Origin of the sequence: Collinsella sp. An268 (genome assembly GCF_002159765.1) — a bacterium.
Classification (GTDB): domain Bacteria; phylum Actinomycetota; class Coriobacteriia; order Coriobacteriales; family Coriobacteriaceae; genus Coprousia.
Window position 1 is genome coordinate 1 of the sequence record NZ_NFJH01000011.1, and the last position, 57671, is coordinate 57671.

Below are 57671 nucleotides of genomic sequence, written 5' to 3' on the forward strand. Positions count from 1 at the left end.
CTGAAGGCCTTCCGCGAGGGCGGCCGGACGGTGTACGATACGATCAGGGGCCGCAGGGAGCGGCTCGGGCTGGCCGCCTAGGCCTGTCCAAGAAATTGTCCGCATCCCCCGGGGGCGCAAAAGTGGCGTATCCGCACACGGGAACATCGCGGGGGCCGCGGGCGGCGGGGCGCACGGCCGTTGCACCTCAGCAGGGCAATTCTCAGGGCTGATAGAATCGTCGGCGGCGTTGTACGATGTGCGCCGTAGTCTCGGGCCCGCGGGCATTCCGCGGTGCCGTGACCGCGAGAGCTACCCATGAGAAAGGACCGTCATGAAGCTGTTCGCCTTTGCCCTTCGCCCCTATGACGAGCTCGGATTCATGAAGGAGCTGAGCCAGGAGCTGGGCTTCGAGTTTGGTTGGACCACCGAATACCCCTCACTGGAGAACGCCCATCTGGCAGAAGGGGCCACCGCTCTCTCCATCCTCACCAACCCCATGACGCCCGAGCTGCTCGATCGCTACCACGACATGGGCATCCGGGCCATCGCCACGCGCTCCATCGGCTACGACCACATCGACCTGACGCACGCCCATAATCTCGGGATGCGCATCGGCCACGCCGCCTACCCGCCCGAGGGGGTGGCCAACTACGCCATCATGCTCATGATGATGGGGCTCCGTCGGGTCAAATTCATTCTCAACCAGGCGGCTGTGCAGGATTTCTCGCTGGAGGGCAAGCTCGGCCGCGATATCTCGTCATGCACCGTCGGCGTGGTGGGAACCGGCGCTATCGGCGCGTGCGTCATCCGCCATCTCACGGGCTTCGGCTGCCGCATCCTTGCCGCGGACCCCTATCCCAAAGACGAGCTGCGCGATATTGCCACCTATGTGGACCTGGACACGCTACTCGCCGAATCCGACGTCGTCACGCTGCACACCCCCGCCCTGCCCGAGAACATCCATATGATCGGGCGCAACGAGTTTGCGCTCATGCGCCCGGGCACCGTGCTCGTCAACGCCGGCCGCGGCTCGCTGGTCGACACCGCGGCGATGATCGATGCCTTGGAGTCGGGCCATCTGGGCGGCGCGGCGCTCGACACCATCGAGCACGAGGACAACCTGTACTATCTCGATAAGAGCCGCGAGATCCTGCCCAACCGCGACCGCGCGCTGCTCATGTCCTTCCCCAACGTCATCGTGTCGCCGCACATGGCGTTCTACACGCACGACGACGTGCAGGGCATGGTCTACAACAGCACCAAGGCGCTTCTCGCTTTTAACCGCGGCGAAGACTCGCCGTTCGAGGTGCGCTAGCCGAGGGCTATCGCCGCTGTCGGGCCAAGGCGCGCGCGAGCGCCGCTGCGACGGCGGCCATCGCAGCGGCCGCCAACAGGGCGGACACCCATCCGGGCACCTGGTCGAACATCACGCCGTAGACCATCTGCCCTGCCGGGGTGGCAAGGTTCGCCGCTGTCATAGCGAGCGCCATCACCTTGCCCACGAGCATCGCGGGGGCCTCGCGCTGCAGGTGCGACGTCACCGCGATGGAGAGCGCCGTGCAGCAGGCCATGATCCACATCACGCACGCAACGATCGCCGCAAAGGCGGGCAACGGGGCCGGTCGCGCTGCCAGCGCCCCCGCCATAACGAGAAGCCCGGCGACCGACACCGCCAGGAGCCGGGGCACCGAATAGATGCCGAAGCGCCCCGGCATGAGCGCCACGACGCATCCCCCTGCGAGGCCGCCTACGGCAAGCGCCCCCTGCGCCACGCCCATAAGCTGATTGGAGAGGCCGAGCGTCTCGGTCACCACATAGGGCGTGCCAACATTGATGAATGATGCCCCGAACAAGTTGACGAGCGTCGCCGCTGCGACGGTCTGCCACAGCACGGGACGCGAGCGCATAAAGCCGACGGCATCCCTGATATCGGAAACCGCCGTTGCGACAACGCCCTGGGTTCGTGCCGGCGGCTCGTAGGGAATGCGCACGAACAGCGCCACGAGCGCACAGGAGACGGCAAACGACGCCGCGGCCGCCGCGACAATCGGCACCAGGCCAAAGAAACCGAAGATAAGCCCACCCACCACCGGCCCCGCGATACCGGTGATCATACTCACCTGATTGGCGACGGCGGTCGCCTGCGTGATGCGCGCGGACGCCACCACCAGGGGCACCGCGGACTGCACGCAGGGGTGATAGATCGCCTGGGCGGCGAATGCGATCATGAGCACACCCACGGTAAGGGGAACGAGCGCCTCAGAGGAAGCCAGTGCGAGGTACCCTGCCATCACGAGCGCCAACAGGGCGTCGGAGGTCATCATCACCCCGCGCTTGCGCGTGCGGTCTGCAAGTATCCCGCCCACAGGGGACAGCCCCACGTAGGGTATGAATCCCGCCGCGAGCACCATGCCGTAGAGCGTCCCCGAACCCGTCAGGTTGAGCAGGTGGAGCGGCAGCACGAACTGCAGGATCTCAATGCCGAGCAACGAGAACACCTGGGAGGCGACTATGGCGCGAAACCCCGGCGTGAACAACCTGTCCCCCCTATCCGGCCCCAACCCATTCCGATACGCCGCGTGTCCCATCATCTATCCTTTCTCTTAATCATACCTACGGTTGGTATGTATATTGATGCGAAAGAAAGCCGCATCTTGCGGCCGTCTTTCGAGAACCCGCCTCCATCGTCGCGAAGACGCGCGGTTGCCTCAACCAACCTCCGGTTGCATTTCTTGCGGGCAACCGGGGGTTTCCTCCCCCTTCCAGCTCTTCCAGGGGACATCCGCCGCGAGCTTGCCCAACCGGTCGGCTGAAAGCGCCTCCCAATCCACGATGTCCACGCCCAGCGCATGCATCACGCGCAGGAACACCTCGACCCGGCGCTCGTAGGCACCCTCATCGGCAAGCGGGTTGAACAGCGGCACCATCCACAGGTTTGCGAGCAGGAGCATCACCTCGGCGGTCTCGCGCGGATGCGTCGCGGCGATCGAACCGTCCGCCATGCCCTCCCGAATGGCCGGCTCGATAAAATGGTGCGCCACATCGAGGACGTCGAGATACTCGCGCGCGAGGATACGCGCGCTCTGAAGGGGGTCGGAAGAGGGGCGCATGGCACCCCACATCTCGGCCGAGGGCCCCGCCGCCGACGCTTCGTCGAACGCGCGGATCTTCTCGAGACCGCTCAGGCTCCGGTCGGCCATGATCTCCTCGGAGCGTGCGACGACCGTCTGGTTCGCCCGCGCGAACACGGCCTCGAAGACCTCGTCCTTGCTTTTGAAGTGGTGGTAGACCGCACCTTTGGTGAGCCCGCCGAGCCCCTCCACGATGTCGGCCATCGTGGTGTGCTCGTAGCCCTTGGTCATGAAGAGCCCCTCGGCAACGTCGAGGATCTTCTTGACGGTCTCCTCAGGATATTTGTTGCGCGCCATAGGTGACCTCCGTACCAGCGACGATTCAAACATACCATGAGTATGTATCGATGGCAAGGCACCCAGCCGCCTACGGGCGCAGCTCCGCCTTCCCGACCACCGGCCAGCGCTCGGCATATCCACGGTACTCCTCGGCACCGCAGACGAGGTCGATCTGATGCATGCAGAAAACGACTTCGGGCTTTTTGGGGAGCCATCGCTCACGGTAGGCATAACGGGGCGTCATGCCGCAAGCGATCATCACCGCCCCGCTACGCGGGTTGTCGATGTCGTGCGTCGCCGTCAGGCGGGAATACCCCTGGCGGCGTGCCCACGAGATGACCGCGCCGAGCGCCTCGCGCGCATAGCCGAGCCCCCAGCTCTCCCGGCGCAACGCATAGCCCACATCGCGCGCCTCGCCGGGAGACACCTCGATAAAGCCCACAGGTTCAGACGAGCCCCACTCGCAGATAGCCCACCGGGCGTCGAGCGGACCCTCGGCGTCGCACGCGGGGGCATCGGCGGTGGCAGCTGAAAGCGAGCTCGCTGTCTCGTCGGCGCGGCGATACCATGACAAGAACTTCTCCTCAAGCAGGCGCGCGACTGAGCGTCTTATCAGAAACGGTCTTAAGGTAGCGCCGAGGCTCGTTGAACCGCACGGGCTGAAACTCCATCAGGCAGTAGAGGATCACCATCTTGTACTTGCCTTGGATGAGCGAGAGCGTACTGCGCGCAACTTGCGGAATGGCAGAAAAACGCTCCGTCGCGCCGCGCCAATACACAACGAGTGGTTTTCTGCCATCGTGAGACCCCTTAGGGGTTGCAGACGGCAGAAAACCACTCGCGATCATATCCGCCAAAAGCGGGTGCAAACATATCGAACCGATCGAGGGCCGCGGTAAAACCTTGCACGACCCCGGCTGCGCTCACCTTAAGCGGATTTCTCTCCCTCGGTGGCACCGCCGCCCGGAAGGATCAGGTTGAGCAAGATGCCCGCCAGAGCAGAGGTGGCCATGCCGGGGAGCGTGTAATCGCCGATGGGGATCGAGATGCCGCTCGTCTCCATGCCCACACCGACGATGATGACGACCGACGCGATCATGAGGTTGCGGTTGACGTCGAAGTCGACCCGGTTGGACACGAGCATGCGCAGGCCGTTGGATGCGATGAGACCGAAGAGCAGAAGGCACACGCCGCCCATCACGGGACCGGGGATGGACTGGATGAGCGCCGCGAGCTTGGGGCAGAAGCCACCGATGACGAGCGCGAAGCCGCCCGCGTACCAGAAAATCTGCGTGGAGTAGACGCGCGTGACGCTCATGACGCCGATGTTCTCGGCATAGGTGGTGGTGGGAGGACCGCCGAGGAAGCCCGAGATCATGGTGGAGATACCGTCGCCGGCAAGCGAGCGCGGCAGCATCTGACGGTAGTCCTTGCCCACAATCTCACCGACGGCGAGCAGGTGCCCGATATGCTCGATCACCACGACGACAGCGACCGGCGCCACCAGCGCGATCGCGCCCATATCGAAGCGCGGCGCCGAGATGTTGGGCAGGCCGATCCACGCGGCCTCGGCAACGGGGGCGAAGTCCACCAGTCCCAGCGGTACCGAGACAAGGTAGCCCACGATGATGGCGAGCAGCACCGGGATGGTGCCGAAGATGCCGCCCATGCTGGAGAACACCACGGCCGCCACGAGCGTGATCGCCGCGACGACGGCCCCGAGACCGTAGAACACCGTGGAGCCGTCCGCCAGGTCCTGCATGAAGGCCATGTCAACGGCGGTGGCAGAAAGCCCCACGCCGATCACGACCATGACCGACGCCACGAGCACGGGCGGGAGCAGCCGGTCGAGCCAGCCGGTGCCCACAAGGCGGATGATGCCCGCCACGGCGAGGAACACCATACCCGCGACCACGACGCCCGACATGGCGGCGTCGAGCCCCTGCGTGGCGCCGACGGCAAGGATCGGGCTGATGAAGGCAAACGAGCTGCCCAGGTAGCTCGGAATCTTATTGCCCGTGACGAGCAGATAGCAGATGGTGCCGATGCCCGAGCACATGATGGCCACGTTGGGATCGAGCCCGGTGAGGACGGGCACGAGCACCGTCGAGCCGAACATGCTCATCATGTGCTGGATACCGAGCGGAATGGCGCGACCGACCGATACGCGGTCGTCGACGCCGATGACCTCTCGTTGATGATGTGCCATAGAACCCCCTTTTCGCAATGTGCGGAGCCCCTGCGGCGCGCACCGCCCCATCATCGCACAAGCGACGGCAGGACGCCATGGGGAGCGCAGGCTATAGGGTACAGAGCGCCGAGGGCGGGGTCCCCGGTGAGACGCCGAGGGCTCCGGCTGCCCTTGGCGACCGGGCCCGCGCCCTCGCGCGAAGCCGCCGTCTCCAAAGGCCGCCGGAGCCCCGGTGCCGGAATGTATCTGCGACTACTCGCCGCAGCCGTCCTCCAAAAGCTGCACGAGCTCGTCGACGGCCTTCTCCTCGTCGGCGCCCTCGGCGGCAATCTCCACCTCGTCGCCCTGCTTGGCGGCGAGCATCATGATGGAAAGCATCGAGGTGGCGTCGAGCGCAGAGCTCGCCTTGGTGATGTTTCGGATGGTCACCTTGGACTCATAGGCGCCCGCCTGCTTGGCGAACACGGCGGCGGGGCGGGCATGGAGACCCGACGCGTTCACGATGGTAGTGGTCTTGGAATACATGTGCCGTCCTTCCGGTTTTAGGGGCAGCGCGGCCCCAAACGAACTAGCTTACGAGATGCGGGCCACCACGCGGGTGCCCGCGGCGAAATCATGTATCGCCCGGTGCTGCGGACGATAGAGCGCCAGAAACGCGGAGACGAGCGTGATGCCCACGCACGCGATGGACCACGGGGTGGCGACATCGATGCGGATGATAAGCGTCACGAGCTCCCGGATGAACCGCCCGGTGACGAAGGCGTTGCCCTCCAGCAGAAAACCGATGACGCCGTAGCGCACGGCAAGTGCCCCCAGCGTGGGCAGCGAGCCGTCCATGGCGCGGATCTCCAGACCCAACAGACGCTTGCCGAGGGTCTGGCCCGGCGTGATGCGGGCGGGAACCCACACGTAGTAGAAAAGGCCGGCCAAGAGGCAGAGCACCCCCGCGAGCACGCCCCACCACATCGAGTGGCCGAGCGCCTCGAACACATAGAGATCGGAGTAGAAATCGGTGCGCCGCGTGACCGCGCTGTAGAGGAGCACCGCCGGAACACCCGTCACCACGCCGCCGGCGGCCCAGTCGATGGCATAGGCCGCGAATCGGCGCAGGGTGGAGACCTGCGTGCTTACCGCCTGGGCCCGCGCGGGCAGCCTCTCCTCTGCGGGGCGGGGCGTAAGCTGCGCGCTTGCGCCGGATGCGCCACCCTCGTGGCGTCGGTTACGTTTCTTGCGCTTCTTGCTCACCGGTCGCTTCCCCCCTTCTCATAGAGGGCGTCGAACGCCATCTTCATACGCGCGAGCCCCTCCTCGACCTTGGAGCGCGGGCCGCCGATGCACATGCGCAGGTAACCCAGACCGCCCTCGCCATACGTCTCGCCGGGCATGATCCCGACGCGCCCCACGTGCACGAGCGCGTCCTGGATCTCGGCCGAGGTGAACGGCACCCGGCGCGCGTCTTCCAGGCTGTCGACGTCCACGAGGCAGGTGGACAAGATGAGCTTGAGGGAGCGACGGTCCGCCTCGGAAAACGTCACCAGATAGTTCTCCTCGATGGCGCCCAAGATGTCCTCCGTGACGCGGTCGACCTCCGAGGTGGTCTGACCAGCCACCGGATAACCGCTGTCGAACGCCGGAAAACGGTTGAGGCAGCGCTCCAGGGCGATGGCGATGTGGAGGATGAGATTGGAAAGCGAGTAGCCGTTTATGAAGAACCCCTCGCGTTTCAAGCGCTCGTCGATGGCCGCGCGAAGCTCCTTGATGTCGATATCAGGAAAGTAGACGTTCACCAGCTCCAGCTGATTGAAGAAGTCTCGGGTCTCGCCTCACCAGCAACGAACAGTTGCCCCGCACGCGTGCGCAGGGCCACGTCACTTGCCGAGAGGTCGGCGTTGATGGCCTGGATCTCGTTCTCGAGTGTCGTCAGGGAGATGCACAGCTCCTGCGCAAGCTCATCCACCGAGAGCTCGTTGTGGCGCATGAGGAGCTGGCAGAGGATGCGCGGGCGCCGCTCCTGCGCCGTCTGGGGCACGCCCGAGACGCCGGCGGTGGCAGACGAAAGCAGGTCGTCAACCGCTTGCGCATCACCGAGACGGTACCCGTGCGAGCTTGAGATGACGATGCCGGGGTGGGACTCGTTCAGATGGGCGACGGTCGTCTTTACGGTGCGCGCGGAGCACCCCAGCGATGTGGCGAGCGATGCGGCCGTAATCCACGTGCCGCTCTGCTCGAGCAGCATCACTAGCCTGCGCGCGCGATCATTCATAGCGCCGTCCCCCCTTCTGCATAGGACCTCCGTATATCCATCAAGATAGTCGACCGTGCACACAGAGTCTTCACTTGAGATTGCACCGCTCCGGTGAAACATCCCGGCAACGAGCATGAGGGAACTTGATCAAGATATCGAGTACGCGCGAAAACGGATGCACTCTCCGCGACCGTATCTTGGGTCACCGGGGCATAGCGGAGCGATGCTTCACAGGAAACCGCGTTAAGGACACCTTTTCGAGTCCAAGGGTGGCCTAAGCGCGGGTTCCTTGTTGAGGGGATGGGAAGCGTCCCCCGGTACCCTCCGCGCCAGTTGGATCGTACGCAGTCGGACCCACATCGACCTTGGCACCACCCCGCAGCATGAAAAAAGCCCCGCCGCTTACGCGACGGGGCAAGGCAACCTCGAGAAGGTTGTTGGCGATTGGGGAAATTCGCTTAGAACTCGGCGCCGCACTTCTTGCAGACGCGAATTTTAGTCTTGTGACCATCAAGCTCGCCGGACTTGCGACCAACGCGGGTGGCAGCCCCGCACTTGGGGCAGACGAGCATAGCGTTGGAGACGTCGATCTTGGCCTCCTGCTCGACGATGCCGCCCTGCTGGTTCTGCTGGTTGGCGCGGACGTGCTTCTTAACGATAGCGACGCCCTCGACCTTGATCTTGCGCTCTGCCGGATAGGCGCGGAGCACGGTACCCTGCTTGCCGCGATCCTTGCCGGAGAGAATCTTGACGGTGTCGCCCTTCTTGATGGACATACCCATAGCTGCTCTCTCCTTTCTTTACAGGGTCTCGGGAGCAAGCGAGACGATCTTCATGTACTTCTTGTCGCGGAGCTCACGCGCCACGGGCCCGAAGATACGGGTGCCGACGGGCGAGCCGTCGTTGTTGATGAGGACGGCGGCGTTGTCGTCGAAGCGGATGTAGGAGCCGTCCTTGCGACGGACCTCCTTCACCGTGCGGACGACGACGCACTTCACGACGTCCTTCTTCTTGACGTTCGCGCCAGGGGTCGCCTCGATGACGGAGGCGACGAAAATGTCGCCGATGCCTGCATAGCGGCGCTTGGAGCCACCGAGCACCTTGATGCAGCGCACCTTGCGCGCACCGGAGTTATCGGCGACGTTCAGCACGGTTTGCATTTGAATCATGGTAGTTCCTCCGAACTTGAGACCGGTGAGAGGTGCGCTCGCACGCTCGCGGTGCACATCACCGGCATGAACGTAGCTAAATCAGCTTACTTAGCGCGCTCGATGATCTCGACGAGACGCCAACGCTTCATCTTGGACAGAGGACGGGTCTCCATGACGCGAACCTTGTCGCCGAGGCCTGCCGTGCACTCCTCGTCATGAGCGTGAAGCTTCTTGGTGGTGGTCATCATCTTGCCGTACTTGGGGTGACGCTTGCGCTCCGTGGTCTCGACAACGATGGTCTTGTTGCCGGAGATGGAGACGACGACGCCCTGACGGACCTTGCGCTGGTTGCGCGTAGTGTCACTCATGTTCTCTCCTTGCGATCTACTCGGTGGCAGCGGCCTTCTCCGCTGCGATCTCGCGGGCGCGCTGCTCCGTGAGGATGCGGGCGATGTCCTTCTTCACGGTCTTGACGCGGGCGGTGTTGTCCAGCTGGCTGGTGGCCATCTGGAACCGAAGGTTAAAGAGCTCGGCTCGGGTTTCCTTCAGCTTCTCAGCGAGCTGATCGTCGGAGAGCTCACGAATCTCTGCGGGCTTCATTACTTATCCTCCTCGGCAGCGGCAGCGGCGGCGTCCTTGGCGGCCCACTCGGCCTCCTTGGCCTCCTCGGCCTCAATCTCGGCCTCGGCGCGCTCCTCGGCGTCCTTAGCGATGACGATCTTGGTCTTGATGGGGAGCTTGTGCTGCGCCAGGCGAAGCGCCTCGCGAGCGATGGGCTCGGTAACGCCGGAAATCTCGAACATGATGCGGCCCGGCTTGACGACGGCCACCCACTCCTCCGGGTTGCCCTTACCGGAGCCCATGCGGGTCTCCGCGGGCTTCTTGGTGATGGGCTTGTCGGGGAAGATGGTGATGTACACGCGGCCGCCACGACGCATATAACGGGTCATGGCAACACGGGCGGCCTCGATCTGGCGGTTGGTGATCCAGTGGGCCTCGAGGGCCTTGAGGCCATACTCACCGAAATGCAGCTCGGTATTACCCTTAGCCTGGCCCTTCATGGAGCCACGCTGCACCTTACGGTGAAGAACACGCTTAGGGGCAAGCACTACTGACCCCTCCTCTCGGAGTTACGGCGACGGGGGCGACGCTCGCCCTCGAGCGCAGGGTTCGGAACGGGCTGGCCGGGGAGCTTCTCACCCAGGTAGATCCAGACCTTCACACCGCAGGCACCCATGGTGGTGTGCGCAACGGACGTGCCGTAATCGATCTTGGCGCGCAGGGTGTGCAGCGGCACGCGACCCTCGCGGTACCACTCGCGACGACCCATCTCGGCGCCGCCGAGACGACCGGAGCACTGGATACGGATGCCCTTGGCGCCCGCCTTGCTCGCGGACTGCACGGCCTTGCGCATGGCGCGACGGAAGGCGACACGGCCCTCGAGCTGCTCAGCGATGGACTGGGCGACGAGGGTGGCGTCGAGCTCGGGGCGCTTGATCTCGATGACGTCGACCGAGAGCTGGCCCTTGGAGACGCCGGCGACCTTCTCGAGCTCGCCGCGGAGCTGATCGATCTCGGAGCCCTTCTTGCCAATGACGATGCCCGGGCGGGCGGTGTAGATGATGACCTTCACCTTGTCGCCGGCACGCTCGATCTCGGTGCGGGAAACGGCGGCACGGGCGAGGCGCTTGGCGATGAACTTGCGAATCTCGAGGTCGTTGCCGAGCGTCTTCGCGTAGTCCTTATCGGCGAACCAGCGGGAGCGCCAGTTCTCGGTGATGCCAAGACGGAAGCCGGTGGGATAGACTTTCTGACCCATGGCGCTTTACGCCTCCTTTCGAGGAGCGACGACGATGGTGATGTGGCTCATGCGCTTCAGGATGCGGGAAGCGGAGCCCTTGGCGCGGGGACGGATGCGCTTGAGCGTCGGGCCCTCGTCAACATAGGCAGCGGCAACGACGAGGTCGTCAGCGCGCATACCGTTGTTGTGCTCGGCGTTGGCCACAGCGGAGCGCAGGACCTTCTCCACATCCACGGCGACGGCGCGCTCACAGAAGTGAAGGATGTCGAAGGCCTGGGCCACGGACTTGCGGCGAATGAGGTCGACCACGAGGCGAGCCTTGGACGGAGACACGCGCACGTACTTGGCGACGGCGCGGACCTCGCGGGTCTCGGTATCGGTAGCTTTAGTTGCCATAGATTAGAAACCCCCTACTTGGCCTTGTGGCCACGGAACGTACGGGTGGGCGCGAACTCACCGAGCTTGTGACCAACCATGGACTCGGTGACGTACACGGGGACGTGCTTGCGGCCGTCGTGAACGGCGATCGTGTGGCCGACCATCTCCGGGAAGATGGTGGAAGCGCGCGACCAGGTCTTGACGACGTCCTTCTTGCCGGCCTCGTTCATCGCGATGATACGCGAGAGCAGGCGAGCTTCTACGAACGGTCCCTTTTTGAGACTTCTGCTCATATCTTCTATCTCCTAATTCTCGGTATCGACTACTTCTTGCGACGACGGATGATGAGGCTATTCGACGTCTTCTTCTTCTTGCGCGTGCGATAGCCCTTCGTCGGCTTGCCCCACGGCGTCACGGACGGGCGACCAGAGGTGTGGTTCTTGCCCTCGCCACCGCCGTGCGGGTGGTCGACCGGGTTCATGACGGTACCACGGACGGTCGGGCGCACGTTCATGTGACGCTTACGGCCGGCCTTGCCGATCACGATGTTGGCATGATCGGCGTTACCGACCTCGCCAACCGTGGCGCGGCAGGTAATGAGCACGCGACGCATCTCGGAGCTCGGCATGCGGAGGATGGCGTACTTGCCCTCCTTGCCCATGAGCTGGCAGGCGGTGCCGGCCGAGCGGGCGATCGCGGCGCCCTTGCCGGGCTGGAACTCGATGGCGTGGATGAGCGTACCCACGGGGATCTCGGACAGCGGAAGGGCGTTGCCCGGCTTGATGTCGGCGCCCTCGCCGGAGAGGACCGTGTCACCCACGGTCAGGCCCTTGGGGGCGAGGATGTAGCGCTTCTCGCCGTCCACGTAGTGGAGAAGAGCGATGCGCGCGGAGCGGTTCGGATCGTACTCGATGGTCGCAACCTTGGCGGGCACGCCGTCCTTGTTGCGCTTGAAATCGATGCGACGATAACGACGCTTGACGCCACCACCCTGGTGACGCACGGTGATGCGGCCGTTGTTGTTGCGGCCGGCCTTCTTGGGCAGCGGCTCGAGAAGCGACTTCTCGGGCGTGGTGCAGGTGATCTCCGAGAAGTCGGAAATCGTCTGCCAGCGGCGGCCCGCGCTGGTCGGCTTAAGGTGCTTTACAGCCATTACCTATCCCTTTCATCTCTATCCGCTCGCCACCGCATCAGGGATTCGGGGTCTCCCCCGGGGTGCGGTGACACCGGATTACCACGGTACCGGGCGTGTCTATGTTTTGTGCCCGGACCTTCAGCCTTCTCCGCCTCCCTTGCGGGAGGCCGAGAACCTAAATGAGCGATCTTCTAGGCCTGGTTGCCGAAGATCTCGATCGTCTCGCCCTCTTTGAGGGTGACAACGGCCTTCTTCCACTGACGCGTATAGCCGGCGATGTAGCGCACGCGCTTCTTCTTGGGCTTCACGTTGATGGTGTTGACGGACTCGACCTTCACGGAGAAGAGCTCCTCGATGGCGTCCTTGATCTGGTACTTGTTCGCGCCGCGAGCGACCTCGAACGTGTACTTGTTCTGCTCCATCAGGTCATACGAGCGCTCCGACACGATGGGGCGGATGATGATGCTGTGGGCGTCCATTTAAGCAAGCACCTCCCCAAAGTGAGTCGCAACGTCGGCGGGCATGAGGATGGCGCCGTTGTTGAGGATGTCGTAGGTGTTGGCCTCATCCGGCGTGATGATGAAGGTACGCGGGATGTTGCGGAACGAGAGGTACGCGTTGATATCGTCCTCGCGCACGATGATGGTGAGGCGCTTGCCCTCAAGACCGAGGTTCTTGAGCAGCGCGACGGCGGCCTTGGTGGACGGCTTCTCGAAGCCGTAGTCGTCAACGAGCACGAGCTCGTTGTCGCGCACCTTGGCGGAGAGGGCCGAGCGCATAGCGAGCTTGACCTCCTTGTTGTTCATACGCTTGGCGTAGGAACGGGGCTTCGGGGCGAAGACGACGCCACCGTGACGCCACTGGGCGGCGCGGATGGAGCCCTGACGGGCACGGCCGGTGCCCTTCTGGCGCCAAGGCTTCTTGCCGCCACCGGAGACCTCAGAGCGGCCCTTGGCCGACTGGGTACCGGCGCGCCAGCAGGCCTGCTGGCACTTCACGATGTGATGCATGATGTGGATGTTCGGCTCGATGCCGTACACCTCAGCGGCGAGCTCGGTCTCGGCGACCTTCTTGCCCTCGCTGTTCTTGACTTCAAACATAGCCATGTTCTGTTCTCCTTGGTATGACGTGACTTACGTACGTTGGTCGGTAGCGTTTACGCCATACGGATGGCGACCAGAGCGTTCTTGCCGCCAGGGACAGCGCCCTTGACAAGCATGAGGTTCTGCTCGGCATCGATGCGGACAACGGAGAGATTCTTCACGGTCACGCGCTCGTTACCCATGTGACCGGCCATCTTGACGCCCTTGAGGACGCGCGCCGGGTAGGCGCACTGGCCGATGGAACCGGGGTGACGCTTGAAGTGGGAGCCGTGGGTCATAGGACCGCGGCGCTGACCCCAGCGCTTGATGCGACCCTGGAAGCCCTTACCCTTGGAAGTACCGATGACGTCAACCTTGGCAACGTCAGCGAAGTCGGCGACGGTAACGACCTCGCCCACCTTGTGATCCTCGCCGTTCTCGACGCGGACCTCGCGGAGGTAGCGGACCGGCTCGACGCCAGCCTTGTCGAAGTGACCCTTCATGGGCTTGTTCACGCGCTTGGCCTTGATGTCGCCGAAGCCGATCTGGACGGCGTCATAGCCATCGGTCGCCTGAGTTTTAACCTGCGAGACGGCGCAGGGGCCAGCCTGGATGACGGTGACGGGCACGACGTTGTCGTCTTCGTCCCACACCTGGGTCATCCCGATCTTACGGCCGAGAATCATGCTGATCATTCAATGATCCTTACCCTCTGTGGTCTTGGGACCGTGTGAGCGCCCCTTGCGCTCACCCCCAGCGGACCACTCCTGACGAGCGTGTCCCATAGTTTGCGGTTCTCCTCACTCGGCGCCCGCGCAACCCATTTAAGCAGGCACTTTGAATCGGCAGAATCCTCCCTATGAAGGCACGATTGATTAGTATACACGCCTCCGGGCGTGTTCATAGCGTCTACATATTGAAATTTGCAGGTCAACGCCGCTGTGACATATTGGTCGAGAGGGGCTCCCCGCATCCCCGCCAGAGATGCGCTGCGCGGAATCTCTGGCGGGGATGCGGGGAGCCCTTTGCTCGTCAACCTCAGCGCCGCTGCCTATAACAGTAAGGAGCCTATATTCCCTGCGTGCGTTCTCATACAGCAAGAGCCCCTCGATTTGCTAAGCCAATGTTTTGCGAAGCGTACATTGGCGTGCAAACCGAGGGGCTCCTCAGTGCGTATATGATCTATCGACTAAGGCTTAGAGCTTGATGTCGATGTCCACGCCCGCGGGCAGGTCGAGGCGCATCAGCGAGTCGACGGTGCCGGCGGTGGGGTCGAGGATGTCGATGAGGCGCTTGTGTGTGCGCATCTCGAACTGCTCACGGCTGTCCTTGTCCTTGTGCGGCGAGCGGATGACCGTGTAGAGGTTGCGCTCGGTGGGCAGGGGGATGGGGCCGGAAACGCGGGCACCGGTCTTCTGGGCGGTGTCGACGATGAGCTTCGCGGACTGATCAACGACCTCGTGATCATAGCCCTTGAGGCGGATCCTGATCTTCTGGCTAGGCAATTGAAACCTCCAATAATCGCGCGAGGCTATACAACTCGCGGCGAAACCTATAGTGCGAGCGTGCCTTTACGCGTTGCCACCGGCCTTGGCGATGACCTCGTCGGTGACGGACTTGGGCGCCGGCTCATACGAATCGAACTGCATGGTGTAGCTCGCGCGGCCTTGGGTCTGCGAACGCAGGTCGGTCGCGTAGCCGAACATCTCGCCCAGCGGCACCTTGGCGCGAATGACCTTGTTGCCGGAGCGGTCGTCCATACCCTCGATCTTGCCGCGACGACCGGACAGGTTGCCCATGACGTCGCCCATGTACTGCTCGGGCGTCTCAACCTCAACGGCCATCATCGGCTCGAGCAGGATCGGGTCGGACTTCTTGAGGGCGTCCTTGATCGCCATGGAGCCGGCGATCTTGAACGCGGCCTCGGAGGAGTCGACCTCGTGGTAGGAACCGTCGAAGAGGGTCACCTTGACGTCGACCACCGGGTAACCAGCGATGACGCCGGTCTCGAGCGCCTCCTGAATGCCCTTGTCGATCGAGGGGATGTACTCCTTCGGCACGACGCCGCCGACGATGGCGTTGACGAACTCGTAGCCGAAGCCCTCCTCCATCTTCTCGAGCTTGATGACGGCATGACCGTACTGGCCGCGGCCGCCGGACTGGCGGACGAACTTGCCCTCAGCGCGCTCGACATCGTGGCCCGGGGCCTCGCGGTAGGCAACCTGCGGCTTACCAACGTTTGCCTCAACCTTGAACTCGCGAAGCAGACGGTCGACGATAATCTCCAGGTGCAGCTCGCCCATGCCGGCGATGATGGTCTGGCCGGTCTCGTGGTCGGTGCGCACGGTGAAGGTCGGGTCCTCCTCGGCGAGCTTGGCAAGCGCCATGGACATCTTGTCCTGCTCAGCCTTGGTCTTGGGCTCCACGGCAACATCGATAACGGGGTCGGGGAACTCCATGGACTCGAGGATGATCTCGTGGCCCTCCTCGCACAGGGTGTCACCGGTGGTGGTGTTCTTGAGACCCACGGCGGCGAGGATGTCGCCGGCGAAGGCGCCGTCGACGTCAACACGCTCGTTGGCGTTCATCTCGAGGATGCGACCGAAGCGCTCGCGCTGGCCGTTGGTGGCGTTCACCACGTAGGAGCCGGCGTCCACGTGACCGGAGTACACGCGGAAGAAGGTCAGCTTACCGACGTAGGGGTCGGTCATGATCTTGAAGGCCAGGGCGCTGAACGGCTCGTTGAAGTCGGCCTCGCGGTGGTCCTCCTCGCCGGTGTCCGGGTTGGTGCCCTGCACGGGCGGAATGTCGAGCGGGCTCGGCAGGTAGTCCACGACAGCGTCGAGGAGCTCCTGAACGCCCTTGTTCTTGTAGGCGGAGCCCACGAGAACGGGGTTGAGCTCATTGGCGAGCACGCCCTTGCGGATGGCGGCCTTGAGCATGTCGACGGGGATCTCCTCGTCCTCAAGAACCATCATCATGAGCTCGTCGTCATACTCGGCGGCGGCGTCGAGCAGCTCAGAGCGCTTCTCAGCAGCGATCTCGGCAAACTCAGCCGGAATCTCGGCCATGGGCTCGGGGTAGGTCATGCCCTTGTCGTCGGCCTTGAAGTCCCACGCGGTCATGGTCACGAGGTCGATGACGCCCCAGAAGTTGTCCTCAGCGCCCATCGGGACCTGGATGGCCACGGCGTTGGCGTGCAGACGCTCCTTCATGGTGTCGATCGCGTGCCAGAAGTCGGCGCCGACGCGGTCGTACTTGTTGATGAAGGCGATGCGCGGGACGTTGTAGTTGCGGGCCTGGCGCCACACGGTCTCGGACTGGGGCTGAACGCCGGCAACGGCGTCGAACACAGCCACAGCACCGTCGAGGACGCGGAGCGAACGCTCGACCTCGGAGGTGAAGTCAACGTGGCCCGGGGTGTCGATGATCTGGATGCGGTACGCAGGACCGTTCTTCACGTCGCCGCCCTTGTGCCAGAAGCACGTGGTGGCAGCGGAAGTGATGGTCACGCCACGCTCCTGCTCCTGGACCATCCAGTCCATGGTGGCAGCACCCTCGTGCACCTCACCGATCTTGTGGGTCTTGCCGGTGTAGTACAGGATGCGCTCGGTAGTGGTGGTCTTACCGGCATCGATGTGGGCCATGATGCCGATATTTCGGGTCTCGGAAAGCTTGTACTTAGCCTTAGCCATGAGTATCAATTCCTCCCAGAATTACCAACGGTAGTGCGAGAACGCGCGGTTGGCCTCAGCCATCTTGAAGACGTCCTCACGCTTCTTCACGGAAGCGCCCACGCCGTTGGAGGCATCGAGAATCTCGTTGGCGAGACGCTCGGCCATGGTCTTCTCCTTGCGGGCACGCGAGAAGTTGACGATCCAGCGGATGGCGAGCTGGGTGGAACGACGGGAGTTGACCTCCATAGGCACCTGATAGGTGGCGCCGCCGACACGCTTGGGCTTGACCTCGAGCGTGGGCTTGACGTTCTCCATGGCCTTCTTGAAGACGGCCAGGGGATCGCCCTCGGACTTCTCGGCCACGATGTCGAAGGCACCGTAGACGACGCGCTCCGCGACGGACTTCTTGCCGTCGAGGAGGACCTTGTTGATGAGCTGCGTCACGAGACGATTGTTGTAGATAGCATCAGGCTGAATCTCGCGGCGCTGGGCTTTGGATGCACGACGCGGCATGTAAATCTCCTTTAAGTCTGACCGGGCCTTGGCTTCACGCTGCCCGGCGATAAACGATGGTGCAGGTTACGTTAGTTCTTCGGACGCTTAGCGCCGTAGCGAGAGCGGGACTGCTTGCGGTTGTTGACCGGAGCGCAGTCGTAGGCACCGCGGATGATCTTGTAACGAACACCAGGGAGGTCGCGCACACGGCCGCCGCGGATGGCGACGATGGAGTGCTCCTGGAGGTTGTGGCCCTCACCGGGGATGTAGGCCGTGACCTCGATACCGTTGACGAGGCGCACACGGGCGACCTTACGGAGAGCCGAGTTCGGCTTCTTGGGGGACGTGGTGAACACGCGGGTGCACACGCCGCGCTTCTGCGGGTTGTGCTGCAGTGCCGCGTTCTTGGACTTCGCGGGCTTGGACTTGCGGCCCTTGAGGACCAGCTGGTTGATAGTAGGCAAAGCTAACTCCTTCTCAATACTCCAGCTATTGAATAAAAGGTGCAACGGCTAGCCCCGGGGCGTCAGCATCCACCCACGAAACAGCAAGTAGCAAGTTTACGCTCGCAGGCGCTCGTGTCAACAGACCACGGCGCCGGGCGTATCGGTATTCAGGCTCGATTCCGCGGAATCTTCACATTGCCGCATCCTCTATCGATGCAGTTCGACCCTCGACGCACGATACCTGACGGGTAGCGCGGCGCGTGCGCCCAGGATGACTCGGTATACGCACCCCCGACCTCCCAACCGTACATTGACGCGTACATTGCCGCGCGTTTTGCCCGGGCCCCGGGACATTTCTCGCGGCAAAGAACCCGTCAATGTACGCGCGAATGTACGGTTGGAGAAAGCGCTGGTAGCGGGCTGCACATTTTCCCTCGCAATGTACGCTCAGCCCCGTCTTGGCTCCCGCAGGTCCCATTTCAGTACATTGCGCGCGATATTGCACCGAGGCCCCGGCAAAAGGTCGAGCAATGTACGCAGCGATGCGCGCGCGTGAAACTGGGCGCACGACAACCCGTTTCGCATGCCACCGTGCCAACGCGGATGCCTCTACTTCAACCACGCACGCAAGACGAATCTCCGCAGCTCCTCCTGACGGTCCGCAAAATCGGGTGGGAACCTCGAGGCACGCAAGCCCACCTGCACGCAGATCTTTTCTAGGATGCGTCGATAGCTTGCCTTGTCAAACAGTGCCCAGCGCCAGATGCGCACCACGTGATACCCCATGGCGTCAAGGGCGTTATCGCGCTCGCCGTCCTCCACCTGACGCCGTTCCTCCTCATGGCGCATCCCCATGTATTCGATCAGAAGGCGAGCCGATTCGATGTAGACGTCGGCATAAAAGCAGCCGCGGCGGGTCATGCGCCGCGCACTTGTGGCAATCGCGATGCGCCGATCCATACGCACGCCGCGGATACCGAGACCACCCAGGCGCTTGGGCAGGACGAGCGTCATGGTTGTCGACGTCTCCATAGGGCTCCGCGACCCGTCGCGCGTGTAGCGAGCGGCCCAAAGCGCTTTGGTCGCGCCGCGGGAACCGCTCATCGCCCGAAAGAACGACTCCAAACTCGCCACGTTAGCAAGGGGCGCGGCATCGCGATACTCCCCGCCCTCCTCAAACGGCAGCGCATAAGATCCACAGAGTTCAAAAAAGTATTCTACAAGCTCAAGCCGGCTCAGAGACTGGGCGGCAAGCAGGGCGCAAAACCGTGGATCAACCGCGAATATCCCAGCATCGAGCTGCACCAGCGATTGGGGCGGAAGCTCTATTGCACACACATGGCAGCGCACGCCCGCCCTGCGCCGCCGCTCCTTTTGGTGCGAGACCAGAACGTCGATGGTTTCGAGCATCTGATCAGGCACCCCATAAGACGCCAGCAGCGTCCGGGCACGGGCGATGTCGGTCTCCTGCGGGGCCCCGGTCTTGAGCGGACGCGCCGTTTGGGGAAACGTTGGCATGCTTGAGGGACGCGCGGGCGCGCGATACAACTGGAGCGCGGTGCTATGTGAGAGAACGATACTCATGGAACCATCGTCGCACGGAACCGAGCAACACCGACGGGATTTCGAGAAAGTCGATGCGCCGTCCAACCAATCGCTGGCACCGAATCTGACCGCACCGTCAGATTGTTGCCAGCTCTTTTAAAAAGCTCGTCAGAAACCGGTTGGAAAATTATTGAAGCTGTTCAATCCGACATGACATCTGGAGACCGGCGTGAGGGCGGGCCAGCCCGGCCGAGCGTTCGCCATGAGTATAGCCAGCCCGCACGGCGCCTACGCCGTCCGTGGCACGAACGACATACCAAAGCGGCCCGCCTCCCTCATGGGAAGCGGGCCGCCGTCAGCAGGCTATGGATGCGCGCGCTTGGACTTAGCCGATCGTGTCCTCGTCGTCAACGTCATCGGTGTCGACGAGCTCGTTCAGCAGCGCGTCGAGCGAGGCCATGTCCTCGTTGATGACGTCGGACGAAGTGCTCGATGCGGACGAGTCGGCAGGTGCCCCGAGCATCTCCTCCTCGGAGTCGAGATGGTGGCGCGGGGCGCTCGTGCCGAGCAAGATCTCGTCCGGGCCGTCCGGCGAGAACACCATCTGCAGCAGCTGGGAGAGGTCCTCGGCGTCCGCCTTGTCGTTGTCGTTCTCGAGAATGTACAGCAGGTTGTGCTGCTCGAGACCGGCGCGGAGCTCCTCGATCGCCTTGTGGCCGATGCCGTCGATGCGGAGCAGGTCCTCCTCGGACTTGCCCACGAGGTCGCCGACCGTCTCGATGCCGACCTCGCTGAACTTGTTGGTCCAGCGCTGGCTCACGCCGAGGTCGTCGAAGAGGTACAGCTTGGCCTCGTCGGCCGTGACCGTGCGGCCGTTGCGGGTGAAGGACCCGTCGCCGCCGCCGAGGTCGTCGTAGCCGGCCCAGTCGACTTCCTGCGGAAGCTTCTCGTCGAGCTCCTTGAGCGCGTCGGGCGCCCAGTCGGGCAGGCTCTTGGCCTGGGGGCTCGTCGGACCGTCGATGGCCTGGTAGCCGTCGGCCGTGCGGTAGGTAAGCTGCGCGTTGGCGTAGGGCTTGAGGCCCGTGCCCGCGGGGATCTTCTTACCCACGATGACATTGCTCTTGAGGTCGAGCAGGTGGTCGACCTTGCCCTCGATGGCGGCCTCGGTGAGGACGCCCGCCGTACGGATGAACGACGCGGAGGAGAGCCAGGAGTCGATGGACGCGGCGACCTTGAGCGTGCCCAGGATCGCGGGCTCGGCCGCCGGGGCCTGCTTGCCCTCGCGGGCGAGGCGCTCGACCTCGTCGGCGAACTCGTAGCGATCGACGTACTGGCCGAGCAGGTACTTGGAGTCACCGGGGTTGGTGATCTGGACGCGACGCAGCATCTGACGGGCGATGACCTCGATGTGCTTGTCGTTCAGGTCGACGCCCTGCGAGGTGTAGACGTCCTTCACGCTCTCGACGAAGGTGTGCATCGTCGACTCGATGTCGGTGAGCTTGCGGAGGTTGCGGAAGTTGACGAAGCCCTTGGTGAGCTGGTCGCCGGCGCGCACCTCGCAGCCGTCCTCGATGCCGGGCATGAAGCGCACCGATGCCGGGACGCGGATCTCGTCGATGATGCGGGTCGCGTCGTCGATGTCGGTGATGGTGAGGACGTACTCGCTCTTCTCGGGCTTGATGGAGAGCATGCCCGAGTGCGGCGCGAGGTCGGCCTCGCGGCCGAGGATCTTCTCGTTGACGTTGCCGACGACGTCGAACATACGGCCAACCGTCGGGAGGCCCTGGGTGATGTCGTCGACGCCCGCGACGCCACCGGAGTGAATGGTACGCATCGTGAGCTGCGTGCCGGGCTCGCCGATGGACTGCGCGGCGATGATGCCGACGGCGGTGCCGATGGCGACCGGGCGACGCGTGGAGAGGTCCCAACCGTAGCACTTCTGGCACACGCCGTACTTGGAGCGGCAGGTGAGGAGCGCGCGCAGCTTGACCTTCTTCATGCCGGCGTCGAGCATCTTCTGGATGTCGGCAGCGCTCTCGATGTACTCGTCCGCATGGAAGAGCACGGTGCCATCCGGCGCCACAACATCCTCGATGAAGCAGCGGCCCACGAGGTCGGTGTTGAGGTCGCCCGACTCGGGCAGCGTGAGCTTGTAGGTCACGCCCTCGGTCGTGCCGCAGTCCTCCTCGCGGACGATGACGTCCTGCGCCACGTCGACGAGACGACGGGTGAGGTAACCGGAGTCCGACGTGTGCGACGCGGTGTCGACGAGGCCCTTACGGGCGCCGTAGGTCGAGATGAAGTACTCGAGCGGCAGCAGGCCTTCGCGGAAGTTCGCCTTAATGGGAAGGTCGATCGTCTCACCGGACATGTCCGCCATGAGGCCGCGCATGCCGCCGAGCTGACGCAGCTGGGTCTTGGAACCACGGGCGCCGGAGTCGGCCATCATGTAGAGCGGGTTCTCGTCGTCGAACATGGCGAGCATGAGCTCGGACACCTTGTCGGTCGCCGCGGTCCAGGCGTTGACGACCTCGGTGTGGCGCTCCTGCTCGTTGATGAAGCCCTCTTCGAAGTACTCGTTGATCTGGTCGACGTCGGCCTGGGTCTTCGCCAGGATCTCGGGCTTCTCCTCCGGGATGAGCGCGTCCCACAGCGAGATGGTGAGACCGGCACGCGTCGCGTAGTGGAAGCCGGTGTACTTGATGTTGTCGAGGATCGGCGCGACCTCGGACGACGGATAGCGGTCGCAGCAATCGGCCGTCAAGCGCTTCACGTCGCCGGAGTTCATCTTGTAGTTGATGAACTCGTAGTCGGCGGGCAGGCACTGCTCGTTGAAGATGATGCGGCCGATGGAGGTCTCGAAGCGCGCGGTCTTGGAGCCGGTCACGTCGAGCTCGACGATGTCGCCGCGGCCGTTGTTGATGCGGAAGAGGTGCGCTCCGTCCTCGGTGATGACGTTGGCGTCGGCGGCGCTCACGCGGACCTGGATCTTGGCCTGAAGGTCGATCTCTGTGCGGGCGTCGTAGGCGTTGAGGGCGTCGGCGAAGCTCGCGAACACGTGGCCCTCGCCCTGCATGCCCTCGCGCATCTGCGTGAGGTAGTACACGCCGATGATCATGTCCTGACGCGGGGTGTTGACGGGCTTGCCCGATGCCGGCGAGCGGAGGTTGTTGCTCGAGAGCATGAGCACGCGCGCCTCGGCCTGAGCCTGGAGCGACAGCGGCACGTGCACCGACATCTGATCGCCGTCGAAGTCCGCGTTGAAGGGCTCGCAGACGAGCGGGTGCAGGTGGATGGCCTTACCCTCGACGAGCACGGGCTCGAAGGCCTGGATGGAAAGGCGGTGCAGCGTAGGTGCGCGGTTCAGAAGCACGAGGCGGCCGTCGATGACCTCCTCCAGGATGTCCCATACAAAGCTGGCGGAGCGGTCGATGGCGAGCTTGGCGCCCTTGATGTTCTCGACCTTGCCGAGCTCGACCAGGCGCTTCATCACGAAGGGCTTGAAGAGCTCGAGCGCCATGGTCTTGGGCAGGCCGCACTGGTGGAGCTTGAGCTCCGGGTCGGTAACGATGACCGAACGGCCGGAGTAGTCCACGCGCTTACCGAGCAGGTTCTGGCGGAAGCGGCCCTGCTTGCCCTTGAGGGCCTCGGCGAGGGACTTGAGCGGGCGCCCGCCACGGCCCACGACCGGACGGCCGCGGCGGCCGTTGTCGAAGAGCGCGTCGACGGCCTCCTGCAGCATGCGCTTCTCGTTGTTGACGATGATCGCCGGGGCGTCGAGGTCGAGCAGGCGCTTCAGGCGGTTGTTGCGGTTGATGACGCGACGGTAGAGGTCGTTCAGGTCGGACGCGGCGAAGCGGCCGCCGTCGAGCTGCACCATCGGGCGCAGATCGGGCGGAATGACCGGAATGACGTCGAGGATCATGTTCGCTGGATCGTTATGGCCCTTCAGGAACGCGTCCACGACCTCGAGGCGCTTGACGGCCTTCTCGCGCTTCTGCTTCTGGCCGTCCTCGTCGGCGATGATGGCCTTGAGCGTCGCGGCCTCGGACTCAAGGTCGATGGCCGAGAGCAGCTCGCGGATGGCCTCGGCGCCCATGTCGCCGTCGAAGTACATCGAGTAGTAGCGCTTCATCTCGCGGAAGAGCGGCTCGTCGGAGATGAGGTCGCGCTCGTGGAGCTTCATGAAGGCGTCGAAGGCGTCCTGGCGGAGCTGCTTCTCGTCCTTCGTCTCCTCCTCGATGTCGATGATGCCGGCGGCGATCTCCTCCTGGGTGAGCGGCTCCTCGTCGGAGAACTCGTCGAAGTTCTCGGGGTTACCCTGCTCCTTCAGGCTCTCGATCTGGCGGGCGCACTCGGCGTCGAGCTCCTCGAGGTCGGCCGCGAGCTCCTCGCGCAGGTCGTCGGCGTCGGCATCGCGGGCCTCGTAATCAACGTGGGTCACGATGTAGCTCGCGAAGTAGAGCACCTTCTCGAGGTCCTTGGACTTGATGTCCAGAAGACGGCTCATGGGGAAGCTCGTGGGGCTCTTGAAGTACCAGATGTGCGACACCGGCGCGGCGAGCTCGATGTGGCCCATGCGCTCGCGGCGCACCTTGGCCGTCGTCACCTCGACGCCGCAGCGCTCGCAGACGATGCCCTTGAAGCGAATGCCCTTGTACTTGCCGCAGGAGCACTCCCAGTCCTTGGCGGGACCGAAGATCTTCTCGCAGAACAGGCCGTCCTTCTCGGGCTTTAAGGTGCGGTAGTTGATGGTCTCGGGCTTCTTGACCTCGCCGTGGGACCAAGAGCGGATCTGGTCGGCGGAGGCGAGCGAGATCTTTACCGCGTCAAAATCAGTAGCTTCGAAATCTGCCACAGTCAACTACTCCTTCTCGGTGGTGGTGGCGGCGAGCTCGTCGATGAGGGCGTCGACGGCCTCAACGGAGGTGTCGAGCTCATCGATGGCGTCGAGGGCGTCGGTCGGGGCCGCCTCGGCAGCGTCCGCGGCGGGCTCGGCGGCGCGGGACTCGTCCGCGTCGTGCAGGGGCTCGATGTCGAGCGCGAGCGAGCGGATCTCCTTCACGAGAACCTTGAACGACTCGGGGAGGCCGGCCGTGGGGATGTTCTCGCCCTTGACGATGGACTCGTAGGTCTTCACGCGGCCCACGGTGTCGTCGGACTTGACGGTCAGGATCTCCTGCAGCACGTTGGAGGCGCCGTACGCGTAGAGCGCCCAGACCTCCATCTCGCCGAAGCGCTGGCCGCCGAACTGGGCCTTGCCGCCGAGCGGCTGCTGGGTGACGAGGCTGTAGGGGCCCGTCGAGCGCGCGTGGATCTTGTCGTCGACCATGTGGCCGAGCTTGAGCATGTAGCTCGTACCCACGGTGATGGGCTCGCGGAACTCCTCGCCGGAACGACCGTCATAGAGCGTGGTCTTGCCGCGCTCGTCGAGCTGCGTCACAAAGCGGGCGTCCATGTGGTCGCCGAAGCGCTCGTGGGCGAGGTTCATGAGGTTCTTGTTGGCGCGACGGATGACCTCGGCGATCTCGTCCTCCTTGGCGCCGTCGAACACGGGCGTGGAGACAAAGAACGGGCCGGGCACGTACTTGTCGGAATCGGCGTTCTCCGGATCCCAACCACAGGCGGCGGCCCAGCCGAGATGGCACTCGAGCAGCTGGCCCACGTTCATACGCGAAGGCACGCCCAGCGGGTTCAAGATGATGTCGACCGGGGTGCCGTCGGCCATATAGGGCATGTCCTCCACCGGCAGGATGGTGGAGATGACGCCCTTGTTGCCGTGGCGGCCGGCGATCTTGTCGCCCTGCTGGATCTTACGGCGCTGCGCCACGTAGACGCGCACCTGCTCGTTGACGCCCGGGGTGAGGTCGTCGCCGGCGTCGCGGCTGAAGCGCACGACGTCGATGACGCGGCCGTAGGCACCGTGCGGCATCTTGAGCGAGGTGTCGCGCACGTCGTGCGCCTTCGCACCGAAGATGGCCTTGAGCAGGCGCTCCTCGGCGGTCTGGGTGCTCTCACCCTTGGGCGTGACCTTGCCGACGAGGATGTCGCCGGGGCCGACCTCGGCGCCGATGCGAATGATGCCGTCCTCGTCCAGGTTGGCGAGCATCGACTCGGAGAGGTTCGGCACCTCGCGGGTGATCTCCTCGGGGCCGAGCTTGGTGTCGCGGGCGTCGATCTCGTGACGCGAGATGTTGATGGTCGTGAGCAGGTCCTCGGCCACCACGCGCTCCGAGACGATGATGGCGTCCTCGTAGTTGTAGCCTTCCCAGCTCATGTAGGCCACGGTCAGGTTCTGGCCGAGGGCGAGCTCGCCGTGATCGGTCGAGGGGCCGTCGGCGATGGGCTGGCCCTTTGCCACGACATCGCCCACGTGCACGAGCGGACGGTGGTTGATGCAGGTCGACTGGTTGGAGCGCTCGTACTTGGGCAGGTGGTACTCGTCGAGGCCCGCATCGGACTTGATGGTAATCTTGGCGGCGTCGGCGAAGATGACCTCGCCGGCGTGGCGCGCGAGCGTGACCTCGCCGGAGTCGAGGGCGGCGCGGCGCTCCATACCGGTGCCGACGTACGGGGCGACCGGATGGATCAGCGGCACGGCCTGACGCTGCATGTTGGCGCCCATGAGGGTACGCTTGGCGTCGTCGTGCTCGAGGAACGGAATGAGGGTCGCGGCGACCGAGATCATCTGGCGCGGCGAGACGTCCATGTAGTCGACGTCGTCAACCGGCACGTCGGCCGGCGCACCGAACGAGCCGTCGAAGTCGCGCGTACGGGCGACGACCGTGTGCGGGCGCACGAGGTTGCCCTCGGCGTCGACCGTCACGAACTCCCCCGTCTTGGGGTCGACGGGCGTCGAGGCGGGCGCGATGATGTGGTTCTCCTCCTCATCGGCCGTCATCCAGTCGATCTGGTCGGTCACCTGCCCGTTCTCGACGCGGCGGTACGGAGCCTCGATGAAGCCGTACTCGTTGACGCGCGCAAAGAGCGCGAGGCGGCCGATAAGGCCGATGTTGGGGCCTTCGGGCGTCTCGATGGGGCACATGCGGGAGTAGTGCGAGTTGTGGACGTCGCGGACGGCCGTCGGCACGTTGGTGCGGCGGCTGGAACCGGACTTGTGGCCCGCGAGGCCGCCGGGGCCGAGCGCGGAGAGCGTACGCTTGTGCGACAGGCCCGTGAGCGGGTTGGACTGGTCCATGAACTGCGAGAGCTGCGAGGAGCCGAAGAACTCCTTGATGGCCGCCACGATGGGGCGGATGTTGATGAGCGACTGCGGCGTGATCTCGTCGATATCCTGCGAGCTCATGCGCTCACGGACGACGCGCTCCATACGGCTCATGCCGATGCGGAACTGGTTGGCGACGAGCTCGCCGACGGTGCGGACGCGACGGTTGCCAAAGTGGTCGATGTCGTCGGTCTTGAAGCCGGGCTCGCCCGCGGCGAGGGCGAGCAGGTAGCGCAGCGTCGCGACGATGTCCTCGTCGGTCAGGATCGAGACCTCCTCGGCCGTGGTGAGGCCGAGCTTCTTGTTGACCTTGTAGCGGCCCACGCGCGCGAGGTCGTAGCGCTGCTGATTGAAGAACAGGCCCTCGAGGAGGCTGCGGGAGGCGTCCACGGTGGGCGGCTCGCCCGGGCGCAGGCGGCGGTAGATCTCGATGAGGGCGTCCTCGCGGGTAAGCGCCGTGTCGCGCTCGATGGTGCGCTTCACCACGTCAGAATCGCCGAGGAGCTCGAAGATGTCGTCGTTGGTGACGGCGATGCCGAGGGCGCGCAGGAACATGGTGGCGGACTGCTTGCGCTTGCGGTCGATGGAGACCACGAGCTGGTCGCGCTTGTCGACCTCGAACTCGAGCCACGCGCCGCGGGCCGGGATGACCTGGGCCTTGTAGACCTGCTTGCCGCCGTCCATCTCCTGGGAGTAGTACACGCCCGGCGAGCGCACGAGCTGGGAGACGACGATGCGCTCCGTGCCGTTGATGATGAAGGTGCCCCGATCGGTCATCATGGGGAAGTCGCCCATGAAGACGAGCTGCTCTTTGATCTCGCCCGTCTCACGGTTGGTGAGGCGCACGTCGGTCAGAAGCGGGGCCTGATAGGTCATGTCCTTCTCGCGGCACTCGTCCACATCGTGCGCGGGGTCGCCGAACTGGTGCTCGCCGAAGGTGACCTCGAGCACGTGGTTCTGGCTGCGGATGGGGCTGGACTCGCGGAAGGCCTCGCGAAGCCCTTCGGTCATGAAGCGCTCAAACGACTCTTTCTGCACCGAGATGAGGTTGGGGAGCTCCATCGCATCGGCGATCTTGCCAAAGCTGAAGCGCCCGCGCTCCGTGGGTGTTGCTTCCGGGATATACGTTGCGGTTGACACCAGGTGTTTCCTCCTTCTGGGAAGCGCTGTCCTTGAGGTCCCCGTCGCCTCGCGAGGCCGCGGCATGAGCGCCGCGTCCGGCACGTCGAGGCAGAGAGGGCCAACTATCGCAACCTAATAGTTTACTGGGGCACCTACCGCTCGGCAAGTTAGTTCTTGACGTGAGGCTCCATTTGGGGTAGCAAAATTAGTTTCAGCATAACCCGCTGATAGAGAGCTTAAATAGAACACATGTTCATGCGTTTTGTGTGGACCGGTGGCCCGACGCGTCCTCTGCGTCCCTCTGCGTGCGCTCCGCGACCAGGTACCGCGGGCGCCGCTTGGCCTCCAGATACGTCTTGCCCACGTACTCGCCGATGACACCCAGGCTCACCAGCTGCACGCCGCCCAAGAAGAAGATGGCCACGATCATGCTCGCCCACCCCGAGACCGCGCGTCCGGAAAGTGCCGTGACGACGGCCCAGAGGATGCCGAGGGCGCTGCCGAGGGCGATGACGAGGCCCAGAAGCGTGATGATGCGGATGGGCCGGATGGTGAGCGACGTCACGCCGTCGAGGGCGAGGCCGACCATGCGCCCGGCACCGTAATGGGAGCGCCCCGCCCGGCGGGGCAGGCGGCGGTAGCGCACCTCGCAGCTGCGAAACCCCACGAGGGGCACGAGGCCCCTGAGATAGAGGTTCACTTCCTGAAACGACGCGATGCCGGCGATGACCGGCGCGGCCATGAGGCGGAAGTCGGCATGGTCGGGCACGACCTCGGCGCCGAGGAGCGCCAAGAGGCGATAGAACGCGCGGGCCGTCATGCGCTTGGGAGCGGCGTCGCAGGAGCGGTCGGAGCGCACGCCAAAGACCACGTCGTAGCCCTCCCGGTACCGCGCGACCATCTCGGCGAGGGCGGCGGGGTCGTCCTGTCCGTCGGCATCGAGCGTCACGGCGGCGTCGCAGGCACCGCGCACCTCGTCGATTCCGGCCATGAGCGCGGCCTGCTGCCCGCAGTTGCGGCTGAGCCGCACGCCCCGCACGCGCCGGTCCGCGGCGGCGAGCGCGCCGATGGTCGCCCACGTGTCGTCAACCGACCCGTCGTCCACCAGCACCAGATAGCTCTCGGGCGCCGCGGAGCCCGCGGTCACGAGACGCGCCAGCGCATCCAAAAGAAGAGGCGCCGTGCCGGCAAGCACGGTCGCCTCGTTAAAACAGGGTATGACGAGCGCGAGAACCGGAGCGGGGCGCTCGGTGGATGAGCACGGCGGCAGAGCCGCGCCGGTCGACTCGGCCGTCATCTAGCGCTTGAGCCCGCCGCGCTCGTCGATGGCGTCCCAGAAGCCCTGGGAGAAGCGCGGGTCCGCCGCCGCCATGAGGGCGTTGGTGGCCATCCAGCCGGACGGGGTGCCGGTGTCGTAGCCCGAGAGCGGGTCGATGACGACGGCGTACATGGCCTCGCGGTCGAGCGAGCGCGCCATGGCGTCGGTGAGCTGCACCTCGCCGCCGGCGCCGGGCGCCTGGTCCTCGAGCAGGTCCATGACGAGCGGGCTCAGCAGGTAGCGGCCCACGATGTAGAGGTTGGAGGGGGCGTCCGCCGCATCGGGCTTCTCCACGAGGCCGGAGACGCGCCACACCGCGCCGGGCTCCTCGTCGGCCACGCCCTCGGCGCCCGCGAGCGAGCCCGCGCGGTCGCCGGCGATGACGCCGTAGCGGCTGACCTCCTCGGGCGCGCAGGGCGCGACGGCGATCACGCTCGCGCCGCCGTGCGCGCAGGAGACCTCGAGCATCTTGTCGCAGATGTCGCGGTTGGGGACCACGTAGTCGCCGAGCAGCACGAGGAAGCTCTCCCCGGCGACGGCGTCGGCCGCCGAGCGGATGGCGTGCCCGAGGCCCTTGGGCTTGTACTGGAAGCGGAAGTCCACGGGCAGCCCGCCCGCCTCGGCGACGGCGCCGGCGTAGGCGTCCTTGCCGCGGGCGCGCAGCAGCTGCTCGAGCGAGAGGTCGGGCTGGAAGTAGTTCAGGAGCTCGGGCTTGTTGGGGGAGGTGACGATGATGGCGTCGGTGACCTCGTCGGGCTCGAGCGCCTCCTCGACCACGTACTGGATGACCGGCTTGTCGAGGACCGGCAGCATCTCCTTGGGGGTGCACTTGGTGGAGGGGAGGAAGCGGGTACCGAGACCGGCGGCGGGGATGATGGCCTTCATGGGCAGAGATCCTTTCGGTGGCCGCGCGCGATGCGCACGGATACCGCCCGGCAAAGCGGGCGGCGCGTGAGAGGTGATCCTACATCACGGCATATTACCCCGCGGGCTTCGCCGGGCGACAAAACTCAACCAAACACCATGCCTCGGCGCGCCTACGCTCCGCGAGCGGTGCCATCTCGCGGGTAAGCGGTAGGGGCTCCACAGGCAGGCGGCATGCCGCCCTATGCCTGGCGGTAGTGGGCGAAGAAGTCGGCCAAGTCGGTGAGCGCCTCGCGCAGCACCTCCATGCGCGGCAGGTAGACGATGCGGAAGTGATCGGGCTTGTTCCAGTTGAAGCCGCCGCCGCGCGTGATGAGGATGCGCTTCTCATGCAGCAGGTCGAGCGCGAACTGCTCGTCGTCGGTGATGTTGAACCGCTCCACGTCCATCTTGGGGAAGATGTAGAACGCCGCCTTGGGCTTGACGGCCGTGATGCCCGGAATCTCGTTCAGCGCCTTGTAGACGTACTCGCGCTGCTCGTAGATGCGCCCGCCCGGCTCCACGTAGCGCTCTACGCTCTGGTAGCCGCCGAGCGCGGTCTGCACGATCGACTGCGCCGGCACGTTGGAGCACAGGCGCATGTTGGAGAGCATGTTGATGCCGTAGATGAAGTCGCGCATGCAGCGCTTGTTGCCCGAGAGGATCATCCAGCCGATGCGGTAGCCGGCGATCATGTGGCTCTTGGAGAGACCGGAGAACGTCACGCACGGCAGGTCGGGCGCAAGGCTCGCGATGGAGACGTGCTTGATGCCGTCCATGCAGAGACGGTCGTAGATCTCGTCCGAGAAGATCATGAGCTGGTGCTTGCGCGCGATCTCGACGATCTGCTCGAGCACCTCGCGCGGGTAGACGGCGCCCGTGGGGTTGTTGGGGTTGATGATGACGATGGCCTTGGTGTTGCTCGTGATCTTGGACTCCAAGTCGGCGAGGTCGGGGTTCCACTCCGCCTCCTCGTCGCACACGTAATGCACGGGCGTGCCGCCGGCAAGCGTGGCGCAGGCCGTCCAGAGCGGGTAGTCGGGGCTCGGAATGAGGATCTCGTCGCCGGTGTCGAGCAGGGCGTTCATGCACAGCTGAATGAGCTCCGAGACGCCGTTGCCGGTGTAGATACCGTCCATCGAGACGTTGGGGATATGCTTGAGCTGCGCGTACTGCATGATGGCCTTGCGCGCCGAGAAGAGGCCCTTGGAGTCGGAGTAGCCCTCGCAGTCGGGGAGCTGCTGACGCATGTCGGTCACGACCTCGTCGGGCGTGCGGAAGCCGAAGGGCGCCGGGTTGCCGATGTTTAGCTTGAGGATGCGCAGACCCTCGGCTTCCATGCGGGCCGCCTCGTCGGCCACCGGACCGCGGACGTCGTAGAGAACGTTATCGAGCTTGGCAGACTTGGTGAACTGACGCATGGGGGTACTCCTTTGCGAGGTAGCTTGATGAGAAGAGGCAGGTGTTGCAGCGGCCACAGACCGCGCGGTAGCTCGCGCGGCGGGCGCCGGTTGCGCTGCGGGCGCGTGCGCCGCCGGCGTTGCGGCGCCATCTGCCAGCCAGTCCTCGTCAACCGCGAGGATGTCCGCAAGAAGCGCGACGACGTTGCGCCGCGGCACCGTTTTGCCGCTCACATACTGGCTGACCTGGCTTTTACCGAGCTTCTTGCCGCGCTGGGAGGCAATGTGGATGAGGTCCGCCTGCTTTAAGCCGGCACGGGCCATCGCCTCGCTCAGACGCTCCGAGAACAGAGTTCGGTCAGGCATCGATCCTCCTCAAGTTCAATTTAAATTGAACGCTTCGTGCCAGTATGGCACAAATTGAGTTCAAAGTTCAATTTATTTTGAACTTTTGGATTCCAACACCGCGCGCTCATACACGGGCCCTGGCAAGGGGACCACTCTGTCGGGGCGATACGCCAAGCTGCACCCACCGCTAGAATGCAAGCGACCACTTACTTGCCACGCGCTTGCCGCGCGCGCGGCGCCCCTCCCGTTTGGTATACACAAACAACCGAGTCGTGTATACCTCAGCACGTTGTGTATACCTTACCCGGGGGTTATTTCTATCTCGCAATAATGTTCCCGCAGGTACATGGCTTGCGTGATGTCGACGGGTGTCCGAAAGGGCGAACCTAGGTATACCCAAGTCGGCCAGGTATGCACAAATAGGGAAATGACGTATACCCGCCGTGGGGCAAGCCCCCCGTCACGGCCCAAGGCGCTGAGCCGCAACCCTACACAGGGAAACACGGGTCGACAGCCGCCGCGCAACCGTCGACCCGTGTTTCCAAGGTAGCCCTACTGCCGCAACGGCATATTACTCGCGACCGTCCCAGCAGTAGGTGCAGACCTTCGTGGGATCGATGCCGATGGCCTCGAGCATGCCGGGCAGGCTCTGGTAGCCCAAGCTGTCGAAGCCGAGCTGCTCGCAGATCTTCTTCAGCATGCACTTGCCACGCTCGGTCGAGCTGTCGGCGTACTCGTCGAGATGCTCGTCGCCCTCAGGCCCCTCGAGCTCGCGCACCACGCGGCGCGCGATCAGGTCCTGGTCGGACTTGCCGCGCGAAAAGCTCAGGTACTTGCAGCTGTACATGATGGGCGGGCACGCGGAGCGCATGTGCACCTCGGTGGCGCCGGCGCTGTAGAGGAAGTCGACCGTGTTGCCAAGCTGCGTGCCGCGCACGATGGAGTCGTCCACCAAAAGAAGCTTCTTGCCCTCGATCAGCTCGGGCACGGGAATCTGCTTCATCTCGGCGATGCGGTCGCGCACCTCCTGGTTGGTGGGCATGAACGAGCGCGGCCACGTGGGCGTGTACTTGATGAAGGGGCGCGCAAACGTGGCGCCCGCCTCGTTGGCGTAGCCGATGGCGTGCGGCACGCCGGAATCGGGCACGCCGGCCACGTAGTCGACCTCGGGCAGCGTCCCGGCGGCGCGCTCGTCGCGCGCCATGACGGCGCCGTTGCGATAGCGCATGACCTCGACGTTTTTGCCCTCGTAATTCGAGTTGGGATACCCGTAGTACACCCAGAGGAACGCGCAGATCTTCATCTGGTCGCCGGCGGGCGCCACGGTCTCAAAGCCCTCGGGCGTGATGCGCACGATCTCGCCGGACCCGAGCTCATAGGCGTCCTCGTACCCGAGCTTGTGGTAGACGAAGCTCTCAAAGGAGATGCAGTACCCCTCGCCCGCCGCATCGCGGCCGATAAGGACGGGGAGGCGTCCCATCCGGTCGCGGGCGGCGAAGATGACGCCGTCCTCGGTCATGACGAGCAGGGTGAGCGAGCCCTCGACCGCCTGCTGGGCGAACTTGATGCCCTCGACCAGGTCGTCCTTCTGGTTGATGAGGGCCGCCACGAGCTCGGTGCCGTTGACCGCACCCGAGCTCATCGCCATAAACTGCGCGCCGCCCTGCTCGAAATACGCCTCGATCAGCTCGTCGGCGTTATTGATGATGCCGACCGTGGTGATGGCGAACGTCCCGTGCTTGCCGCGCACCAGAAGCGGCTGCGGGTCGGTGTCGCTGATGCACCCGATGCCGCTCGTGCCGTGAAAGCGCTCGAGGTCCTTGTCGAAGCGCGAACGGAACGGCGTGTTCTCGATGGAGTGAATTTCTTTTTGAAACCCGCCCGTCCCCTCGCAGAACACCATGCCCGCTCGACGCGTGCCCAGATGCGAATGGTAGTCGACGCCAAAGAACACATCGAGTACCACGTCGCGGCGCGAAGCCGCCCCAAAGAAACCGCCCATAGGGACCTTTCTCGCACGAAGTATCCTACGCGGTCATTATAGAAGGACGGGCGCGTCGAGGCGCCACCGTGCGGAAATTAACGGAAGGAAGACGGTTACAATGGGCGCACGGGTGCGCAGGGCGCCCGTCCGTGCACGGGGCACCGGCCCCCACCGAAAGGAGACCCATGGACATCCAGGCCATCATCGACCAGGTTATGACCGCCGTTGGCAACGCGCCCGAGAAGGCGGGCGAGATCCTCGCCGACCCCAAGGGCGCCATCGAGAACATCACCGGCCAGACGATCGGCGAGGGCGACCTCAGCCAGATCATCGACGGCGTTAAGGAGCGCATCGCCTCGGGCGGCATCGACCTGTCTCAGATCGATCTGTCGCAGATCGACCTGTCGCGGATCGACCTCTCGCGGATCGGCGGCCTTCTGGGCGGCGACGGTCCGCTCGGCGGCATCATGGGCGGCATCGGCAGCCTGTTCGGCAAGAAGTAGCGACGCCCGATAGAGTCACCTGACGGCAAGCGGCCGGGACGCGCATGCGCCCCGGCCGCTTTCGCTCTCTTTGCTCACGTCCCGCCACCGTGTGGGCGCGTGCAGGGCCGCCCTGTTAGAAGAAGCTCCACGAATCGTGCCGCAGGTACACGGCGACCTGACCCAGCTCGTCTAGATCGGCGACAAGCGTGACGGTCCAGTTGGCGGGGTTGATCACCGCCCCGCCGTCGTCGGTGATAAGCGTCAAGTCGGCCGGATCGATGTCCCTTGCTGTCAAGATGCGCTGAGCGTTTGCCCAGCTCTCACCGATGATGTCGATAAGGTCTGCGGCGCGCAGGTCGGAGGCATCCTCGTCATCGCGGTCCTCCGCCGCCATCTCGCTTATCGACGTTCGAATCGTCGCGATCTGCGCATGCAGACCGGAGACCTCGGTGCTGAGCGTGTGCACCTGCCAGGCGAGCACGCCGAGCCCGGCGCCCAGAGCCACGAGCACGACGGCGAGCGCGACCACGGCACGGCGGAGCCGGACGATGCGGCGGCCGAGCGCGGTGTCGCCTGCGTCCGCGCCGGGGGCGGGAGCACCGGCGCCCGGTGCGGACGGGGCCGCGGGCTGAGGAAGCGGCGCGGTACCTGCCTGCGGCGCCTCGACGGGGCCCGCGTCATCCGCCAGCACGGTCGTGGGCCGCTCTTCTGCCGGCGCCTCCGCCATAACCTTCGCCTCTGCGCAGTCGGCAGGGCGCTGCGCATCGTTCTGGGCTTCTTGCTGGGCCATGGGACGTCCTCCTCGCCACGTTCGCACCACCTGGGGCTGCCCGCCTACCGGGACATGCCGCGCCCGCCGCGGCGCCTCGCCTGCGCGCAGGGCCAGCTGCTGCCGCCGGCCCTACACCAGCTTGCCGGCGCAGTGGTCGATAGCGTGCTGCACGACCTCGGCCGTCCAGCCGGAGAGGCGCTTGGTGCGCGAAACCAGGTTCTCGCCCGCGAGGACCTGGTAGGCGACGGTGACCATCTGGAACCGGCGCACCTCCGAGAGGTCCTCGAGCGACAGGCAGCTCTCCTGCGTCTTATACGGCTGCGCGCCGCGCTTGATCTTGGGGTTGAGCATGACGGCGATGCGGTCGCCGTCGCGATAGGCGATGACGGCCTTGGTGGAGCCGATCTGGTTCGCCGCGAGGCACACGGCATCCTCGAGCGAGGCGAGCGTGTCGCGCAGGTCCTCGATGACCTGCGTGTCGGCCGCCGTGGCCTCCTCGGCCGGCTTGCTCAGAAACTCACGGTCCTTGACGATCTCCTTGATCATGGTTCTCTCCCTCTTGACGCCCGCGGGGCGGGACGTTCGGTGTCTGTACGGTCCACCTAGCATACCGGAACTTTCCCGCCCCGCAGGCGACAGATATTCCGGACCGCCCTAGGCGAGCTCCTCGGCGATGTAGCGGCCCGTGATGCTCTCGGGGCAGGCGGCGACCTCCTCGGGCGTGCCCGTCGCCACCACGCGGCCGCCCGCCTCGCCGCCGCCCGGCCCCAAATCGATCACATAGTCGGCGTTGGCGATCATGTCGAGGTCGTGCTCGATCACCACCACGGTCGCCCCGTGGTCGATCAGACGCTGGAGCACGCCGAGCAGCACCTCCACATCAAGGGGGTGCAGGCCGATGGTGGGCTCGTCAAACACAAAGAGCGCGTCGTCCTGGCTGCGCGTGAGCTCGCTTGCCAGCTTTAGGCGCTGCGCCTCGCCGCCCGAGAGCGCCGGCGTCGCCTCGCCCAGGGTAAGGTAGCCGAGGCCGAGGTCGGAGAGCGTGCGGAGCTTGGCGAGAGCGGAGCGCATGCCGGAGCCCGCGAGTGCCTCGCGCGCCTGGTCGACGGTGTAGCCGAGGATCTCGGGCAGGCTCAGGTCGCCGGCGAGCTTGATGGCAGAGGCGTCCCGGCCGTACCGCGTGCCGCCGCAGTCGGGACAGGGAATGTCCACATCGGGCAGAAACTGCACGTCGAGAGAGATCTGCCCCGTGCCGTCGCACGTGGGGCACCTGAGCGACCCGGTGTTGTAGGAGAACGCGCCGGGCTTGAGGCCGCGCTCGCGCGCGACGGGCAGCTTGGCGAACGCGCGCCGCAGGTCGTCGAGCACGCCGGAGTAGGTTGCCACCGTGGAGCGCACGTTGGCGCCGATGGGCGTGGCGTCGATAAGGTTCACGCGCCTGATTCCCGCCGCCGCAATGCTTAGCACATGCGCCGGAAGCGGGTCGCCAGCAACGGTTGCCGCGAGCGCCGGGATGAGGCTCTCGAGCACGAGCGTCGTCTTACCGGAGCCGGAAACACCCGTCACCGCGGTGAGACGCCCCCGGGGAATGCGCACCTCGAGCGGTTTGACCGTATGGATCGCCCCTGTCGCGAGCTCGAGCGCCCCCTCCGCAAACACGGCGTCCGCCGCGCTGCGCTCGCGCGTGCGCACCCGGCACGCGCCCGATAGGAAGGGGCCGATGCGCGTCGCGGGTGTCGCCTCCACCTCGGCAACCGTGCCCTGCGCGATAACCTGGCCGCCCGCCGCGCCCGAGCCGGGCCCGATCTCTACCAGATGGTCCGCGTGGCGCAGCACCCGCACGTCATGGTCGACCAGCACCACGGAGTTTCCGTCAGCCAGCAGGTCGTCGACCACGCCGAGGAGCCCCTCGACGTTGGAGGGATGCAGCCCGATGGAGGGCTCGTCGAGCACGTAGAGCACGCCGCAGGTGCGGTTGCGCACCGCGCGGGCGAGCTGCACGCGCTGGCGCTCGCCGGTGGAGAGGGTCGAGCTCGCGCGATCGAGAGCGAGATACCCCAAGCCCAGCTGCTGCAGGCGGCAGACGGGCTCGGTCATCTCGGCCACGATGGTCGCGGCCATGGGGCGCATCTCCTCGGGCATGAGGTCGGGCACCGTAGGCACCCAGGCTGCGAGTTCATCCAGCGTCATGTGCGAGGCCTCGCCCAGATTCATGCCGTCCACCATGGGGCCGCGCGCCCGTGCCGAGAGCCGGGTGCCCCCGCAGTCCGGGCATACGTCCTCGCGCAGAAAACGCGCCACCCGCGCGAGCCCCTTCTCGTCCTTGGCCTTGGCGAGCGCGTTCTCCACCGTGTATACCGCGTTGTAGTACGTGAAGTCGAGCTCGGCGAACTCCCCGTTCTTCGCACGGTACAGAATATGCTTCTTCTCGGCGGGACCGTGGAAGACGATGTCGCGCTCCTCGGGCGTAAGCTCGGCAAACGGCACGTCGCAGCGCACGCCCATCGCGGCGCACACCTGCTTCATGAGGTCCCACATGAGTGAGCCCCAGGGCAGCACGGCGCCCTCGTTGATGGATTTCGACTCGTCCGGCACGAGCGTCGCCTCGTCGACGGTGCGCACGATGCCCGTCCCGCCGCACGTGGGACAGGCGCCCCCGCTGTTGAAGGCAAGGTCCTCGGCGCCGGGGCCCATGAACTCCCCGCCGCATACCGGGCAGCGCGTCGGCACCATGAGGGCCACGTCCATGGAGGGCGGCACGTGCGCACCGCAGTGAGGGCACTGATGGCTCCCCAGACGCGAGAACAGAAGACGCAGGTAGTTGAGGAGCTCGGTCGAAGTGCCAAACGTGGAGTGCACCCCGGGGATGCCCGGGCGCTGGCGCAGGGCGAGTGCGGCCGGCACATGCCGGACCTCGTCCACCGTGGCGCGCGCAGTCTGGCTGATGCGCCGGCGCGTGTAGGTGGAGAGCGCGTCAAGGTAGCGGCGGCTTCCCTCGGCGTAGAGCGTGCCGAGCGCGAGGGAGCTCTTGCCGGAGCCGGAAACCCCCGCGATACCCACAAGGCACCCGAGCGGGATATCGATATCGATGTTCTTGAGGTTGTGAACGCGCGCGCCGCGCACCTCGATGTGCGTGGGCGCGGCGTAGTGGCGACCGGCCGTCATGGCGGTTGCCGGGCTCTGCCTGCCGCTCAGCTCGTTCTGCCCCATCGCTGGTCCTCCCCTGCCGACGTTGTCCGTAACCTACGGTAGCACGACGCGGAGCGCCGGGGCACGGAACAGCGTTTCGCGCCTGAGGCCACCGTAGCGATACCGGACGACCCGACTGGAGAGCCCGACTGGACGGCTCGACTGACCGGTATCGCTACGGCCGGCTTCGTCATTTGGTACCGTCGAAGCGCACCCGATCGTCGAGCGGTACATCTTGACGAAAGCAGTGGCCGGAACGCGCGATTTCTCGTCAAACGATACCGCTCGAAAGGAAGCGCGATCCTATAATGGCAGCGTCCTTGCATTCGGGCCCGACTGTCCACGCAAGCCAGCCGCGCGCCCGCATCGGAGAGGAGCCGGCATGGAGAACATCATCGGGCTAGGCGTTGGGCTCATCATCGCAGGCCTTGGCATCTACATGTGCGTGACGGGCGACGTGCGCCTGCTCCATGGCTACCATTACGCCACGACGCCTGAAAGCGAGCGCCCGCAGCTTGCAAGAGAGACCGGCGCGGGGCTCATCGGCTGCGGGGCGAGCTTCGCCTTTCTCGTACCGAGCTTTCTGCCCGATTGGCTGAGTATCCTGGGCGCGGTGCTCCTGGTCGCTTCGATCGCCGAGATGCTCATCGCCATCATCCGGCGCAACGGCGGCCTCGCAACCTTTCCCGGCGACACGCGACCCGGACTCTTTGCGAGCATGCACCCCGGCATCCGTATGGCGCTCGCCGTCTGCCTGGGGGCTGCGCTCTCGCTCATCGGCATCGTGCCGGGCGCGCAGATGATCGCAACGGGCGATGTGGGGTCGCTCCACAGCTATCATTACGCCCATGTCGCCGCTGCCGACCTCCCGCGGCTCGCAACGTGCGAGGGGGCGTGCATGATTGCGCTCGGTATCGCGCTGTTCTGCTGCGCGGTTGCGGGCGCCGGCATGCTGCGGCGGCCGATGCCGCTCTGGGCAAAGGCCCTTATGTGCCTCGGTGCGGCGCTCTTCACCGGAGCGCTCGCTGGCATGCTCGGGTTCATCATCTACTTCAACGGCTCGCTCATGGGATAACCGAACGGCAAACGGCGAACGACCCGCTTTGCCCGGCGAGCGGTGCCGGCGGACCGGGGAGTGTTACCGATGCGTTGCAAACGGCCGACGGCATCGGCAGACGGGTATCGGCGGGTACACGATGGATGCGTTTCGCGTATCCGCATGCGCCCCGAGGGCGCCCATTCGAAAGGCGAACCATGACTCGTATAGCCCACAATCAGATAGAGATCCATTCGCATGCCGTCCGCTACGTCGCACCCGACGGCACCACACTCGGGGAGGTGACCTTCCCCGACCGCGAGCCCGGCGTGGTCGAGATCGACCACACGTTTGTCGACGAGTCGCTACGCGGCCAGGGCGTCGCCGGCATGCTGCTCGAGCAGGCGGCGCGCGAGCTCAAGGAAACCCACCGCAAGGCGCGACCCACCTGCTCCTATGCGGTAGGCTGGTTTGAGCGCCATCCCGAGTGGGCGGAACTTGTTGCCTAACCCCAAACGAGTATCACGCTCCGCGGCAACGCCCCGCTCCCGGCGTCTTTCCCCTGCACCGCACGGGCCCCGTATCGCTCCGATATGGGGTCCGTCCTCATTTCCCGCTTCCAGCGTTCCCGCCGGTAGCCCTCAGAGCGACTCGATGGCGAGCACGGTCTTAGAATGCGGCAGATACGTGACTGAGGCCCGCCTCACGGCCGGGTCCCACCCCTCGCATGCGGCGCGGTCGATTGAGAAGATGTGAAGCTCGCCCGCGGCATCCACGCCCTGCAGCTTATAGAAGACCGAATACTCGTATCCATCATCCACCACGGTCTCGACCTCGCTGAGCGTGATGGTGGATGGACGGGCGAGATACGGGATGTCGAGTATCGGCGCCGCCACAAAGATCCACAGCAAAAGGACCGCGGCGGCCGCCAAGGCGAGCATCGCCGCGATGCGCTTGGGCCACGAGGCCAGCGAGACGGCCCCTCGGCCCAAGACGCTGCCCGCATACCCGACGATGAAAAGCGCCGCCACCGCCACGAAGTACTGGGCGGCGGCACCCGGCGCGCCCATGACGAAGTTGCCCTCCCCGCGCTGCATCAAGAAGAAGAAACCGATGGCAACAAGCACAGCCGCGAGCACCCCGAACGCGATCTTCACGGCGGGCAGCGGAAGGGCGATGGGACCCCCTTGCTCCCGATGGAGACGCTCTCGAAACGGGTTTTCAGGGGACATGGGGCCTCCCATCCTCGGCAGACGACCGCACCGGACGGCGCGGCGGCGGACGTCGATGCGCGGCATCACGCCTCTATTGGATAGCGTAGAGCGCGAGTCGGCCGCTCATTGTCTGCCGCCCCAAACGAGACCGTACCCTTACCTCCCCCAGACGGCCGCTTTACGTACGGGCCCGCCGCGGCGCGCCTGTAACCCCAAGAAGAGCGGCCCGGGCCGCCGCCGCGCGCCGCACGTGCTCCCCCTTTGCAGCCCATACCTGCTACAATCACCGCGTTTGCCCGTTTGAAAGGAATGTATGAGCACCACCGGCACGCCCCGTATCACGCCCGCATCCGCCACCGCGCCCTCGCCGTGGCGCGCGCGTCTCTCCATCGCCCTTCTGGTCGTCCTCGGCTTCTCGCTCGGTTGCTCGGAGTTTGTCGTCATTGGCATCGAGACCGAGCTTGCCGACGCCTTTGGCGTCACGCTCTCGCGCGTGGGCGAGCTCATCAGCTTCTTCTCGGTCGCCTATGCCGTGCTCACCCCCACGCTCGCCATCACCACCGGGCGCTTTCGCCGCTACCCGCTGCTCGCGGTGTACGTGGCGCTCTTCTGCCTCGGTAACGTCGCCATGACGTTTGCGCCGACGTTTGAGATTCTGCTCGCCGCGCGCGTGTTACTGGGTGCGGTCTCGGGTGCGCTCCTCGCCCTCGGCGTCACCTACATCCCCGAGCTCGTGGGGGTCGAGCGCACGTCGATGACCATCTCGGTGGTCTACGCGGCGATCTCCGTCGCCATGGTGTTCATCACCTCTGCCGGCAAGATGATCGCCCACACCCTCGACTGGCACCTCGTGATGGTCGCCTCGCTCGCACTCGCCGTCGCGACGAGCGCGGCGCTGCTCGCCGTCCTCCCCCGCTCGGGCTCCACCGACGAGCCCGCCACCATGCGCGAGCAGGCGTCGCTCTTAACGGAGCCGCAGGTGCTCACCGGTGCGCTCATCTTTGTGTTTGGCGTGGGCTCGGTCTATGTGCTCTACGGCTACATCACGCCCTATCTCGAGACGGTCGTGGGGCTCGACGCCATGAGCGCGAGCACCGTGCTCATGGCCTATGGCGTAGCGTGCTTCTTCTCCAACCTGCTCTCCGGGTGGGCGGACGGGCGCTTTGGCCTCAAGGCGCTCATGGTGAGCTTCCCCATCCAGGCAGCACTGCTCGCGCTCGTCTGGCTCGCCGGCCCCTCGCCGGTGGCCGCCATCGCGAGCATCCTCGCGGTGGGGCTCTCGATGTACATCGTCTCGGTGCCGTGCATCTCCGTCTTTATGAAGGCGGCGCGCCGCTGGCACCCCAAGGCGCTCACCCTTGCGAGCTCGCTCGAGCCGACGGCGTTCAACACCGGCATCGCCTTTGGCACCGCGGTGGGCGGTGCCGTGGTGGGCGGCATCGGCATCGCGCACGCAGGGCTCGTGGGCGCGGCGTTCTCGCTCGTCGCGTTCGCCCTCACCGGCATCACCCTGGTGCTCGACCGGCGCCGGAGCGTCGAGCGGGCGTAGCGGCAACCTTTTCTGTGCAAGCGCCCGTGCGCCTACGCGTCGAACGCCTCCGCGCAGCGCTGCAGCAGCTCGATGATCGGCAGGTTCTGCGGGCAGGCGCTCTCGCACTGGCCGCAGGCGATGCAGTCGCCCGCCCGGCCCGCGCCCTCGGCAGAGACGGCATCCTCGTAGCGGCGACGCGCGCCCTCGGCATCGTCCCACACGAGCTTGCGGTTGTAGGCCGAGAAGATATCCGGTATGGGGATGTGCATGGGACAGCCGTCGGTGCAGTAGTGGCACCCCGTGCACGGGATGGAGTCGATGGCGGCGAGCTCCTGCTGCGCCCTCTCTATAACGGCGCGCTCACTGTCCGTCAGCGGCTTGAAGTCGCGCATGTAGGAGACGTTGTCCTCCACCTGCGCGAGCGTCGACATGCCGGAAAGCACCGTGATGATGCCGTCGAGCGACGCGGCGAAGCGGATGGCCCACGAGGCGCAGGACGCGGCGGGATCCGCCTCGCGCAGGATATCCGCCACCTGCGGCACTGGGTTGGCGAGCAGCCCTCCCTTGACGGGCTCCATCACCACCACGGGCACCTGGTGCTTGCGCGCGACCTCCCAGTTGGCGCGCGACGCCTGCTTGGGGTCCTCCCAGTCGGCATAGTTGATCTGCAGCTGGATAAAGTCGACATCGGGGTGTTCGGTCAAGAGCTGGTCCAGCAGCTCGGGCGAATCGTGGAACGAGAAGCCCCAGTGCTTGATGAGGCCGGCGTCGCGCTGCTCCTTCACAAAGTTCCATGCGTCGTACTCGTCGTACTTCTCGAGATTGCCCTTCTGCAGCGCATGCAGCAGGTAGAAGTCGAAGTACCCCGCGCCCGTGCGCTCGAGACTCGTAAAGAACTGCTGGTGCGCCGCCTCTTTGTTGGGCGCCTGCATCCACGCGTTGAGCTTGGTGGCAACGCTAAACGAGTCGCGCGGGTAGCGGTCGATGAGGGCGGCCTTGAGGGCCTTCTCCGACTCGCCGTTGTCGTAGACGAAGGCGGTGTCGAAGTACGTGAGGCCCGCGTCCATAAACCGGTCGACCATCTGCTTGGTCTCATCGATGTCGATGGTCCCGTCGGCGAGCTTTGGCAGACGCATGAAGCCAAAACCGAGCTTGGGCGTGGATTCTCCGAGATAGCGGTCCATGTTCTCCCCTTTCCTACCGCCGGCAGGCGCTTGCCGGCGACGCGCTCCGCGTATCCACCGCGGACGTACGGTGATCAGGCTCCTTATTCCCTTGGAGTGGGCTCAAATAAACATACGGACGACGCGCATGGTGAGGATGAGGCCTATCTCGTATCGCGCATCTTGAGGGCAATTCACAACGAGCCGAATCGAAGCCTCTCTTTGTCGGGCGCTCGAAATGAACCAATACTTTTGGCGTCTCTCCGCCCTCGATGAGCTGAGAATGAACGACTTCCGTCTCATCTTCGAGCGTGACGTAGGGGTACATCATGGGCGCCACCTCCACGTGATTTGCCTTGCGCCATACCCAGCATATTCACGGCATCTCCCCATGCTGGCGAATCTCAAACACCGCGCAAGGCTCACGACGAGCCGCAGATTCTCGCCGTGCGAACCCTCGTCGAGATGTTGTCCGCCTCTTGACCTCTCCCAAATCACCCATCTCGGAAGCCATGCGCCGCTCTTGATGAGCTGCGCTAGGCGGTCAGCTCGTAAACGGTGCTTCTGCCCGCTCCGCGTTTCTGGACAAGCCCGCGCTTGATCAGCTCGCCCAACATGCGAATCGCCGTCGTCTGCGAGACCCCCAGCGCCTTTTGCACCTCGCTGCGCGTCCGGGCCCCGTCATGCAAAACAGCCAGCAGACGGTTTCCCGCAATCGAGTTACCGTCATCCCCCGCTTGGTCACCTGCACCCAAAGGAGCATTGCGGTTGGGAAGCAACACCGTGAAGGTGTTCGGCGTCAGGCGGATTTGAGGCGAAACGTCAGACCCATCATAGCTTGCGCGGATGCGGCCGATTCCTGTTCCGTACGCCTCGATGAGCTCAAGCCTGAACAGGACGTTCGCGAGCATCTTGTTACGCGGGATCGAGATGTGCGCGTCTAGATCCGCCTCCTCTATCCCTAAGGGCAGCCCTCCCGGCGAGACGATCTCCATCCCACCTGGCATAACCGAGACAAGCGTCGGTCCCGAAAGTGCATATTCTCGGTGCGCAACAGAATTGACCAGCGCCTCACGCATAGCAACCGGCGGCACATCATAATAGTCGGTGCGCTCAAGCCCTTCGAACGTCGTGCGGAAACGGTTGCAGCGCTCCATGAAGGCGTAGGCATCCGCCAGCTGCTTCAATACAGAACCCGCGTACTCCTCTCGCGACATAAAGGTATTGCGCGCGTCATCCGCAAACTGGGCAGCCTTCACGGTCGGTGGGCATTGGTCCGAAAGCAGTAGCCCTAAATTGGTATAGGTGCCATCTGGGAGCGCGATGCCCAGCGTCCGAAACTCCCCCTCACCAAATGCCAGACCCTTGCGTGTAAACTCATCGCTGGCATAGGCAAAGGTCAGATCTTGGCGCAGCGAAGGACGCACCTCGAAGGCGTCTCCTTCCGTCTCCTGCACCATGCGCAGAATCGCCGTCTCTGTAGCAGGGACGCTCGACGCCCCACTTCTCACAAAGACCCCCTCTGATCGCGGCCTATCGATGCGAGGTAATAAGGGCGTCTGAACTCAGTATGTGCGCTTGCGCCAGCGTTCATGCTAACGCCCTTTCTAGCCATCTAACTCTTTCTAACCACATTACGGTGGTTAGAAAGTTAGAAGGCGAGAGCAGGTTGTCAGCCAACATTTCTAGGCCATATGACATAAGCCGTCCCTCCTAAAGAGGCAAGATGGGACAGCTGTAAGGTACTCAAAGGCTTCAATTCTCATTGCATCACGACCACGAGGCAATACCATGAAACATCGGGTAGTAATGGCCAGCATTGTCTTCGCACAGACAAGATGCCTCGGTTGAATAACCTTCCCGATCATGCAGACGCATTATTCCGAACTTTATCACCGATTCGCGTATGTAGGCATCGCCTTCTCCGCATTATAAGATCGGTCCGCATCAAGCGCCGTAATAAGAGAGCTCTCAAGCTCATCAAGGTTCTCTAAAGCACACGGATAGAGTAGGACATAAACGTGTTGCTTGTACTTAATGTCAGCATAGACGTCCACGTTACCCCGGCCAGTAATATCAGCCAGGATGCTCTCCCCCATGTTTTTCGATTTGCCGATGAAGATATCCCTGAACGAGCTATAGTCATCCTTCTTAATTGCACCCGAATACGTTGCCATTGCATAGCATCCGCAATACGCAAGATAACCGCCTATGGGGTCGAGCTTCTCCTGCGTTTTGCAATTCTCGATGAATTGTGAAACGGACATGCGGATTCCAGCGCCGTCCAGCAAAGCACGGCGCGCCTCTCTGCGCGCCTTCTCCTGCGCCCGAGCGTCTGCAGCGTCCCGAACAGAGGCGACTACGGCACCACCGCGTTCGCCAACCGCACCAGCGGCGCCCCTAACTGCTTTGGCAGCTTTTGAAGCGCTCTCACCTACTATATCTGGCACCTTATCATGCAGCGCGCCTGCTGCCTTCTGAACAAGCGGCGCGGCTTCCGGCAGTTTTTCGAGCGCCGGTCTAGCAAGCTTGGCATACTTCACAGCTTTTGCGGCCACTTTTACTGCCGCCCCGCCGCCCGGGATAAGGCCAACTGCGATATCGACTATATCAATCACCGCATTCGCTGCGTTGATGTAGTCATCAGCGGATCTTGTAGGTCTCTCTTGGACTGCAGCCACATCAGAAGGCTGATTGGTGGACCCCACACACGCTTCCTTCACCACAATGCAACTCCCCTTTCGGCAACTCCCTGAATGGACCTGTTCACAAGCTCCCCCTTTACATTGGTAAACTCAAGCGCCACCACAATCGTCCACTAGACCGATGAGCGTCAGCCCGAGGAGCATCCCCGGAATCAAGTGCCCGTATGAACCGTAGCTAACGTAGACGCAGCTGCTATATTTCTCCCCTGCCGGTGCGGAAGCTCGAAGTAACGTCATTATCTTTTTATTTCCGTCTGCAACCGTATATTTCTGCACCATAAGCGATATGTCTTTCCGGTCGAAATACATATCCCAGCCTAAAGGCTCAAAAACCATAACCACCCGGAACGGAGTCCTTAGGTTTTTCATTGCTCGAGAAAGGTTCATATTACATAAATCATAATCAAGTTGGTGCTTGCCTGCGGTCCCCTGGAATGAATAACGGGTACGCACGTTATCACCATCAGGGTATGAGCGCATATGAAAGGAGACTGTTCCATCGACACTTTCAGCTGATGCGGTCCTTTCATTCCACCGACCCCCACCTGTAGCAGATAGGATCAAAGCTCCATGTTCATTGAATACGTTAACGGTCTTTTCTCCGTGCCTCTTTTGGCGAGGCACCAGCTTGAGTGTCAAAAGATGGGGAAACTCGAGAGCGTCTAACGCCTCTCGAATTGCATGCTTAGATTTTTCAGGATAGGATTCGACAAATTCAACAGCTTGGCCTATCTTCTGGAACAGCCCCATCTACAACTCCCACATCGCAACGAAACACAATTAGCCTCGCAAAAGCTATCGATCTTCGAGTAATACGGGATCTAAATCAACCCACATTCCGTTGTCGTTCCATCCGTCAACTACAGCTGTAATCCGCACCGGCTTACCAGCATCCAAGATACCACCCTCGTATTCCATATCCCAACGGCTGACGTCGGTAAAGCGGAAGTATGGACCTACAGACGGGCTCGTATCAACGTTCCCCGCGAGAAAGAGCACGTCAAATCTCGTATCAAAATCGCCGTGGTTTTGAATGTCCGCGATGTACCCATCGAACTGGATTGTCTCTCCCCAATATGACGATGCGAACCCTGAGGCATCATCAACCGACTTAGAGAGTAGCTCTTTCAAGTCTGGACAATTATCGACCGTGAGAATCGTAGGCTCCGAATCGCGCCCATCGTTCTGCGGCTCCGACGAGCGAGTCACTACCGTCTCAATAGTCACCGTCTCTGCAGGGTCAAAAGTATCGGTAGTTGTGAAATTGGAATTCCCAAATAATAGCCACCCAATAGTGACAGCACTTACGCCAAGTTGATCAGAGGAAGAATCAGCCTCCCGCTCCTCAATGACAACGTTAGTAAAGCCCGCACTCGTAAACTCGTCCCGCACCTCATGGGCATCCCTACCGAGTAATGAAGCAGCGCTTTCCGGTGGATGGACATCCCCCATCTTGTGCACTGTCAATAGCACATCAGCATCGGCGTAGTACTCATCACCTGCTGAGATGCTGCGTTCCCCATCTACCGAAACGCTCTGCAACGTGTCAACAAGAGCTCCTTGAGCCGGCTCTAGGTCATCAGATTCTTCAATTTCGATTTCCGTGAAGCCGGCGTCCCGCAATGCCGCTTTGGCATCATCCACCTTCATGCCGTCAATATCATCGGAACCAAATGGCATATTGACGTGCGGCACTTCTTCAAGCTCAACCTGGCTATTTTCACAGCGGATTATAAATCTAAAGTCTGTATACATTGACGTATCGAACGATAGGGACCCGTCAACCGAGGCATCCTCTTCCGATTCAGCTCTCAGCGTGTGCCTACCAGACTCGAGACGTACCTCATACGATTCGCTTTTCCCATGGTCGAGCGTTGCGACATGAGCATCATCTACATACAACACGACATCATAAGTACTAAAAAACCAGTTCTCTTTACAGTCAATGGCAATGTTTACCTGCTCACCTGTTCCACCGACTTCCTGACTCAGCTCTTCGGGCTCACTTGTCGCGGTAATTGCCGTTTGAGAGGAACCTTTATCCTGCTGACTATCCTGCACCGCAAATAACCAGAGAACGCCAAGCCCCAGTACAAAGACCAGCCCACATATCACAAAGAAAGCCATCTCGTTGGCAGGTTTGTCTCCACCGCCAGAATCTAGTGAGGCAGGCCGATCAGCTTGATGCCCTTCACTTGTTTTGCTGGATTGGGTTTGAGGCGACGGTTCGTTTGCCCTGCGATCGGATTCTCGTTTTTGTCGCGCAGCACGAAGCGCAGCGATCCTCCGCTCCAGCTCTTCAATCTCGTTATCAACTTCTTGCCTATCTGAGTCTCTCTCGCTAGAAGCCGACACCCGCAGCTCTTCTAGATGGGAGCCGTCTGGATTCTCGCCCTGCGCAACCTTCTCCGGCTCCCCATCATCCGGAGCTGTATAAGAGGCAAGGGTCTCCCCAATCTCCTCAAGGGACAAGTCCCGCGCCTTTTCGCCCGAGCTCCCCTTTGCCTTTGCAAATGAAGTTTCAACCTTGTCTATCGCAGCCCTTGCCTTGTCGAAGATATTCATACAAAACTCCCCCACAGCACCAAGTCCTTTTCATTTGGTTTCTATGGGACATCTCGGCCCACAATGAAGCGGCTGCGAGTAACAACGCTCTCTTGATCATGCACATACCCGCACAATGGAACAAGCACCTTTGATTGGGTGAACCCTAGAGAGCGTCAATTCATGAGCGCAAGAGTCCCTATGAAACCTTGCTTCATCATACCTTAGGTATGTTCACGCAGCGGGTTGTTTGAATTGCTGTACTTCGTACCCAACTCGAAAACCCTTAAGAGAGACGTGACCAGTTCGCGCGTCTTATTAAGCAGGCCTGCAAGTCGGTACAGATGCTGCGAGTTCCCAGCCGGTTCAAAACATGCCGCCAGCAACCCTGACCTCGCATAAGCAGCAGGTATCGTGAAGCTCAAATTCGCGCCAAATCCTAAAATGCTGCACGTGGCAAAACGAGTTATCACCGGAGAGATTTAGCGCCCATGGCGACAAACCTCTCCGGTACGAAAAACCTACTGAGCCACACTGAGGAGCTTTGCGTTTATCCTTCCGGTTACTTCCAGGTAGTACGCATAATCTGCCGCCGACAGGCTATTCTCATCGATGTCATCCATCGACTGCATCATGTCGGAATAACGCGTCATCATCTCGGCGTATTGGGCCAACAGCTCAGGTGAGCTGGCATCTGCCTGATACGCCGCCATGAAATCAGCGTACTCGTTAAAGAAGGCCTCGTAGCTGTCCATCGTAGCCTTAAAATCGGGGCTCACACCACTGGCATCCGCTGCGGGCGCCTCCGGCGCAACCGGCTCGGCAGCAGTATCCGCTTGATCAGTACTCCCCGTATCGGTCGACGCATCCTCCATGGGGGCAGAGATTGAAATCCCCATCATACCGAACCGCTTCCACGTGAGGCTCACGTGCACACCTGCAGCATTATCGGCGTGGAAAAAGTCGTCTCCCTTATCGTAATCCACAGTGAAACCCGCTCCCATGCAGGTGTCCGCATAAGCGCTAAATGACTCCGCCGTGAGGCCGTCGACGGTTGCGGTAAATTGCGATCCGCTGTTAACGGTAACCAAACCATGGATCGAAGGAGGAGCTGGCACCGAAGCCGCAGGTCCCACCGCAGGCCAAGCGAAATCAGCCATCTCCAGCGCAGCTTCGAGGTCGATGTTCAAGCTCTCGCTGCTCGAATAATAAGAGAGCGATAGATGCTCGCCCTCCTCCGTGAAGGCATCGAAACTATCTGACTCGCTTTCGATGTCCACCGTAAAGCCCTTGTCCTGGCACTCCTGAACATATGTCTCATATGCGTCAGCAGAAACCTCATCGATACTCGCAGACAACTGGTCTTCGTCATTAATCACAACGGTTCCCTTGGTGCTCGGAGGATCGGGGAGGAGCTGTGCCAACCCGCTCGACGGCCACTGTAAATCTTCCGAGCCGCCTCCCGAACAGCGGCTTATCGCCCCTCCTACAATCGCTATCAGAATGATGACGGCAATTGCGATAAGGCAGCCACGACGTTTCCGCGGCGATTTCTTGCCTGTGGACGCTGCTTCCCACTCCATTGGTACTCCAATCCCCAAACGGCAATTCGTCAGCTTGATTGTGAGTTCGAAGCGCATTGAATTCTTCAGCTGGCAACTGAATCGAATGCACGGTATTCAGTTGGCAACTGAGGGATTCGGAGTTATCATCACACAAACTCGAACTGTCGGTCTCATGGGGCGGACTGCACACGGCTGAACAACGGGTTTGACGGGAAAGACTGCCAAGCCCGTTTTCAACGTGCACATGGGATGTTGACGAACAACTTGGGCCATCCCCATCGATGGCATCAGGCGCGTACAGAGTCATGCCGACGTGAGGGGAGGGTTATGGCAGACTGGCTGTCCACTGAGGAACTGCTTCAACGGCTGCGCAGCGCTGCTTCCCCTGACGACTATCTTGAGCATGGGGCGACGGTCGAATGCACACTGCAGGCGTATCTCAACCGCTTGCTCGAAAAGAGAGGGATGCGGCGCGCAGAGGTAATCCGAGCCTGCGGTCTTCATCCCACCGTTGTATATGACATCTTTGCAGGTAAAAGCCGTCCCGGCCGTGACCATGCCATCATGCTCGCCTTTGGTTTACATGCTTCCCTTGATGAAGCGCAGCAGATCCTGCATCTAGCAAACAATGCCGAGCTCTGGCCCAACACCAAACGCGACGCCATCATTATCTGGTGTCTTGAGAACGGCAAGACGCGAGCCGAATGCGACGACGAGCTTTGGCGCTTACACGAAAAGACGCTGCTCAAAACAGATAAGAGACCTAAATCCCTAGAATCTGGCGCTTCTTTGCCGCAAACTCCTCCTCAGTCACAACACCAGCGTCCATAAGACCCTTGAGCTTCTCGAGCAGCTCGAGCTGTGAAGCAAAGTCATCAGGAGCTGACTGGTCCCCCGGTTGACCGTCCTGAGGTGCAGAAGCTCCCGGTGCGCCCGACAGCATCGCTCCCGCCTGAGACGCGTTTACTGGATTTAGCCCGCTCGCAAGGTTCATGCCAAACAGCATGCCGCCAGCATCTCCCAAGCCATTATCCCTAACCCCCTGAGCAATCATCTGCTGAGCGGCAATATTTGCGGCGGTCTGGGACACATCCTCATAAGCCCTGACGCTCATCCGCTGCTCGGCAAACTGCTGAATCAGCGCGCGCGACTGCTCGGAAAGCTCGATGTTCTCAATCCCAACCGAAACGAGCTCAAGGCCAAAGCGCGCCGCCCAGGTTCCGGCGTTCGCCGTATCCTCCACGATTCGCCCGCGAATTTCATCTGCCTGCGAGGGCAACATGGACACACGGTACTGCGACGACAGCTCTCCCACTGCGACAATGAACGAGTGGAGAAACTCAGTAAGCATCTGAGAACGTACCGCCGGATCATTAAAACTATAAGAGACAACGCCTGCGGGAACAAAATTCCGGACGAATAGGACCGGATCGGTTACCTTCACCGAAAAAGAACCATATGAGAAGATCTCGAGATCGCACTGGTAGTACGAGTCGTTATACACCAAGGGGCCACGCGTACCGAACTTGATGTTGCGAATCTCGCGCAGGTTTACAAATGCAACGCGCTTCTCTTCGGGCGACATGCCAGAAAAACCAAAGCGCTCCCCCGCTTCGTCGAGCAAGATCTTACCGATGCCCTTGCTCTTGCGACTTTGCTCATCAAATACGCTCGCTTCACCATCGCGATACTCGTAACCACCGGGCTCAGTAATTACCTGTTCGATTCCCGATTGGCTGAAAATGAAGGCGGCCGTGTTCTCGGGAATAAAGATAATCGAACCGGTTGAGAGAATGTCATCGCTCCCTCGGTTTGCCCCAAACCCACTCTGCTCACGCTTACGAATACCTGGAGCAACGACCGTGTGCTCGTCAAAGGGAGCTGATGTGACGACATCCTTCCACTGGTCGGCAAGCATGCCCTCAAAGGAATCGAATGCTGAATCCAAGATACCCATGATATCTCCTACAAGGTATACGGCGAATCGCAGTAGGGGCAGGTCACCCTTGTCCCCTTCCTTCCGCTGAGTGGCGCGTGGCAACTGGGACAAACCGTCGAAACCATGGCGGGCTTGTTCGCTTGTTTGCCGGCGCCTTCTCGCACCATTCTCGCACCCGCCCCGACGATGCTGCCGAGCAAATCCTTCGCTCCTCCAACAACACCCGCAAGCTCAGGAGGCATCACGCTCTCCGAAGGTACGCCGGAAAGATCACCCAGTGCCACGTTTTTGATGGCCGTTGCAAGACGCTCTGCCTCTAGACGATTGTTGTCGGCATTTCGCAAGCGAAGCACTTTGTTACCAAAAACAGCCTGAACCCACCAAACTCCTTTAAGCTTGGTGGTCATGACGGCTGGAGCGCCCTGCTCGTCGAGCACGCGATCCAAAGGACACTTCATAACCATGGGGACCTTCTTAAACAGGCCCTGCTGAACCTCGTTGACCAAAACGAGATTGCGGCTAGTCAGCACGATTTCGCTCAGCTGCTTCTCGCGTCCCGCATCATCCAGAATCCAGCGTTCCCCATGTAGGACAACCAGTTCGTCAGGTGCCGGCTCATAGGCTCCCATCGCATGCTCCCATCAGCGATATCGATAGCACTGTCTTCCTATGCTATTGAGCCTCTGACTCATTTCATCAGTTGCCAACTGAATTCAAGCTGAGGGCGTGCAGATGTCGGCCTCTCCAAACAGCCTGTGACGTCAAACGACAACGGCACGAAGCGGAGCTCGTTATCCGTCTGTTACCACGGGTACGCATGGACCTCCACGGTCGTGAAGGCAGGCACATCGCTCCCGAGCGACGTCACCTCGAACGGAACGGTTGCGCCCACCGCGGGCTCGGACACAAAGCCAACCTCGCCCCATACCATCTGTCCCTGTGCATCGCGGCCAATCGCCACGATCGCCACCTGGTTGCCCCCGTATGCCTCGTCCCCGCGCGCAACGAACGTCAGCTCCCCCGTCACTACCGTTCCTCCCAGCAGGTCCTGCGAGGTCGTCACGCCCGATACGGTATAGGAGCTCGATGCACCCGACCCCTGCTCGACCTCCCAATCACCCGGACGCGCGATGCTAAACTCAACGCTTGCGGGTGCGGCCCCATTGCCGGCCTGCCCTCCCCAATAGTGCGTCTCACCGGGAAACAGGCTGTTCAGCACCTGCGTGTCTGAAAAGAGGACGTTGCCGTCGGCATCGCGCCCTGTAATCAGAACGGTGGGAAAGAGCGCCGTCACATCATCGTCCGTGTTGGCGATACCGACCGCATAGCGCACGAAGCCCCCAGAGCTGACATACCACGAGCTCTCGGTAATCGTGAGGGCCTTCGCCGCCTCCTCCACCAGCTCGCCTGTGGAGGTACCGGCCCCGACGGTCGTCTGACCGCCTGATGGCGCGCGATTCTGCTGCTGCACGGCACCTTGCTGAGCGTCCCCGCCACGGTCGCCCGCAGGGTCCGCAGCGGCGAAGAGGCCGCCCGACGCAAACCACGCGCCGCAGGCGATTGCCGCCACAAGCACCAGCGCCGCCACCGCAAGCAGCGGGCGGCGCAATGACCGCCGGGGGCGAGGGCACGCGAAGTCTGGGGGCACGGTAGGCGACGGTGCGCCGCCGAACGCCGGTGCACCGGAAGCGGCCTGCACTTCGGCCGTCTGCTGCCCCGTGGCAGCCTGGCTCCCCGCGTCCGCATCGGGCGCTGCCCCGGCAAAAGCTGCGCCGAGGTCTGCCGCCGTCTGATAGCGCGCGCTCGGCTCAAAGGCGCATGCGCGCTCAATCACCGCGCGCAGGCCCTCGGGCAACCCCGCAATGTGCGCACGAAGCTCCCGGGCAGAGTTGCCCTCGGGCAGCGCCCCGGTTGCCGCGTACGCAACCACACGGCCCACGGCATACAGGTCCGCCCGCGCATCCACCATCGTGAACCCATGCTGCTCGGGCGCTGCAAAGCCCCATGTTCCCTGCGGATTCTTCTGGCTATCGTCCTCAAGCGCCGGCACGCCCGCGCACCCGAAGTCGATAAGATGCGCCCCGTCTTTTGCCAGTACGATGTTGGCGGGCGCGACGTCCCGGTGCACCGCGCCGTGCGCATGCAGGTCGGCAAGCGCCTCGCACAGATCGTGCGCCAGGGCACGCGCCCGCTCGGGGGCAAGCGCTCCCTCGCGCTCCACGACCTCGGCCAAGGTGTCTCCCGGCACATAGTCGCATACCACCACAAACTCATCCGGCAGCTCATAGGTCGTCCGAATCCTCGGCAAACGTGAGCTCTCGCATTGAGAGAGCACCGCCCACACCACGCGGTTGGCCCGCTCGCGCGGCAGGCGCTTGCGCACAAAGGGACCCACGTCGCCCAGCGTCACGAGCTCCGTCGTGCCCGCCGGACCGCACGCCAACCTCCGCTCGACAACGTAGGCGTCGTCGATATTCATGCCGTGCAGCGTTGCATGCTCGTCCATCGCAGATCGCCCGCCCCTCACGCGCGGCCGCCGTCGGCGTCGTCTTTGGGATCGAACAGGGGCCTCTCGCCCAAGCGGTAGAGTTCGTCGTCGCACGCCACGCGCGTCATGTCGTGTTCGATGCACCAGAGGATGATGGCGTCGCGCCGGCGCTTGGGCCACAGCTCGGAAACCCCGGCGAGCCGCAGCAGGCGCTGGGTCTCGCGCACGTCGCAGGAGAGCCCCAGCGCGAGCATGATGGCGTTATCGCGCCCCGGCATGCTCTTACCCTTGAAGATGTCGTACACGAACGTGATGTTGACACCCGATCGACGCGATAGCTCGGAGCGGTTGATGCCGCGGTCGGCCAACAGCTCGCGCAGGTAATCGGTAAGCGCGCGGTCGATCACGGCGTCGCGCTCGCCCAGATACGCCTCGGGCGCCTCGGCGGCGAGCAGGCGCTCGAGTAGGTCCTCGGTCAGACGCTCCTGTTTCATACGCCCTCACGCCCTGCCCGCGCGCGTGATGCCCTCGCCCTGGGAGCGGCGGCGCGGCGGCGTCTTGAGGCTGGTCGCGCGCGCCTTCAGTGCGGCGGCAGGCGCCTCGATGTTGATGCCGAGCAGAAGATTTGCCATCCACAGGTAGAAAACCAGCACGAGAACGGGAATGAGGCACGACGTTACGATCATGACCGCAAACTGCTCGATGAGGTTGTTGAGCTGGCCCAAGATCTCGTCGGACACGCTCGCAAGACCGCTCGCCACCGCGTCGGGAATGCCCTGGAAGAAACCGAGGAGGCTGTCGATGGGGTTCCCCGCGCCCTCTGACTCCCCCTGTTGCACCTCATTCGCACCGGCCGCGTCTTCGGCCGCCTCAGCCGCCGCCGAGGCCTCGAGCGACGTCTGATACGTTTTGTCGATGGTGTTGGTGACCCACACGCTCGTGGGGATCGTGCAGAGCAATACCGCCGCAAGCACCACGAGCTTGAGGGCAAGCTTGGCCATGACGTTGCTGAGCGTCAGACGCCCGTACGTCATGACGGCGATGATGCCGAGGACGCACCCCACAGGCACCAACAGCCCAAATGCCGCCGCCCCAAAGATTGTGAGCAGGTATTTCTCCAAAAAGACGATGGCGAGGATGATGCCGAAGTTACCGGCCAGCTCGATGAGCTTCTCAGCGATGGGCGTGCCCGCATCGCCGGGTATGGCCGAGAGGCCGGCCGATGCCGCCGCAGACGCCGCCGTGAGCCCCATAACGTTATCGATCTTGGCGTCGAGCGTCTGCGTTAACCCCACGTATGTATCGGGGTTGGAGAACACCATGCGCAGCGGGATGAAGGAGATGAGCGCGACGACGACGAGGACGGCCGCCACGATGCGCCGATGCCGCGCCAAAAGCTCGCCCAGCATAAGCGGGCCGTCGCCCGCAGAAACCTCGACCGTAACCGCCTCGTAGGTATCCGCGGGCTCCAGCTGCCCCTGAGGACCGTTGCTCACATCCGCCATAGCTCCCCCAATCCCCGCGAGGCGCGCCGCCCCCGCAGCTTCTTCGTTGGGTCCACTATAGCAGGCAGAAAACCCCTCGCGAACGATGCCTTGCCATGCCCGCGAGTGCTTATCTGCCGTTTGAGGCCCCTTGAGGGGCGTCGGATGCCAGAAAAGCACTCGTCAGCGAGCCGGGAGCGTGGGAAAACGGACCTGCCGCCCCTTGCCCGCTGGCTGCACTGAACGCCCCACGGAGAGGGCAAGAGCCAAACAGGTCGAGCGTTACTACCATCTCTGGCGGAATAGTGAAGTAGCCGGCGCGAGGCGGATAAAGAACCCGCAGGTAGAGCGTGTACGCATGCACGGGCCTACTCGGAGGCGCCTCCGGAAATTGCAGTAAACCTCGATGTAGCGCCCGCGCACGTGGCAAAAGAGGCTCTATGCGGCCTGCGCGAGCGCGATCTACCACCACCCCTCGGCGTCACCCCCTATTCGACGTTTCCCAAGGGCGCACGGCCTCCTAGCATGCACAACACGTTCGCCGAAGAGCCTCGATTCAGTCCACCCTCTCACCCGCCTCAACCGCATCATTGATAACCACCGCTTCAACCTCATCGGGGTCAACAACACGGTCGGCGAGGGTGAGGTCGTACGTCACAACGGCTTGGCCGTTGGCATTCCTACCAATGCTTGAGGGCATTGCGCCAACGTATTGGCCGTCATCAATGCCCAGCACCCGGATGCGCTCACCATCTCGCATGACTACATCAAGCGATGTGAGCGCAAGCCGCTGAGCCTCCCGATTGATCGACCCGGCATCAGGCTGAACGCCCTGGCCATCGGAGCTCTGTGCCCCATAGGTGACAAGCGGCGCTGTATCCACCGTATAGCGCACATGTATGCTCACAGGAGACATCTCGAGTGCGGTAACCTGCGCATCATGACCGCCCACGGAAACGGTCTGGCCCGCCGTGAACGCGCAAGACCTCTGCGTATAGGCCAACGGAACCTCCAGCTCCCAAGTGCCGTCGGCGATGGTCTCCTCTCCCGAGGTGTCCCACGTGCACAGACGGGAGAACCGAACGGACGCCACCGGCACCGCACCCCACGCCCCATCAAGCTGCCCCTCGCCAAACACGAGGCGCTGCACCACTTGAACGGCGTTGTCAGAGGGGTCGGCGTCGTAGAGCGAGAGACTCGTCTCACGGGGCATCTCCCCGTTCACACGCGCCTCAACCTCAGAGAACGCCAAGCGCAGCAACGGATATGCGTACCCCTCCCCTCCGACGCTCAGCAGGTACGCATCGCCCGTCCTGCTTTTTACCACCAGTCCCGCCGTATCAAATGCGTCGCCATCTACCGTGGAAAGCGAGTACACGACAACGCAAGAACGCGCATCTCCCACCACCGCCTCAGCCGCGAGCGTGAGACCGGCATCGGTGCAGGATACACCCGGGACAGCGGCAACACCCTCGGACTGCGCGGTCTCGGCCGATACGGGGCCAAACAGATCGGACAAAGCCGCCCCAAGAGTGCGGAACACGCCTGCCGCCTGCACCGATGTCACTCCCGCAAGGCACATCAGGAGCAAAACCGTCGCAGCGATACGGTACGGATATGTCCAGGGAGCACCGGCGCGCTGGAGACGTCCGGTGCGCCTGGGCTGCCAGGGCAGGACAGCGCGCTGGGGCCGCCCGGAGGGCGACGGCGCCAGGCCC

General features: G+C 63.3%; 52 protein-coding genes and 1 pseudogene. 6 read left to right on the top strand and 47 right to left on the bottom strand.

The window, feature by feature from the left end; all coding sequences use genetic code 11:
* Positions 1–313: 313 nt before the first annotated feature.
* Positions 314–1297, top strand: coding sequence for a D-isomer specific 2-hydroxyacid dehydrogenase family protein (locus tag B5F70_RS08675; protein WP_087205178.1), 984 nt, complete (start codon positions 314–316; stop codon positions 1295–1297).
* Between the two features lie 7 nt (positions 1298–1304).
* Here B5F70_RS08675 and B5F70_RS08680 read toward each other — a convergent pair whose 3' ends face one another.
* The 31 genes and pseudogenes from B5F70_RS08680 to B5F70_RS08835 all read right to left on the bottom strand — a co-directional run bounded on the left by B5F70_RS08680 (position 1305) and on the right by B5F70_RS08835 (position 33856).
* Complete coding sequence (locus B5F70_RS08680) at positions 1305–2573, bottom strand: MFS transporter (RefSeq protein ID WP_087205179.1); 1269 nt, start codon at positions 2571–2573, stop codon at positions 1305–1307.
* 117 nt (positions 2574–2690) lie between these two features.
* A complete protein-coding gene (locus B5F70_RS08685; protein ID WP_158094972.1) occupies positions 2691–3410 on the bottom strand; it encodes a TetR/AcrR family transcriptional regulator in 720 nt (239 codons plus the stop codon).
* Between the two features lie 70 nt (positions 3411–3480).
* The gene (locus B5F70_RS08690) at positions 3481–3966 is read right to left on the bottom strand and encodes a GNAT family N-acetyltransferase (protein ID WP_158094973.1); all 486 of its coding nucleotides are present in this window, start codon (positions 3964–3966) and stop codon (positions 3481–3483) included.
* A 354-nt stretch (positions 3967–4320) separates the two neighbouring features.
* Positions 4321–5601: a solute carrier family 23 protein gene (locus B5F70_RS08700; RefSeq protein ID WP_087205183.1), complete on the bottom strand. Its 1281-nt coding sequence runs from the start codon at positions 5599–5601 to the stop codon at positions 4321–4323.
* 234 nt (positions 5602–5835) lie between these two features.
* A complete protein-coding gene (locus B5F70_RS08705; RefSeq protein WP_087205184.1) occupies positions 5836–6108 on the bottom strand; it encodes an HPr family phosphocarrier protein in 273 nt (90 codons plus the stop codon).
* 48 nt (positions 6109–6156) lie between these two features.
* On the bottom strand, positions 6157–6828 hold the full coding sequence (locus tag B5F70_RS08710; protein ID WP_087205185.1) for an RDD family protein: 672 nt from the start codon (positions 6826–6828) through the stop codon (positions 6157–6159).
* Positions 6825–7370 (bottom strand): hypothetical protein, encoded by a 546-nt coding sequence (locus B5F70_RS10800; protein ID WP_206383539.1) that lies wholly within the window; start codon positions 7368–7370, stop codon positions 6825–6827. Before B5F70_RS10800 ends, B5F70_RS08710 begins: the two co-directional genes overlap by 4 nt.
* The gene (locus B5F70_RS08720) at positions 7367–7846 is read right to left on the bottom strand and encodes an HTH domain-containing protein (RefSeq protein WP_158094975.1); all 480 of its coding nucleotides are present in this window, start codon (positions 7844–7846) and stop codon (positions 7367–7369) included. Before B5F70_RS08720 ends, B5F70_RS10800 begins: the two co-directional genes overlap by 4 nt.
* A gap of 440 nt (positions 7847–8286) precedes the next feature.
* Positions 8287–8610 (bottom strand): 50S ribosomal protein L24, encoded by a 324-nt coding sequence (gene rplX / locus B5F70_RS08725; RefSeq protein WP_087205187.1) that lies wholly within the window; start codon positions 8608–8610, stop codon positions 8287–8289.
* An 18-nt stretch (positions 8611–8628) separates the two neighbouring features.
* The gene (rplN, locus tag B5F70_RS08730; RefSeq protein WP_087205188.1) at positions 8629–8997 is read right to left on the bottom strand and encodes a 50S ribosomal protein L14; all 369 of its coding nucleotides are present in this window, start codon (positions 8995–8997) and stop codon (positions 8629–8631) included.
* A gap of 86 nt (positions 8998–9083) precedes the next feature.
* Positions 9084–9347, bottom strand: coding sequence for a 30S ribosomal protein S17 (rpsQ, locus tag B5F70_RS08735; RefSeq protein WP_087205189.1), 264 nt, complete (start codon positions 9345–9347; stop codon positions 9084–9086).
* A 16-nt stretch (positions 9348–9363) separates the two neighbouring features.
* A complete protein-coding gene (gene rpmC / locus B5F70_RS08740; protein ID WP_087205190.1) occupies positions 9364–9579 on the bottom strand; it encodes a 50S ribosomal protein L29 in 216 nt (71 codons plus the stop codon).
* Positions 9580–9698: 119 nt separating this feature from the next.
* A pseudogene (gene rplP, locus B5F70_RS08745) lies at positions 9699–10088 on the bottom strand (50S ribosomal protein L16); the annotation flags it as partial.
* The gene (gene rpsC, locus B5F70_RS08750; protein WP_087205192.1) at positions 10088–10798 is read right to left on the bottom strand and encodes a 30S ribosomal protein S3; all 711 of its coding nucleotides are present in this window, start codon (positions 10796–10798) and stop codon (positions 10088–10090) included. The pseudogene rplP and the gene rpsC, both read right to left, overlap by 1 nt.
* A gap of 6 nt (positions 10799–10804) precedes the next feature.
* Positions 10805–11176, bottom strand: a complete 372-nt coding sequence (rplV, locus tag B5F70_RS08755; RefSeq protein ID WP_087205193.1) for a 50S ribosomal protein L22 — start codon at positions 11174–11176, stop codon at positions 10805–10807.
* Positions 11177–11190: 14 nt separating this feature from the next.
* Complete coding sequence (gene rpsS / locus B5F70_RS08760; protein WP_006720289.1) at positions 11191–11451, bottom strand: 30S ribosomal protein S19; 261 nt, start codon at positions 11449–11451, stop codon at positions 11191–11193.
* Between the two features lie 29 nt (positions 11452–11480).
* The gene (gene rplB / locus B5F70_RS08765; protein WP_087205194.1) at positions 11481–12311 is read right to left on the bottom strand and encodes a 50S ribosomal protein L2; all 831 of its coding nucleotides are present in this window, start codon (positions 12309–12311) and stop codon (positions 11481–11483) included.
* Between the two features lie 173 nt (positions 12312–12484).
* Complete coding sequence (rplW, locus tag B5F70_RS08770; protein ID WP_087205195.1) at positions 12485–12772, bottom strand: 50S ribosomal protein L23; 288 nt, start codon at positions 12770–12772, stop codon at positions 12485–12487.
* Positions 12773–13399, bottom strand: a complete 627-nt coding sequence (gene rplD, locus B5F70_RS08775; RefSeq protein ID WP_087205196.1) for a 50S ribosomal protein L4 — start codon at positions 13397–13399, stop codon at positions 12773–12775. It abuts the gene before it with no gap.
* Positions 13400–13449: 50 nt separating this feature from the next.
* Positions 13450–14070, bottom strand: coding sequence for a 50S ribosomal protein L3 (gene rplC, locus B5F70_RS08780; protein ID WP_087205197.1), 621 nt, complete (start codon positions 14068–14070; stop codon positions 13450–13452).
* 501 nt (positions 14071–14571) lie between these two features.
* Positions 14572–14880 (bottom strand): 30S ribosomal protein S10, encoded by a 309-nt coding sequence (gene rpsJ / locus B5F70_RS08785; RefSeq protein ID WP_087205198.1) that lies wholly within the window; start codon positions 14878–14880, stop codon positions 14572–14574.
* A gap of 66 nt (positions 14881–14946) precedes the next feature.
* Complete coding sequence (gene fusA, locus B5F70_RS08790) at positions 14947–17070, bottom strand: elongation factor G (protein ID WP_087205199.1); 2124 nt, start codon at positions 17068–17070, stop codon at positions 14947–14949.
* A 21-nt stretch (positions 17071–17091) separates the two neighbouring features.
* Complete coding sequence (gene rpsG / locus B5F70_RS08795) at positions 17092–17565, bottom strand: 30S ribosomal protein S7 (RefSeq protein ID WP_087205200.1); 474 nt, start codon at positions 17563–17565, stop codon at positions 17092–17094.
* Positions 17566–17636: 71 nt separating this feature from the next.
* Positions 17637–18011 (bottom strand): 30S ribosomal protein S12, encoded by a 375-nt coding sequence (rpsL, locus tag B5F70_RS08800; RefSeq protein ID WP_087205201.1) that lies wholly within the window; start codon positions 18009–18011, stop codon positions 17637–17639.
* Between the two features lie 591 nt (positions 18012–18602).
* On the bottom strand, positions 18603–19577 hold the full coding sequence (locus tag B5F70_RS08805) for a DUF559 domain-containing protein (RefSeq protein ID WP_087205202.1): 975 nt from the start codon (positions 19575–19577) through the stop codon (positions 18603–18605).
* Between the two features lie 346 nt (positions 19578–19923).
* Positions 19924–24396, bottom strand: coding sequence for a DNA-directed RNA polymerase subunit beta' (locus B5F70_RS08810; protein WP_206383540.1), 4473 nt, complete (start codon positions 24394–24396; stop codon positions 19924–19926).
* A 6-nt stretch (positions 24397–24402) separates the two neighbouring features.
* Complete coding sequence (locus B5F70_RS08815; RefSeq protein WP_256363457.1) at positions 24403–27903, bottom strand: DNA-directed RNA polymerase subunit beta; 3501 nt, start codon at positions 27901–27903, stop codon at positions 24403–24405.
* Between the two features lie 235 nt (positions 27904–28138).
* A complete protein-coding gene (locus tag B5F70_RS08820) occupies positions 28139–29182 on the bottom strand; it encodes a glycosyltransferase family 2 protein (protein ID WP_087205204.1) in 1044 nt (347 codons plus the stop codon).
* A complete protein-coding gene (locus B5F70_RS08825) occupies positions 29183–30088 on the bottom strand; it encodes a UTP--glucose-1-phosphate uridylyltransferase (RefSeq protein WP_087205205.1) in 906 nt (301 codons plus the stop codon).
* A 221-nt stretch (positions 30089–30309) separates the two neighbouring features.
* Positions 30310–31872 (bottom strand): aminotransferase class I/II-fold pyridoxal phosphate-dependent enzyme, encoded by a 1563-nt coding sequence (locus tag B5F70_RS08830; RefSeq protein ID WP_087205206.1) that lies wholly within the window; start codon positions 31870–31872, stop codon positions 30310–30312.
* A gap of 553 nt (positions 31873–32425) precedes the next feature.
* Positions 32426–33856 carry an amidophosphoribosyltransferase gene (locus B5F70_RS08835; RefSeq protein WP_087205207.1) on the bottom strand — a complete coding sequence of 477 codons (1431 nt, stop codon included), beginning with the start codon at positions 33854–33856 and terminating at the stop codon, positions 32426–32428.
* Between the two features lie 167 nt (positions 33857–34023).
* Between B5F70_RS08835 and B5F70_RS08840 the strand changes: the two genes are divergently transcribed.
* Positions 34024–34341, top strand: coding sequence for a hypothetical protein (locus tag B5F70_RS08840; protein WP_087205208.1), 318 nt, complete (start codon positions 34024–34026; stop codon positions 34339–34341).
* 115 nt (positions 34342–34456) lie between these two features.
* Here the strand turns inward: B5F70_RS08840 and B5F70_RS08845 are convergent, their stop codons facing one another.
* From B5F70_RS08845 to B5F70_RS08855, 3 genes are all read right to left on the bottom strand, one after another.
* Entirely contained in the window at positions 34457–35113 is a 657-nt protein-coding gene (locus tag B5F70_RS08845; protein ID WP_241145962.1) for a hypothetical protein, read from the bottom strand.
* A 111-nt stretch (positions 35114–35224) separates the two neighbouring features.
* Positions 35225–35641: a peptide deformylase gene (locus tag B5F70_RS08850; protein ID WP_087205209.1), complete on the bottom strand. Its 417-nt coding sequence runs from the start codon at positions 35639–35641 to the stop codon at positions 35225–35227.
* Positions 35642–35749: 108 nt separating this feature from the next.
* Positions 35750–38305, bottom strand: coding sequence for an excinuclease ABC subunit UvrA (locus B5F70_RS08855; protein ID WP_241145963.1), 2556 nt, complete (start codon positions 38303–38305; stop codon positions 35750–35752).
* 361 nt (positions 38306–38666) lie between these two features.
* Between B5F70_RS08855 and B5F70_RS08860 the strand changes: the two genes are divergently transcribed.
* Both B5F70_RS08860 and B5F70_RS08865 read left to right on the top strand, forming a co-directional pair.
* On the top strand, positions 38667–39359 hold the full coding sequence (locus B5F70_RS08860; RefSeq protein WP_087205210.1) for a hypothetical protein: 693 nt from the start codon (positions 38667–38669) through the stop codon (positions 39357–39359).
* A gap of 179 nt (positions 39360–39538) precedes the next feature.
* Complete coding sequence (locus B5F70_RS08865; protein ID WP_087205211.1) at positions 39539–39829, top strand: GNAT family N-acetyltransferase; 291 nt, start codon at positions 39539–39541, stop codon at positions 39827–39829.
* Between the two features lie 132 nt (positions 39830–39961).
* Here the strand turns inward: B5F70_RS08865 and B5F70_RS08870 are convergent, their stop codons facing one another.
* The gene (locus B5F70_RS08870) at positions 39962–40552 is read right to left on the bottom strand and encodes a hypothetical protein (protein WP_087205212.1); all 591 of its coding nucleotides are present in this window, start codon (positions 40550–40552) and stop codon (positions 39962–39964) included.
* Between the two features lie 295 nt (positions 40553–40847).
* Here B5F70_RS08870 and B5F70_RS08875 point away from each other — a divergent pair, with 295 nt between their 5' ends.
* Positions 40848–42083: an MFS transporter gene (locus B5F70_RS08875; RefSeq protein WP_087205213.1), complete on the top strand. Its 1236-nt coding sequence runs from the start codon at positions 40848–40850 to the stop codon at positions 42081–42083.
* A gap of 32 nt (positions 42084–42115) precedes the next feature.
* Here B5F70_RS08875 and B5F70_RS08880 read toward each other — a convergent pair whose 3' ends face one another.
* The 6 genes from B5F70_RS08880 to B5F70_RS08910 all read right to left on the bottom strand — a co-directional run bounded on the left by B5F70_RS08880 (position 42116) and on the right by B5F70_RS08910 (position 50117).
* A complete protein-coding gene (locus B5F70_RS08880; RefSeq protein WP_087205214.1) occupies positions 42116–43249 on the bottom strand; it encodes an aldo/keto reductase in 1134 nt (377 codons plus the stop codon).
* Between the two features lie 515 nt (positions 43250–43764).
* Complete coding sequence (locus tag B5F70_RS08890; RefSeq protein ID WP_143753955.1) at positions 43765–44688, bottom strand: ATP-binding protein; 924 nt, start codon at positions 44686–44688, stop codon at positions 43765–43767.
* A 432-nt stretch (positions 44689–45120) separates the two neighbouring features.
* Complete coding sequence (locus tag B5F70_RS08895) at positions 45121–45936, bottom strand: hypothetical protein (protein ID WP_087205217.1); 816 nt, start codon at positions 45934–45936, stop codon at positions 45121–45123.
* 87 nt (positions 45937–46023) lie between these two features.
* A complete protein-coding gene (locus B5F70_RS10545; RefSeq protein ID WP_143753956.1) occupies positions 46024–46683 on the bottom strand; it encodes a hypothetical protein in 660 nt (219 codons plus the stop codon).
* 45 nt (positions 46684–46728) lie between these two features.
* On the bottom strand, positions 46729–48498 hold the full coding sequence (locus tag B5F70_RS08905; RefSeq protein WP_143753957.1) for a DUF4839 domain-containing protein: 1770 nt from the start codon (positions 48496–48498) through the stop codon (positions 46729–46731).
* Between the two features lie 500 nt (positions 48499–48998).
* On the bottom strand, positions 48999–50117 hold the full coding sequence (locus B5F70_RS08910) for a DUF6591 domain-containing protein (RefSeq protein ID WP_143753958.1): 1119 nt from the start codon (positions 50115–50117) through the stop codon (positions 48999–49001).
* Positions 50118–50369: 252 nt separating this feature from the next.
* Here B5F70_RS08910 and B5F70_RS08915 point away from each other — a divergent pair, with 252 nt between their 5' ends.
* Entirely contained in the window at positions 50370–50873 is a 504-nt protein-coding gene (locus B5F70_RS08915; protein WP_206383541.1) for a helix-turn-helix transcriptional regulator, read from the top strand.
* On the opposite strand, the gene B5F70_RS08920 is transcribed toward B5F70_RS08915, so the two are convergent.
* From B5F70_RS08920 to B5F70_RS08945, 6 genes are all read right to left on the bottom strand, one after another.
* The gene (locus B5F70_RS08920) at positions 50806–51999 is read right to left on the bottom strand and encodes an SPFH domain-containing protein (protein WP_087205221.1); all 1194 of its coding nucleotides are present in this window, start codon (positions 51997–51999) and stop codon (positions 50806–50808) included. The two genes, B5F70_RS08915 and B5F70_RS08920, sit on opposite strands and share 68 nt — an antisense overlap.
* Positions 52000–52007: 8 nt before the next feature.
* Positions 52008–52610: a hypothetical protein gene (locus B5F70_RS08925; RefSeq protein WP_087205222.1), complete on the bottom strand. Its 603-nt coding sequence runs from the start codon at positions 52608–52610 to the stop codon at positions 52008–52010.
* A gap of 173 nt (positions 52611–52783) precedes the next feature.
* Complete coding sequence (locus B5F70_RS08930) at positions 52784–54487, bottom strand: serine/threonine-protein kinase (RefSeq protein ID WP_087205223.1); 1704 nt, start codon at positions 54485–54487, stop codon at positions 52784–52786.
* A gap of 17 nt (positions 54488–54504) precedes the next feature.
* Entirely contained in the window at positions 54505–54963 is a 459-nt protein-coding gene (locus B5F70_RS08935) for a helix-turn-helix transcriptional regulator (RefSeq protein ID WP_087205224.1), read from the bottom strand.
* Between the two features lie 6 nt (positions 54964–54969).
* Positions 54970–55965 carry a hypothetical protein gene (locus B5F70_RS08940; RefSeq protein WP_158094976.1) on the bottom strand — a complete coding sequence of 332 codons (996 nt, stop codon included), beginning with the start codon at positions 55963–55965 and terminating at the stop codon, positions 54970–54972.
* Between the two features lie 544 nt (positions 55966–56509).
* Entirely contained in the window at positions 56510–57472 is a 963-nt protein-coding gene (locus B5F70_RS08945) for a hypothetical protein (RefSeq protein ID WP_143753959.1), read from the bottom strand.
* Between the last annotated feature and the right edge of the window lie 199 nt (positions 57473–57671).

Excerpts from the sequence above, each read along its gene's own strand:
- B5F70_RS08675 (WP_087205178.1), top strand. The coding sequence starts at position 314 with ATGAAGCTGTTCGCCTTTGCCCTTCGCCCCTATGACGAGCTCGGATTC.
- B5F70_RS08680 (WP_087205179.1), bottom strand. The coding sequence starts at position 2,573 with ATGATGGGACACGCGGCGTATCGGAATGGGTTGGGGCCGGATAGGGGG.
- B5F70_RS08685 (WP_158094972.1), bottom strand. The coding sequence starts at position 3,410 with ATGGCGCGCAACAAATATCCTGAGGAGACCGTCAAGAAGATCCTCGAC.
- B5F70_RS08700 (WP_087205183.1), bottom strand. The coding sequence starts at position 5,601 with ATGGCACATCATCAACGAGAGGTCATCGGCGTCGACGACCGCGTATCG.
- B5F70_RS08705 (WP_087205184.1), bottom strand. The coding sequence starts at position 6,108 with ATGTATTCCAAGACCACTACCATCGTGAACGCGTCGGGTCTCCATGCC.
- B5F70_RS08720 (WP_158094975.1), bottom strand. The coding sequence starts at position 7,846 with ATGAATGATCGCGCGCGCAGGCTAGTGATGCTGCTCGAGCAGAGCGGC.
- rplX (WP_087205187.1), bottom strand. The coding sequence starts at position 8,610 with ATGGGTATGTCCATCAAGAAGGGCGACACCGTCAAGATTCTCTCCGGC.
- rplN (WP_087205188.1), bottom strand. The coding sequence starts at position 8,997 with ATGATTCAAATGCAAACCGTGCTGAACGTCGCCGATAACTCCGGTGCG.
- rpsQ (WP_087205189.1), bottom strand. The coding sequence starts at position 9,347 with ATGAGTGACACTACGCGCAACCAGCGCAAGGTCCGTCAGGGCGTCGTC.
- rpmC (WP_087205190.1), bottom strand. The coding sequence starts at position 9,579 with ATGAAGCCCGCAGAGATTCGTGAGCTCTCCGACGATCAGCTCGCTGAG.
- rpsC (WP_087205192.1), bottom strand. The coding sequence starts at position 10,798 with ATGGGTCAGAAAGTCTATCCCACCGGCTTCCGTCTTGGCATCACCGAG.
- rplV (WP_087205193.1), bottom strand. The coding sequence starts at position 11,176 with ATGGCAACTAAAGCTACCGATACCGAGACCCGCGAGGTCCGCGCCGTC.
- rpsS (WP_006720289.1), bottom strand. The coding sequence starts at position 11,451 with ATGAGCAGAAGTCTCAAAAAGGGACCGTTCGTAGAAGCTCGCCTGCTC.
- rplB (WP_087205194.1), bottom strand. The coding sequence starts at position 12,311 with ATGGCTGTAAAGCACCTTAAGCCGACCAGCGCGGGCCGCCGCTGGCAG.
- rplW (WP_087205195.1), bottom strand. The coding sequence starts at position 12,772 with ATGGACGCCCACAGCATCATCATCCGCCCCATCGTGTCGGAGCGCTCG.
- rplD (WP_087205196.1), bottom strand. The coding sequence starts at position 13,399 with ATGGCTATGTTTGAAGTCAAGAACAGCGAGGGCAAGAAGGTCGCCGAG.
- rplC (WP_087205197.1), bottom strand. The coding sequence starts at position 14,070 with ATGATCAGCATGATTCTCGGCCGTAAGATCGGGATGACCCAGGTGTGG.
- fusA (WP_087205199.1), bottom strand. The coding sequence starts at position 17,070 with ATGGCTAAGGCTAAGTACAAGCTTTCCGAGACCCGAAATATCGGCATC.
- rpsG (WP_087205200.1), bottom strand. The coding sequence starts at position 17,565 with ATGCCGCGTCGTGCATCCAAAGCCCAGCGCCGCGAGATTCAGCCTGAT.
- B5F70_RS08805 (WP_087205202.1), bottom strand. The coding sequence starts at position 19,577 with ATGAGTATCGTTCTCTCACATAGCACCGCGCTCCAGTTGTATCGCGCG.
- B5F70_RS08820 (WP_087205204.1), bottom strand. The coding sequence starts at position 29,182 with ATGACGGCCGAGTCGACCGGCGCGGCTCTGCCGCCGTGCTCATCCACC.
- B5F70_RS08825 (WP_087205205.1), bottom strand. The coding sequence starts at position 30,088 with ATGAAGGCCATCATCCCCGCCGCCGGTCTCGGTACCCGCTTCCTCCCC.
- B5F70_RS08830 (WP_087205206.1), bottom strand. The coding sequence starts at position 31,872 with ATGCCTGACCGAACTCTGTTCTCGGAGCGTCTGAGCGAGGCGATGGCC.
- B5F70_RS08835 (WP_087205207.1), bottom strand. The coding sequence starts at position 33,856 with ATGGGCGGTTTCTTTGGGGCGGCTTCGCGCCGCGACGTGGTACTCGAT.
- B5F70_RS08840 (WP_087205208.1), top strand. The coding sequence starts at position 34,024 with ATGGACATCCAGGCCATCATCGACCAGGTTATGACCGCCGTTGGCAAC.
- B5F70_RS08845 (WP_241145962.1), bottom strand. The coding sequence starts at position 35,113 with ATGGCCCAGCAAGAAGCCCAGAACGATGCGCAGCGCCCTGCCGACTGC.
- B5F70_RS08850 (WP_087205209.1), bottom strand. The coding sequence starts at position 35,641 with ATGATCAAGGAGATCGTCAAGGACCGTGAGTTTCTGAGCAAGCCGGCC.
- B5F70_RS08855 (WP_241145963.1), bottom strand. The coding sequence starts at position 38,305 with ATGGGGCAGAACGAGCTGAGCGGCAGGCAGAGCCCGGCAACCGCCATG.
- B5F70_RS08860 (WP_087205210.1), top strand. The coding sequence starts at position 38,667 with ATGGAGAACATCATCGGGCTAGGCGTTGGGCTCATCATCGCAGGCCTT.
- B5F70_RS08865 (WP_087205211.1), top strand. The coding sequence starts at position 39,539 with ATGACTCGTATAGCCCACAATCAGATAGAGATCCATTCGCATGCCGTC.
- B5F70_RS08870 (WP_087205212.1), bottom strand. The coding sequence starts at position 40,552 with ATGTCCCCTGAAAACCCGTTTCGAGAGCGTCTCCATCGGGAGCAAGGG.
- B5F70_RS08875 (WP_087205213.1), top strand. The coding sequence starts at position 40,848 with ATGAGCACCACCGGCACGCCCCGTATCACGCCCGCATCCGCCACCGCG.
- B5F70_RS08880 (WP_087205214.1), bottom strand. The coding sequence starts at position 43,249 with ATGGACCGCTATCTCGGAGAATCCACGCCCAAGCTCGGTTTTGGCTTC.
- B5F70_RS08890 (WP_143753955.1), bottom strand. The coding sequence starts at position 44,688 with ATGGTGCAGGAGACGGAAGGAGACGCCTTCGAGGTGCGTCCTTCGCTG.
- B5F70_RS10545 (WP_143753956.1), bottom strand. The coding sequence starts at position 46,683 with ATGGGGCTGTTCCAGAAGATAGGCCAAGCTGTTGAATTTGTCGAATCC.
- B5F70_RS08905 (WP_143753957.1), bottom strand. The coding sequence starts at position 48,498 with ATGAATATCTTCGACAAGGCAAGGGCTGCGATAGACAAGGTTGAAACT.
- B5F70_RS08910 (WP_143753958.1), bottom strand. The coding sequence starts at position 50,117 with ATGCGCTTCGAACTCACAATCAAGCTGACGAATTGCCGTTTGGGGATT.
- B5F70_RS08915 (WP_206383541.1), top strand. The coding sequence starts at position 50,370 with ATGGCAGACTGGCTGTCCACTGAGGAACTGCTTCAACGGCTGCGCAGC.
- B5F70_RS08920 (WP_087205221.1), bottom strand. The coding sequence starts at position 51,999 with ATGGGTATCTTGGATTCAGCATTCGATTCCTTTGAGGGCATGCTTGCC.
- B5F70_RS08925 (WP_087205222.1), bottom strand. The coding sequence starts at position 52,610 with ATGGGAGCCTATGAGCCGGCACCTGACGAACTGGTTGTCCTACATGGG.
- B5F70_RS08930 (WP_087205223.1), bottom strand. The coding sequence starts at position 54,487 with ATGGACGAGCATGCAACGCTGCACGGCATGAATATCGACGACGCCTAC.
- B5F70_RS08935 (WP_087205224.1), bottom strand. The coding sequence starts at position 54,963 with ATGAAACAGGAGCGTCTGACCGAGGACCTACTCGAGCGCCTGCTCGCC.